This window comes from Brevundimonas sp. (genome assembly GCF_036963785.1).
In the GTDB taxonomy this organism is placed as follows: domain Bacteria; phylum Pseudomonadota; class Alphaproteobacteria; order Caulobacterales; family Caulobacteraceae; genus Brevundimonas.
Genome location: NZ_JBALUS010000004.1, coordinates 393,134 through 434,485, shown reverse-complemented (window position 1 = coordinate 434,485; position 41,352 = coordinate 393,134). Strand labels below are relative to the sequence as shown.

Sequence of the window (41,352 nt, the reverse complement as noted above, 5' to 3'; positions counted from 1 at the left end):
TTCATTTCAGCTTGCAGCCTCCAGCCGTTGGAAGCTCAAGCTCTTTCATTGGTGGTCGTGAGCACCTTCCGGGGCGGGATTGCGTGCGAGGAAGATCCCGACAAACAGGAACACCAGCGCCATGCCGATCGCGCCCAGCACGACGATGAGAGGGTCGGACTGCCATTTCATCGCGGCGAATGCGGCCAGCACCACGGCATCAAGTGCGATGGCCGTCAGCAACACCCAGCCCCGCGCGCCGATGTCCTCACGCAGATGCCGGAACACGCCGAAATGGATGATCATGTCCATCACCAGATAGAAGAAGGCCCCGAGCGAGGCGATGCGGCTGAGGTCGAAGAAGACCGTTAGGAAGCCCGCGATCACGACCGTGTAGACGAGCGTGTGGTCCTTGATCGTGCCCGGCATCCCGAAATGGCTGTGCGGGATCATTTTCATGTCGGTCAGCATCGCCAGCATCCGCGAGACCGCGAACACGCTGGCGATCAGACCTGACGCCGTGGCCACCAGCGCCAGCGCCACCGTCAGGTAGAAGCCGGTCTGACCGAGGGAGGGCTGGGCCGCTTCGGCCAACGCGTAGTCCTTCGCCGCCACGATACGGTCGAGCGGCAGGCTGGAGCCGACCGCGAAGGCCACCAGCAGATAGACGACGACGCAGATGGCAATCGACCAGATGATGGCCCGGCCCACATTGCGGTGCGGGTCGGTCACCTCTGCGCCGCTGTTGGTGATGGTCGTGAAGCCCTTGAAGGCCAGGATCGACAGTGCAACCGACGCCACGAAGCCTGTGGCGCCCATGTCTCCCCCCGTCGCCTCGAACGAGATGCCGCTCGCCCAGAGGCCTGCTGCCCCGAAAAGCGCGATGCCGCCCACCTTGAGAACGGCCATGACGATGGAGAACAGCCCGACCGACCGGTTGCCCGATACATTCACGAGCCAGGCGAAGACGATCAGCCCGACGCCGAGGATTGGCACCAGCACGCTGTCCGGATCGCCGCCAAACGCCCGCAGCGTGTAGGTGCCGAAAGTGCGCGCGACGAGGCTTTCGTTGATCACCATCGACAGCGCCATCAGGAGTGCAGCACCCGCCGCGACCGTCGTCGGGCCGTAGGCCTTCTTCAGGATCATCCCGATGCCGCCCGCTGACGGATACGCGTTCGACATCTTGATGTAGGTGTAGGCGCTGAACGCGGTTACGATGGCACCCACGATGAACGAGAGCGGGAAGAGCGGTCCGGCGAGTTCGGCGATCTGTCCGGTCAGCGCGAAGATGCCCGCGCCGATCATCACGCCGGTTCCCATGGCCACAGCACCTGGGAGGGTAATACTGTTCTTCTCGTAATCGCTTTTCGTCATGGATTTTCCTTTTCAGGCTTTTGCCGCAGCGCCACCCAGAGCAGCGGCAGCCCCGTCACAAGCCCGAGTCCCAGCACCGCCCATGTCGCGCGGCCGAGGTCTCCGCTAACCGCCTCACCGCCGAAATGGGCCAGCAGGAAGCTTGCCGGTATGATCCCCGCCAGAGTTGCCAAGGCGAAACGCCAGGCGTGTAATCGGCTCAGTCCGGCCGCGTAGCTGATCATGTCGAAGGACACGAAGGGCATCAGGCGGCTGGCAAAAACCGTCGCCGTCAACGCGGTCTGCGAGCCGAGAAGCCCGGCATCGACGCGATCACCGAACACCCGCCGCAAGACATCATGCCCCAGAACCCGTGCTAGACCGAAGGCGATCAGCGCCCCGAGCTCGGCGCCGATGACGACCTGCACGGTCCCCCAGACATGCCCGTAAGCAGCCCCGGCCGCGAGTGCGATGGGGGCGCTCGGGATCGGGCTGGCGACGACGGCGATCGTCATCAGCGCGACGATCAGCGCCGGCCCCCAGAGACCCGCGCGCGCCACCAGCATTTCCAGACTCTCGACGTTCAACAGTTCGCGCCCCTCGGAGAATACCAAAGGCGCGAACTGCCAGACAGCGAGCAGTCCGATCCCGAGGATCGCAAGGCCCGTGAGGATGGCGGCGCGCAGGCTCATCTCAGATCGCCTCGACGGCTTTCGCCAGGAGGTCGCGCACCTCGCCCGCCACGGACGTCAGTTCGGCGTTCTGGATGGCTTGCATCGACGCCACCGGGTCGATGGCGCTGACCTCCACGCCGCCCCCGACCTCGCGCAGGATGACGTTGCAGGGCAGCATCGCACCCACGCGCGGTTCGATCCCCATGGCCTGATGCGCCATCTTCGGGTTGCAGGCGCCGAGGATGCGATAGGCCGGCATCTCGACATCGAGCTTCTTCTTCATCGTCGCCTTGACGTCGATCTCGGTCAGGACACCAAAGCCATGATCCGCCAGCGCCTTTCGCGCGCGAACGTCGACGTCGTCGATTCCCGCGTCCGAGATCATGCGATTGATCGTGTAGGTCATTGCGAAGTCCTTTCTCCTATTTCCGAAGATACTTGATCAACGCTGCTATGGCCAAAACCAGCAGCACAAGGATCAGCAGGCCGAACAGCCAGCCAAATCCCATTCCGTGACCCATTTCGTTCCAGTTCATCATGCCATCCTCCTGCTGGCGCTGTCAGGTTAATTCCGCCAGGTCGAAAGTCGCCCTACGCTGCCAGAAATCAGACAACGGACGTCACCCAGACCGCGTCAGCCTCGGCGCGGAAGCGTCGAAGTGTCGGTCTGCTGATCAGATGCCGTTGGATGTTGAAGGTGTTGTAGATCGCCGCGTGGGTGGTGAGGAATCTCTGGGCTGAGGCCTGGGATTTGAACCGCTGCTGCTGGCGTTCTCGTCGGCGGATCGGGAGGTGCGAATTCTCAACGCGGTTGTTCTCCCGGAGCCGGCCCGGCCGGTGCAGATGCCTCAGATTCAGCTGATCCAGAGCTGCTCCGTACGACGCCAGACCGTCCGTCGTGATCGTCTGCGGCTCGACCGGCTGGTTGTATAGGAGGCGCTTCAAAAGTCTGAGCGCCGCCTCTGTGTCCCGCCGGCGCTGGACCACAAGGTCGAGAACCTCGCCTTCGTCGTCGACTGCCCGCCACAGATACATCCGCTTGCCGCCAATCCAGCAGACCATCTCATCCAGGTGCCAGCGCGGCGAAGGAGCCGGCCGACGCCGCCTCAGGCGCTTGGCGATCAGAGGCCCGAATTTGATGGTCCAGCACCGGATCGTCTCGTAGCTGACCTCGATGCCCCGCTGCGACAGCAGCTCCTCCACGTCCCGAAAACTGAGGCTGAAACGAAAGTACAGCCACACGGCATGGCGGATCACATCAGCCGGAAACCGGTGACGTTTGAACGAGATCTGCTTCACGATAAATCATCCCCGACAGCGGCTTACGCCGACATTGCCGGAGACCTTTTAGCGTTAGCCTGACAGCACCATCGAGACCCTAGCCCACTACTTCGTATGACGGCGCGCCGTCACTTGAGCTGCTGTGCCAGTTGTTTCAACGACCGGCACCTGATGCAGACCATCGTTGCTCTCTCCCACCCTGCTGACCAATGCCGTCCAGTCGATCCAGCTCGGCGTCGAGGACTATGAAAACAGCGACCCGCGGCGCGCTCTTTCCGCGGTGCGGAATTTTCAGGCCGGCATCCTTCTGCTCTGCAAGGAACATCTGCGGCGGCTCTCGCCGCCTGGGTCTAATGAAGTGTTGCTGCGCAAGAAGCTGAAGGCTCAGCTCAATGCGGGCACGATCGAGTTCGTCGGAGACGGCCAAGCCACACTCGATCAGCAGGAGATCGTCAACCGGTTCACGGATTTGGGCATCACGGTGGATTGGAAGCCGCTCAAGGCACTGACGAGCCGACGCAACCAGCTTGAGCATTACTGGACCGACGCATCGGTCGAGGTTCTCCGTGAACTGGTTGCTGAAGCGGCGATGATCGTGAGGGACCTACTCCAGAACGTCCTCGGTGAGGATCCTCAGGATCTGCTCGGCGTGGTGACCTGGTCGGCAATGCTGGAAACCGAAAGCCTCTTCGAGGCCGAACGCGAGCGATGCCGGAAGACGCTCAAGGCCATTGCCTGGAAGTCCGCGACCATGGCTGGGGCAGTGGACGAGATTCAGTGCCACTCATGCGGATCGAGCCTGATCGAGCAGCGGGATCGAGGCAATGTCGATCAAGGCGCAGCCGGGTTCCGATGCGTGGGCTGTTCGACCGAGCCGGAGCTTAAGGACATTGTAGAGGCCGCCTTGGCAAACGCCCTGTTTGCTGATCTCTATATTGCGGCCACAGACGGCGGCGAACCGCCTATCTGGGAATGCCTTGGCTGCGACGCAGAGGCGGTCGTGATCGACGAGGGCTTTTGCGCGGTCTGCGGAGAAGGGATGCCGGAGGACACTTGCGCGGTCTGCCACAAGACCCTGAGCCGCGACGAGATGGAAAACAGTCGGTCGCTATGCGGGTACCATCTGCACACGCTCGAGAAGGACTAAGAGCAACTCGGTCAGAACCGGAAGCACGGACCGCGCCGTCAGCATTTCGAGCTGCGAAAAATGCTCGTCGGAAGAATTGCCCGCGATGCTGTGCGGGATGACCCAAAACGAACGTCTAGTTTCGGGTTACCAGTTAATGTGCGGTTCTGGCGCGAAGCGGCCCTCCCCTGCCCGCCATAGTTACGAAAAGCGCATAAGGTGGGTTGCCGGAAAACAGACCATCCGGACGTCCGCTAAGGGTGGAAAGCGGACTCTCGTGCCGGCCGATCTCAAAGTTTGCGTGCCGGCACCGGACCAATGTCGCTATTGGCGCGTTCTGGTGCTCTCCCATTGTCTTTCAGCAACGTTCGCTCGCCTCGCCGCCTCGGAAAAAGCGAGCGCGGAAGCCGGAGACTTTCATGGCACGTCACCAGAGATCATCGGGGGCTCGCGCCGTCGCAGCCAGACGGAAAACAGCACCGGTAACACAATCAGGGTGAGTACTGTCGCCGTGGTGAGTCCGCCGATTACGACCGTTGCCAAAGGCTTCTGGACCTCGGAACCTGGACCGTAGGCAAAGGCCATGGGCATCACGACCGACGGTCTGCGCTCCTACAAGGCTGCGATGAAGGAGCTCGGAAACACCGAAAAGCAGGAGGTCGGACGGTGGGCCAACAACAGGGTCGAGAACTCACACCTGCCGTTTCGACGACGAGAACGGGCCATGCTCCGCTTCCGGCAGATGAAGACCTTGCAGAAGTTCAGCTCCGTCCACGCCGCCTTTCACAACCACTTCAACCAGGACCGCCTGAGCCGCGCGGAAGCGGCAGTTGCGGGGCTACTGGCGACGGGCCTTTCGGCAATCACCATCGCCGAACGACAGGGCGTCGCCCTCGGCACAGTGCGCACCCACATCCGGCACCTGCTCGAAAAGACGGGCGCCCGTAACCAGGTCGATCTCGTCGCAACCTTGGTGTCCCGGCTCTAGCAGGACCAGCGGTCCCGGCATCGTTACGTCAGCAGCCGGCGCACACACCTTGTCTGACCCGAACCGCCTCGGGCAGACGCGGCCGCCACGCCACACCGGCCCCGCCGCCGAACTCGCGGAGATCTGGTCTGGTGATCCGGTATCGTTGGATGAAAAGGGGGTACCAGACGTCGGGGCTCGGTCAGCACAATGTTCGAACGCCATTGAGCTACCGGTAACCCCCCAAAAAGCAAACTCTAGTGTCCGCTATGGGTCGAAAGCCGACCTACGCCTAAGGGTGGAAAGCGGACGTCTAGTTGACGTCGCTGTTTCGTGCCTTCCGCTTGATGCGCACAAGGTGCGCACTCCGAAATGCGCATAAGCGCGATTCCCTGAAATGGGCACAAACGGGTCTTCGTCGCTGAAATCCGCCTGATCGGCCTGAGACAAGTGGTCGAAAGACTGACCGCACCGCCACCGCCACCGGCCTTGAATATCAAGCGGATGGCAACCCCCGGGGACATGTCGGGTTTACCCTCTGAAGCTGCCGGGACATGGAACTGGCAAGCGTCCCGGCACAAGTGCGAGGTCCGACCAATGTCACCACCCGATCAGTACAGGCGCCTGAACGAAGGCGAGGGGAACACGGACCCCAACGCCTCCACGCCTGTGTTTGACCCCGTGCTTGCGAGCGGCCAGGCCGATGCCGAGGCCGGCGGCGCCATTCCCGTGGTCGAGCCCGCCGCCTCTCCCGCACCGGAGCGGAGGTCGCATGAGGCCGGACAGACCGGCCTGCGTCTTCCGATGTGGCTCTGGTTGACGGTGGCTGGCACCGTCCTCGGCGTCCTTCTGGTGGGCCTGCTCTTCCTCTGATCTGCGGGTCTTCGCTCTTCGGACCTGCGCCGAAGCCTGGCCGCTCGCTGGAACCCCGGCGCGCCCGCTGGGTTGGGGTCATAGCGAGAGGAGGATGCTATGCCCCACGTAATGGCACTGGCGCGGTGGCCACTGGTCGCGATTGGCGTCATTTTCATACTTGTCGGCCTGCCGCTTGTGATCGGGGGCACTTGGCTACTGATGCTGGGGGGCTCCTTCTATTATCTGCCCGCAGGTCTGGCCCTCGTGGCATCCGGGGTCCTGCTGGCGCTCGGCCGCCCCCTCGGGGCATGGATCTATACCGGCCTCTACGTTCTGACCCTGCTCTGGGCGCTCTGGGAAGTCGGGCTCAATGGTTGGGCGCTTGTCCCGCGAGTGGTCGCACCGACCGTGCTCATGGCCCTCCTCATTGCAGCCCTGCCCCTGCTTCTGCCTTACGGCAGGCGGGCGGCCCTGATCGGCGGCGGGGCGCTGGCTGTGCTTGTGATCGTCGGAGGCGTTGTGATCGGGCTTGCCAATCGCGCCGGGGCGGCCCTTTCGGTCCCGGCGGGTAGCGGCGACATGGCCGAGCCCGGCCTCCATCAGACCGGCGCCGACTGGCCGGCCTTCGGCGGCACCTATTCTGCCCGCCGGTATTCGCCCCTGACCCAGATCAACCGCGACAATGTGGAGACGCTTGAGCGTGTCTGGCTGTTCCACACAGAGGACCTGCCCGAAGACAAGTGGGGGGCGGAAACGACTCCGCTCAAGATCGGCGACACCCTGTATCTGTGCACCGCGCGCAATGAGCTGATCGCGCTCGATGCCGCGACCGGCGAGCAGCGCTGGCGCTACGACCCCGGGGTCTCTGACGACTGGATTCCCTACACCGCCGCCTGCCGCGGGGTCGCCTATTACGACACGCGCCGCACGGCCGTGGCGCAACCCGCACCGGAAACGCCCCCCGCTCCCGCCCAGGACGAAGAGCGTACAACGGCAGCCGTTTGCGCCACACGGATCATTGAAGGCACACTGGACGGCCGCCTGATCGCGGTGGATGCCCGCACCGGCCGTCCCTGCCCTGACTTCGGTGAGAACGGACAGGTCGACATCAAGCGCGGTATGGGCGAGGTCATCCCCGGCATGGTCTCGATGACCTCGGCGCCCACAATCGTCCGGGGCGTGGTGGTGACCGGCCATCAGGTTCTGGACGGCCAGTACAATGAGGCCCCCTCCGGCGTGATCCAGGGCTTTGATGCGGTGACCGGAGAGCTGCGGTGGGCCTGGGACATGACCCGGCCTGAGCTCGACGGCCTGCCTCCGGAAGGCGAGACCTACACCCGCGGCACGCCCAATATGTGGACGACCGCCACCGGGGACGAGCAGCTGGGACTGGTCTACCTGCCCATGGGGAATTCGGCGGCCGACTACTACAGCAGCGATCGCTCGGAGGCGGAGAACCGCTTTGCCACCTCGCTTGTTGCGCTGGACGTGACGACCGGCAAGCCGGCCTGGTCATTCCAGACGGTGCATATCGACGTCTGGGACTATGACTTGGGCAGCCAGGCGACGCTCATCGACTATCCGACCGACGCCGGCGCCGTGCCGGCCCTGGTCCTGCCGAGCAAACAGGGCGACCTCTATATCCTCGACCGCCGCACGGGAGTGCCCCTGGTTGATGTCGAGGAGCGCCCGGTCCCCGGCGGCGGTGTCGAGCCGGAGATGCGCAGCGCGACCCAGCCCTTTTCCGGCTTCCATACCCTCGCCAAGGATGACCTGACCGAGCGGGATATGTGGGGCATGTCCCCGATCGACCAGATGATCTGCCGGATCGGATTCCGTCGTGCCGAATACGACGGCATGTACACGCCGCCGTCGACGGAAAGGCGCTGGATCCAGTACCCGGGCTACAACGGCGGCTCGGACTGGGGCGGCGTGGCGGTCGACCCCCGGCGGGGTGTGATCATTGCCAACTACAATGACATGCCGAACTACAACCGGCTCGTCCCGCGCGAACAGGCGAACGAGAAGGGCTGGTATCCGCGCGGTCACCCCGAGCTGAAGGAGGACGCCGGGATGCCAGCGTCGCGGGGCGGCGTCCCGGACGGGGCGGAGGGCGCCGGTGACCCGCAATGGGGTGTGCCCTATGCCATCGACGTCAACGCCGGCTGGCGGATGGGCTTTACCGGCATGCTGTGCAAACAGCCCCCCTACGGTGGCATCCGCGCCATCGACATCCGCACCGGTCGGACCTTGTGGGATCGCCCCCTCGGCCAGGCCCGCAAGAACGGTCCGTTCGGCATTCCCTCCATGCTGCCCATCGACATCGGCACGCCCAACAACGGCGGGTCCGTGGTTACGGCGGGCGGCCTGATCTTCATTGCCGCGGCGACGGATGACCTGATCCGGGCCATCGATATCGAGACAGGCGAGACCGTGTGGACGGATGTTCTGCCTGCCGGCGGGCAGGCCGCGCCCATCGTCTATGAGGAAGACGGTCGCCAGTTCCTGGTGCTCATGACCGGCGGCCACCATTTCATGGAAACGCCCCGGGGAGACCAGGTGATCGCCTGGGCACTTCCGGAGCGGCGTGAGCGGTGACCCCGGCGTGGCTTCCCTACTGCGGCCCGGCTCCGACGCCTGAAGCGGTGCTGGGGCGGTGGAATGGAGATCCGCTGCTGCTCATCGCCCTGGCCGGCGGGCTGGGCCTCCTTATGGCGCTGCGACCCTCCCGACAGGATCGGACCCTGGCCGTTCTGGCGGTGCTGACGCTTGCCGTCAGCTTCGTCTCGCCGCTCTGCGCCGCCAGTTCGGCGCTGTTCACCGCGCGGACGGTGCACCATCTCTGGCTGATGGGCGTGGCCGCCCCCCTTCTCGCCTGGAGCCTGCCGAAGGTGGGGGGGCGCCTCGCGGCAGCCACCCTAGCGCAGGGCGCCGTGCTCTGGATCTGGCACGCGCCCTCACTGTACGCGCTGGCACTGTCTCATGACGGACTCTACTGGCTGATGCAGATCAGCTTGCTGGGAATGGCGGTGTGGTTCTGGTCGGCCGTGCGGTCCGCCAGCGGAACATTGGCCAGCGGCGCTCTGCTCGTCACGCTTGTGCACACCGGCCTGTTGGGCGCGCTCCTTACCTTCGCTCCCCGGGCCGTCTACCTTCCCCACGCGGGGACCACGGCCCCCTGGGGCCTCCGCTGGATCGAGGATCAGCAGCTGGCCGGTCTGATCATGTGGGCGCCCGGCGCCGCACTGTATCTGGCCGCCGCCCTGGTTGTTCTGGCCCGCAGTCTGGGCGAGCCGCCAGTTCCGGAGCGCGCCGCGTGAGTCTGGTCTCGCAGGTGCGGCTGTGGGCCAGGGGTCACACGGGCCGGGATCACTATTCTCCCGTCGGCATGACCTTTCACTGGGCGATGGCCGCCCTGGTGGTGTTCCAGCTGTGGTGGGGCTGGCGCATCGGTCGCCTGCCGGTCGGCGCCGACAAGCTGGAGGGTTACCAGCTCCATAGCCAGGTCGGCCTTCTGATCCTGGTCATGATCCTGCTGCGCGGCCTCTGGCGGCTGGCCATCCCGGGACCGATCAATGACGCGGACAAGCCCGGCTGGCAGAGCCGCGCCGCTCATCTCACCCACTATGCCTTCTACGCCGTGCTGATCGTCCTGCCCCTGTCCGGCTGGACCATGTGGTCCTCCATGGCCGCCGAACAGCCGCTGTCGCTTGCCGGTGCCGCGCCCTGGCCGCAATTGCCGTTCGACACCCTGCCCCGTCAGACCCGATACCAGCTGATGTCCGTGGCAGAGCGCGCCCACCTCTTCGCTGTCGTCACCCTGCTGGTGATGATCCCCCTTCATGCGGGGGCGGCGCTGAAGCACCATTTCTGGAATCGGGACGATTCCCTTGCGGGGATGGTGCCCTTTCTGAACCCGCTCCCCCCGCGGCCAGCGAAGCCGCATGGCGCGCCACCGCCTCGATCTGATCGTCGTCAAACCCGGCAATCGCCCGGAGCATGACGTGATCCGGGTCATTCTGACGTTTACCGTTCCGCCACAGGCGAAGCTGACGCGCCAGATACTCCGGGGGCTGACCCGCCAGAGGCGGTATCGCAGCGCCCCGGCCCTCGCCGCCCGCTCCATGACACTGGGCGCAACTGCCGACGGGCGAAGGGCGATGATAGAGGTCCCGGCCTTCCGGAACAGTGTCCCCGGCGAAGGAAAAGCCCGCAGGCTCCAGGCTGCCGTACCAATCGGCCACCGCCCGCCTGTCTTCCATCGACAGTTTTGCGGCAATGGCGTGCATTGTGGGATCGGCGCGTCGCCCGTCGGCATAGTCCTGCAACTGCTTCAGCAGATAGCCTGGCGACATCCCTGCCAGCCGGGGCGCTCCTCCCAGCCCTTCGCCCTCCAGTCCATGGCAGGTGAAGCAGGCGTTGCCGGCACCTGCCTCTCCGCCGCTCAGCGCGATCAATTGGCCGGTACGCGAAAAGGCGTCGGGCGAAGGCTCGCCGACATGACAGGCGCCCAGTCCGGCGGCGGCCAGCACTGCGATGCAGGATATTCGACCCATCAGGGCGGAACCTCATCGCCGACCGTTGGTTCCCACCACAACGGTCAAGCTCACAGGGAGGGGAGAATGGCCACGGCCGCGGGTCGCGCACTCAGTCTGGTAGTCCTGGCGAGCCTTTCGGCCTGTGGAACCGACGTTGCCGAACAACACCCGATGCCGGCCGGATCGCCCGAAGCCGGGCTGGAGGTTATCCGCGCCACCGGGTGCGCGGCCTGCCACGTTGTGCCCGGCGTCGAGTGGCCTATGGGGCGCACGGGCCCCTCGCTGGAGGGCTTTGCCGCCCGCCCCCTGATCGCTGGCAGCCTAAGTAACGACCCGGACACCCTGACCGCCTTTGTGCGGAATGCCCCGGCCCTGTCCCCGGAGTCCGCCATGCCCCCCATGCCCCTCACCGATACCCAGGCCCGAGATGTTGCAGCCTACCTCTACACGCTCCAGCCTCGCTGACGCGCTCGTCGGATGGCCCCCGCCGGTGCTGGATCCGGCGGGCCCTTTCTCGGAGCGTATCACCACCCTCTCTTGGGCCCTGCTCCTTATGGCCGTACTCGTCATGGCGGTCGTGGGCTTTGCGCTTGCCGGGGCTCTTTTCGGAAATGCGCCTCTCAAGAAACGCCTGAGCGGTCGATGGCTGATCTGGGGCGCCGGCTTCGCCTTCCCGGTTGTCGTTCTGTCGGGACTTCTGGTCTGGGGCCTGACCCTGACATCCAGCCTGTCCAGTCGCCCGACCGGGGACGAGCTGCGTATCCAGGTCACCGGGGAGATGTGGTGGTGGCGCGTAACCTATCTGGACAGCGAGGGACGCGTGATCGCCCGCGATGCCAATGAGGTCCACATTCCGGTGGGCCGCCCCGTGCTGTTCGAACTCTCGTCGAATGACGTGATCCACAGCTTCTGGGTTCCGCAACTCGCTGGCAAGCTGGACATGGTACCCGGACGTATCAATCGGCTGATCCTCACGGCAGACAGGCCCGGCTCCTACGGAGGGCAATGTGCCGAGTACTGCGGGGGCCCGCATGCCCTGATGGGCCTGGTCGTCGTTGCCCACCGCCCGGAGGACTTCGAGCGTGAGATGGAGCGTCTGCGTGCGCCCGCCACGGCACCCGTCAGGCCTGTGGCCCTGCGCGGAGCCGAGGTGTTTGAGAGCAGTGGCTGCGGGGCCTGCCACACCGTCGGGGGCACGGCGGCCAACGGCCTCGCCGGACCGGACCTGACACACGTCGGAGGCCGTCGCAGTCTCGGCGCCGGCATCCTGCCCAACAACCAAGGCACGCTGGCGGGCTGGATCGCCGACAGCCAGACCATCAAACCCGGCAACCGCATGCCCCCCTACAGCGTCCTGTCGGGTGAGGAACTGATGGCCGTATCCGCCTATCTGGACGGTCTGGAATGAGCGACGACATCGATCTGTCCCAACGCTTTCCCACGAAGGACGACCGGCCGCAGGGCGAGCTGGAAGAGCTGAAGCGGGTCTGGGCCAAGCCCAAGGGCTGGTTTGGCTGGTTCACCGTGGTGAACAACAATTACATCGGCCTCTACTACGTCGGCGCGGCCTTCCTGTTCTTCATTCTGGCCGGCATTCTGGCCCTGCTGATGCGGACGCAGCTGGCCCTGCCGACGTCGGGCTTCCTGCCGCAGGAGACCTACAACCAGGTCTTTACCATGCACGGCACGGTGATGATGTTCCTGTTCGCCGTGCCCGCCGTGGAGGCTCTCGGGGTCATGCTGCTGCCGCAGATGCTGGCGGCGCGCGACCTGCCGTTCCCTCGCCTGTCTGCCTATGCCTTCTGGGCCTATCTCGTGGGAGGGCTGGCCTTCTTCTGCTCGATCTTTTTCGGTCTGGCTCCGAGCGGCGGCTGGTTCATGTACCCCCCGCTGACCTCCAAGGCCTTCTCTCCCGGCATCAACGCCGACTTCTGGCTGCTGGGCATCGGCTTCATCGAGATCTCGGCCATCGCCGGCGCGATCGAGATCGTTGTGGGGGTCCTGAAGACCCGCCCCCCGGGCATGACACTGGCCCGCATGCCGATCTTCGCCTGGGCCATGCTGGCCTTTGCAGTGATGATCATCATCGGCTTCCCCGCCATCATCCTCGGCACCCTCCTGCTCGAGCTCGAGCGGGCTCTCAACTGGCCGTTCTTCGACCCCACTCGGGGGGGAGACCCCCTGCTGTGGCAGCACCTGTTCTGGTTCTTCGGACACCCAGAGGTCTACATCATCTTCCTGCCCGCCGCGGGGCTGATGAGCATGATGATCCCGACCATCGCCAGGACCCCCCTGGTCGGATATCGCGCCGTGGTGCTGGCGCTTGTGGCCACGGCGTTCATCAGCTTCGGAGTCTGGGCGCACCACATGTTCACGACAGGCCTCCCGACCTTGTCTGTCAGCTTCTTTTCTGCCGCCAGCATGGCCGTCAGCGTGCCGGCGGGGATACAGGTCTTCGCTTGGATAGCCACCCTGGCTGCCGGGCGAATACGCTGGAGTACGCCCGCCCTGTTCTGCGTCGGCAGTGTGATCATCTTTGTCATGGGCGGCCTGACTGGGGTGATGGTGGCCATGGTGCCCTTCGACTGGCAGGCGCACGACAGCTACTTCATCGTGGCCCATCTCCACTATGTGCTGATCGGCGGGATGGTCTTTCCGCTGTTCGCCGCCTTCTACTACTGGATCCCGATGATGAGCCGACGCCGCCTGTCCGAACGGCTCGGGCGCGGGGTCTTCTGGCTGATGTTCACCGGCATGCACGTCGCCTTCCTACCCATGCACCTGACCGGCCTGATGGGGATGCCGCGGCGGGTCTACACCTATCTGCCGGGCCGTGGCTGGGAGCTGCCAAACATGATCTCGACCGTGGGCGCCTTCCTGATCGCCCTGGGCGTTCTGGTGTTCATCATCGACCTGATCCGCAGCTTTCGCTTCACCGTCGATGACGACGCCGGAAACGTCTTTGAGGCCGGCACGCTCGAATGGCTGCCGACCGACCTCTATTCGACCCGTAGTATCCCCCTGGTTCGCAGCCGCTATCCCCTGTGGGATGATCCGGACTTCGCCCGCAACGTCGACGCCGGTCGCTATTTCCTGCCCAACACCGCGACCGGCCGGCGAGAAACCCTTATCACCAGTCCGGTGGAGGCACGCCCCCAATATATCCAGACCATGCCCGGCCCGTCCCCCTGGCCGCTGTTCGCAGCCGTGTTCACGGCGGGCTTTTTTCTGCTGCTCACCGTGCAGGCCTACTGGACGGGGGTCATCAGCGGCGTCCTGGCCGTGATCTGCGTTCTCAGGTGGCTGTGGGAAACGGATTGGCGCCCGGAGATCCCGTCTGTCGACATCGGCGCCGGCATCAAGGTCCCGACCTATGTCACCGGCCCGATGGGCCACGGCTGGTGGGCCATGACGGTGTTGCTGACCGTGGCCGGCATGGTGTTCCTCATGGCGGTCTTCAGCTACGTCTTCCTGTGGAGCGGGTCGGGTGAGGGCTGGACCGCCCCTGCGGGCCTGCCATGGCTGGCGGGGATCGAGGGCGCATATGCCGCGACCCTTGGCTTGGCGCTCGCCGCACCGCCCCTGCTGCGACGAACAGGCCGGGCCGGCCCAGGGATGGCTTTTCTGGCCATTGGTCTAGCCGCCCTGATCGCCCTGGCCGGTTGGACTGCTGATTTCGGGAGTTGGTGGATCGAGGGATTGCGGCCGCACGCTTCAAGCCAGGGAGCGATCATATTTGCCCTGCTGTCCTGGCAAGGCGTCATGCTGGCGACCGGGATAATGATGGCGGGCTATCTGGCCGCACGAACTCTTTGCGGTCTTGTCCGTGCAAATCGGGGCAGCACGGTCGATCTCATCAGCCTGTTCCTGGCCTATGTCGCTGTGCAGGGCATGATTGCCGCCGCCCTGACCCGCCTGTTTCCGGGGGGCTGATTGATGGCGCCCTGGATTCGCTTGCTGGGGCCGTGGCTGGTGTGGGGCCTGCATTTCGGACTCATCTACGGGATCGGCAGCATCTTCGTGCTGCAGGATGCGTCGCAGGGTATGGCCTCGCGGACAAGCGTCCTGCTGGCTTCACTTGTATGCCTCGCAGCCCTCGGGGGGCTGCTTGTCTGGAGCGTAAGTGACCGGCAGCGGCTGGACGGCGCTCAGCTCTGGGTGGCGGACGTCGGCATTGCCGGCGCCGTTCTCGCGGGGGTGGCTGTCATCTGGCAGTCCTTGCCCGCCCTGTTCATCTGATCAGGGCCGGATTTGCCACAGCAGGGTCAGGCCTCCGGCATAGCTGCCCAGAATTGCCCAGGACGACAGGCCGAGCCGAAGGAAAGTCTGCGGGCGACGGGCCATTTGCCCGGCGAGGTAAAGGCCGATCATGATCACAGCCAGCAGAGCCGCAACGCCCGAGAACGTTTCGCGCTCTGCCATCGCGGGCCCGTCGCGGTAGGCCACGTCCACGACGAATAGCACAGCGATGTTGAACAGGTTGGTGCCCAGGACATCGCCGACCGCCAGATCGTACCGCTTGATGGTCAGGGCCGTGCGGATCGAGCTCAGTTCCGGCAGGGAGGTGGCCAGCGCGAGCAGGGTAATGCCGACCAGACCGGTGCCGATGCCTGTATCTGCGGCGATCCCGTCAGCCGTCTGGGACAGAGCGAACCCCGCGACAAGTATGACCGCCTGCCGTCGTGGCCACAGCCACGACCCGGTTGCTTGGTGCCCGGTCTGATGTCGTAATCGACGACATCCCCGGTTTTCCGGCGGCGCGACTGTACCGGCTGCCCGGAGACCATCCCCGTCCGGTTATCATCGTCCTGCACGGGGCCGACGGTGGCACGGGGGCGAGCGAACGGTTCGGGCCCAAGCTGGCATCATTTGGTTATGCCGTCGTCGGCCTTCCCTACTATTCGCCCGACTGGGGGGCGTACGGGCCTCCGAAGGGGCACTGTCAGCTCAAATGCACCGACCGGTAAGGCCCCGGGTTTAGGCAGGCCAAATGGCCCGTCCGAAAAAGTCCCACGACCCGTTCCGCTGGTTCGATTCCTCGCCGGAGGTGATCCGCCTCGTGGTCATGATGTACGTGAAGTACCCGCTGTCGCTGCGGAACGTGGAGGACCTGCTGGCTGAACGCGGCATCGACATCTGCCATGAGACGGTGCGGCTTTGGTGGAACCGGTTCGGCCCAATGTTCGCAGCCGAGATCCGCCGGAAGCGCGTCCAGAAGATGCGTGCCTACACCCACTGGCGGTGGCACCTGGACGAGGTCTACGTAAAGATAAACGGCGAGATGCACTACCTCTGGCGCGCCGTCGACCACGAGGGCGAGGTGCTGGAATCCTTTGCCAGCAAGACCCGGGACAAGCCGGCCGCGCTGAAGTTCATGAAGAAACTCATGAAGCGGCATGGGCGCGCGAAGGCCATCACGACCGACGGACTGCGCTCGTACAAGGCCGCCATGAAGGAGCTCGGCAACGCCGAAAAGCAGGAGGTCGGGCGGTGGGCGAATAACCGGGTCGAGAACTCACACCTGCCGTTTCGACGACGAGAACGGGCCATGCTCCGCTTCCGGCAGATGAAGACCCTGCAGAAGTTCAGCTCCGTCCACGCCGCCTTCCACAACCACTTCAACCAGGATCGCCACCTCATCAGCAGAGAGACATACAAGGCCCAACGCTCAGCCGCCCTGGCTGAGTGGAAGACGCTCGCCGCATAGGCTCTGCGTCCCCTGCCCTATCTGCGGCCTGCGGAGACGAATTGTCGTTGGACTGACAGCACCCAGCTGATGGTATTTTTGTTGGTATCGAAATTGGGATTCACAATGGCCGATACCAACGGCGTGAGGCGCTATGCGCAGACCAGGCCAGAAGACGTAATGCCCGCGCCTGGCCAAACGAAAAAGGCCGCCAGACCTCGAAAGAAGTCTGGCGGCCCGGCTGATCCCGGCGATTAGCGCCGGGGATGTGGCACCGGCTTAGGCCGGTAGTGAGGGCGAACGTGAACAATGCGTCCGCCCGGGTGAATGCGCTGGTGCCTTCGCACCCGACCAAGTGTCATCGTCGCCATGGGATTAACTCCGATTTGGCGTCTCCGGCCCGGTCTAGTCTCCAGATCGGTGTGAGGGCCGACACGGAGGTAGGCGCCGCTCAAGGGTATGCGGAGTCGGAGGGGCAATGGCTGCGGACGCTTAACGGGCGAGGCGACATCGAACGGGAAGGCGGCTAGGCGCCTCTGCGGCTGCGACTGCAGGTTCGCTACCGTCAACGGCATTGGACGGGGCCGGGTCAGTCGATGTTTTTATGTTTCGGGGTATGCTGCGGAAACGGAGAGCGCAGCGGTCAGGAGTCCACGCGGACCGGATCTAGCGACCGCGAGGCTTATGAGGGCTAGGCCCTAACCCTCGTTGGCGGCGGCGCGGAGAGCCACGACCTTGGCGCGGCGGGCTTCATCGACCGCGCGCCAATATTTGTCGCACATCGCCAAGTATGCGGGCGTGAGGATCATCTGAATGATGATCTCCGGCAATCGGTAGCGGGTGCCGATATCAGCGAACGTCGCCTCCCCTCTGCCGATGGCATCCATGTGCGCGCGCCGGTCCTCGTGGGGGTAGATCAGCTCAAGGGCCACCATCTCCGCAATGTGTTCCGATCGCAGTGCGAGATTTTCGATGGCATCCATGTCTGCCACCAAGCTCATCATTCTCTGGAGCGTGTCTACGCCATTTGGATTGAAGTCTTCTTCGGTATCCACCACCACATGGCAGAGCTCCTTAACGCCTACGAGGCGCTTCCAGCGGATGGGAGTGTTCTTGACGATGTAGACGCACGCGCGCCGCCCCTCCTCGTATCGCATGATAAATCCGAGGACGGCCTTCGTCTCAACATCCAGGACCTGGATGGTGATGTTTACCGAGAACTCCTGTCCGACATAGTCGCAGAGCTCATCAACGGAGAGTTGCTGCGAATCACGACCGTCCATCCAGACGGCCTCATTAATCTGCCGCGCCAGCTCGAAACCCGACTGAATTTTCTCAGCAATCGTCGCCATTGGCCCGCCCGTAAAGCAAAAGGCCCTGACAGCGTCAGGGCCTTTCATTAACCGTCAGCCTACGCCGACCATTGGTATCGAGCAAGCCTTAGCTGGCTCGGCGGTCGCCGAAGGCGAAGTCTTCTACGCGGCTGGGGTCGTCCACTGCATTGAGAAGGGCGTCTACCTCGTCATAGATATCTTGAAGCTCGCAGCCGCTGTAGGGCTTGATGTAAAACTTGATATCGACGAGGCCACCATCGACGCGCTTGGCCTCGAGGCGCTCGGCGAGCGATTTGCATGTGTTCTCGATCATGACGCTCCCTTTCTAAGGTGTGCGCTAGCGTGCACCCGTGGGGGTGAACGCTAGGTGAACTAATTTGGTTCAGGGAACGTTGTTCTAGTGCGAAAAGCGCCCGCCATTTTGGGCGCGCGCTACGAAGAGAATCCGGTCCCCAAAAACCGTTGAAACCGTGTTACGCGGGTCTAGCGTCATTTTGCAAGTGAAACTTGGTCCATGTGACAACTGCGCCCTTTCAGTTTTCGGGCGTGTGACTCCGATGCTACGGCCCCGTCAGATGGGTTCTTTGGCTGAGGTTGTCCAGTGAACAACCCTGCCCCCAGCCCGGGGCGGGCCCTCATGATGCATTCTGACCAGCCCCCAAATTGCTGCACCGCACCATCAATTTAGGTCACACACGTATATAGGTCCCGAAGATTTCTTGGGCGACGCGTGAAATGCGAAACCCGAGCGGCCCGGGCTCGACTTCTCAGACGCATCGCACATAAGAAAAGCCCCGGACCGATGGTCCGGGGCTCGGTAGGCGATTTTGGGTTGTTACCAGTCGATTTCCCGAGCCATATCTAGTCCTCCTTGACCACATAAACGAACGTAGCGAACAAACGATGCATTGGCTAGACGCCTTAGCGCCACAGCACGCGGTACTTATTGCCGCGCTTTTCGCAACCTGCGGGTGGCTCTATTCCGGCCGCAAGGCTCGCACGCTCGCGAAAAAGCAGCACACACTAAACGTAATATTGCAGGCGACCTTTAACAAGGAGTTCCGCGACGCCCAAGCCGTGGTTCGCCCATGCCTGATAGCAAAGCAGTGCCCCGACATTCACCATCCGGCCAACCCAGAGCGCGAGGCGTTTCGCATGGTTCTGAACCATTACGAGCTGCTAGCAGCGGGCATTCGGAACGGAGACTTTGACGAGCGAATGGTCCGCGATACCCAGAGAGGGTCGCTCATCGACGCCTACGAGGTGTGCGAAAATGTGATCTTTAAGATGCGGGACGCCCGTCGCCGGCAAACGGTCTATGAGCATTTGGAATGGCTCCACAGCAGGTGGGAAAAGAGCCCGCCAAATCCCATCGTCAAATTCTTCGAGTTTTTCCGTGGCGCGCCATTCAGCGGAAAGCGCAATAGGCCCCGGGCGTAATGCTGCACCGCACCATCAATCTAGGTCACACACGGATATAGGTCCCGTTCTTCCCAGGGCGCGGGTGCCCGGCCGCTGATCATCCGGCGCTCCGGCCTCTTACAGGCAACCTTTTATGGGCTGAGGGGCAGGATCGGGCACCAACTTTGGGTGTTGGTATTTTCGTTGGTATCAGAGATTTAGTGCCTTGATTTATAACACTTTGTTGAGAACTCTCTGTCCGCCACAGCCTTCTCCGTTGAATATCCACGACAAAATAGACACCGCCAGCCCATGCGGGTCGCCCGTGACGTCGGGGGCACCTGGCGCTGGCGGCACGGCCAGGTCGCTCGCTGCACAGGCTCTGCGTCCGCTGACCTACCTGTGCTCAGGGGAAACGCGTTGTCGTTGGACTGACAGCACTGTTCCGGTACTTTGACAACTCGCCCGAGGTGATCCGCCTGGTGCGGACTCCTTGGGGTGGCATGGGCTGAAATGGGCGGACGGCAGGATCGTTTCGACATCCAGTTCATGCGCGGCGTGGCCGTGCTGGCCGTGGTGCTGTTTCACGCCTTTCCCGGAGCGTTCGGTTCGGGCTTCCTCGGCGTCGACGTCTTCTTCGTCATCTCCGGCTTCCTGATCACCGGCATCGTCCTCCGCGGGCTGGAGCGAAGGGATTTCAGCTTCAAGGCCTTCTATGTTCGCCGGGCGAAGCGGCTGCTGCCCGCCAGCCTGATAACGCTGGGGGTCACGACCCTGCTGGCGCTCGTGTTCCTGACCCGGTCGCAGATGGCCGACTATGCCGAGCAGTTGCTGGGTTCGCTGGCGTTCGTCGCCAACTTCGTGCTGGCGACACAGACCGGCTATTTCCAGGGCGCGGCCGAAACCAAACCCCTGTTGCACATCTGGTCCCTGTCGCTGGAGGAACAGTTCTATTTCGTCGCGCCCTTCCTGTTGTGGCTGACGCCGCTCAGGGCCCGTCCGTGGCTGCTGGTCACGGGGGTGATCCTCAGCTTCACCCTGTGCCTGGCTCTCGTGACCGGCCTCTGGGGGGGCGAGTCATTAGCCTTCTTCATGCTGCCGACGCGGGCGTGGGAACTGTTGTTCGGCGCGGTCTGTGCCTGGGTGATGATCCGGCGGCCTGACCTGACGGTACCGGGCTGGGCAAAACTGGCCGCGCTGGCCGCGATCATCGCCACCTGTGCGATTGGCTTTGATCCCGTGCATCCGCGCGGGGATGCGGTGATCGTCGTGGTGGCCACCGGGCTGATCCTGCTGGGGCAGGACGGCTGGCTGCCCAGGAAACCCCTGTTGCCAGTCAAGATCGTGGGGGACTGGTCCTACAGCCTCTATCTGATCCACTGGCCGCTGTTCTCCTTCGCCTACATCAGCTGGGGCCAGCCTCCGCCGATGGCGGTGATGATCGGACTGGCGCTGCTGGCCACCGGCCTGGCATGGCTGCAGTACCGGTTTGTCGAGCAGGCATTCCGGGGCGACTGGTCCGGCTTTCGGATCAATCCGGCGTGGGGCATGGGCGCCGTGTCAGCGGCTATCGTGGCCTTTGCGGTGCCGTCCCTGGGTGTGACGGGCCCCCTGTCCGATCATTTGCAGTCCGTCCATGGGCTTCACCATTCTTGTGACCAACCCGGCAGCAAGTGGGTCGACCTGCCGGATTGTCGAACATCCGAGACTCCCATCATCGCCGTGTGGGGAGACAGTTTTGCGATGCAGTGGGTTTCTGCGTTTGCCGATCTCCCGATGGTCCAGCTAGCCAAATCGGCCTGCGCGCCCGTCAAGGGCGTTGCCCAGCCGGGCCCTGATCACCCCTCATCCTGGCCTCGCGACTGCATTTCCTTCAACGACAGTGCCGCCGCCGCTATCGCGGCCATGCCGAGCGTCCGCTATGTGATCATCAGTTCACCGTTCGGTCGCGTGCTGCATGACGAGGGACAGAGCCTGTTCGTGGACGGCAAGGTTCAACGGTTTAGCGACGCCGGGCGTCAAGGCCTCGTCGAGGTCCTCCAGACGCTGATTGACGCCGGCAAGGTCCCCGTCATCATCGCCCCACCGCCGAGAGGTGAATTTGACGCCGGGCGCTGCAATGAGTGGCAGATGGAGTTCAGGCCCAGCTTTTTTCCGGCTGAGTGCTCGATATCGAACCAGCCTCGTCCCGTAACCGATATCCTGAATACGATAGGCCGTCAGACCGGCGTAACGGTCTTCGACCCAGCGAAGGTGTTATGCGAGCGGGTTGCGTGTCGCACGCGGAGTGGCGACGCCATACTGTATTACGATGCCGGGCATGTCACCGAGGTCGGCGCCAGATACGTCATGGAGGCCCTCGAGGTCAGGCGGGCCATGGACCTTCAATAGTCTACGCCAACACGTCCGCTTGCTCTGTCAGCTCACATGCACCAACCGGAAAAGCGTGGTGTCCGGGCAGGCCGAATGGCTCGCCCCAGGAGGTCGGCCGCCCTATGCGGGCTGGTTTCGTCGCCAGAGGCCATCAATCCCGTCGCACAATCAGTTCGCTATTCGCGGCGATCGGCCCGCTGATGCGCGTGCGCGACCCGTCCCGCCACATGACGATGACTTCCTCGACCTGCGTCGCGTCGCCCAGCCCGAAATGCGCGGCGGGCGCGTCGAACGCGGCGAAGCCACCGCTCTGGCGGACTTCGCGGACCTGGCGATCCCTTCCGCCGGTCCGGATGATGATCCGCGCGCCCACTCCGGCGCGATTCCCGAGCCGATCCTCCAGTCGTACCCACAGCGCGCCGCCAGCGGGCCGGTCGCTGCGCTGAACGAGCGGCTGGGTCACCATTGACGGCATGACAACGTCGATATCGCCATCCCGGTCGAAATCGATCAGCGCATAGGTGGTCGTGGGCAATTTGCTCGCCAGGCCGAAAGCGTCCTGCGCCTGGACGAAGCCCTTTCCGCCCTGATTGTGGTAGAACCGGTTGGGTTCGCCGCCCCGGTGCATCAGGTAGCCGGTCGCGACATACAGGTCCTGCCAGCCATCCTGATCGAGATCGACAAAGCGCGAATTCCACGTCCAGCCCGGTTTGCTGACCCCGAACGCCTTGGCCTGATCGGTATATGCGCCCGCACCCGGCCGCAGCAGGATGTTGGAAAGTTTGATGGCGCCTGGATAGGACTGGATCGCCTCCACGGCACCGGGGACGCGGGGCCCCGCCGCGAGGAGGCACAGCGCGTGAAGATCTTCCGAAAACGGACGAACCCTCTCGCACTCCCGGGGATCGGATACGACCGCCGCCTGCTGCAGCACACTGCTCCCGGCGCAAAGCCCCCGCGTCAGCGCCTCGGTTCGCCCCTCGCAGCGCGCATAGGTCGGGCTGGCATAGCGCGAGATGTCGGAGACCGCCTTGGCATGAAGATAGCAGGCACCGATCTCAGCCCTGCTCAGCAGCGGGTCGTTGCAATAGCTGGCCTCTAGCGACGCCGTTCGACGGTTGTCCCGGGAGACATTGCTGATCTGCCCGACATAGATCTCGTCCCGGAGGTCGTTGTCTATGTCCCCCGCATCGAAGCTCATCGTGGTATTGGCAAGATAGGGGATCAGACCACGGGCGCGATCAAGCAGCGTGAAGGTTCGCCCGCCCTGGTTGAGATACACCTTGTCGGCGTCGGATATGTCGTCGCCGATCATGATGTCGGGGCGGCCGTCGCCATCGACATCGGTGATCAGGGCAGCGAGCGATTCGCCGGGCACGCCAGGCAGCGCCTGTTCCGCAAAACCCGATCCGGTGCTCCAAAAGATGCTGTCCCGCGAACTCGCGAGGTAAGGATATTCAGAGATCCCCTGCGTCCCGACGCTCCACCGCGCCGCGACGATATCGAGCCGGCCATCGTTATCGAGATCGGCAAAGGCGGGCGCGCCGACGATCGCCGCGTCCGTTGGCAGGAGCGTGGTCCGGGCGTCCCAGTCGAATGTGCCGCTGCGGTTCCAGAGCACATGGGTTCCGCCGCGAAGGGCGGACACGAACAGGTCAGGCAAGCCGTCGTCGTTCAGGTCGACAAAGGCGACCGTAGCTATGAAGTGCTGATTGAGGGGCCCCAGGTCCAGCGCGGCCGGCACGAAGCGTCCCCCACGATTGTGGAACAGCGCGACCCCGCCCTGCGACGGGTTGCGCGCCAGGGCGACATCGGTCCAGCCATCGCCTTGCACATCGCCGGTCGTGATCGCCCAGAACATCGAATAGGGCTGGAATACCTCGATTCCCGAACGGAAGGGCGGGAGATCGATCCCGATCTTGTCCGCCGTCATCCGCGTGAACGCCAGGCCGGACGTGCCCGGCGTCGATGCATCAAGCGTCGCAATGCGTGCCGTGACGGTGCCGCGCCCCTCCGTGGCGATGGCGGCGTTCAGCGGGCGATAGGCGATGGTCGGCCCCGTCGCCCCGGCGCCGTCAACCGCGGTGCCGGGGGCCACGGGCAGCGCCGCAGCCAGCAGGAAGGCAGTGTTGCGCCCTTCGGACGCCGCCTTGACGCTGCGGTCCATCGCCACTGCGACGAGCCCGCCACCCAGCGCGACCAGGGCCAGGGTCGCCATCATCACCGTGGCGACCCGCAGCGAAATCGCCCGCGCCAGGATGAAGAAGGAATAGATGCTGAACGAACCGAGCCCGAGCAGAAGCGGCATGACATAGGCGACCGGCCAGCCCGAATTGAACAGGATGACGGCGAGAATGACGTCGAACGAGATCGGCACCGGCAGGACGATCGCGATCAACGCCACCACCACCATCATCAGCAGTAGCGCAGCCCCGCCGCCGGGCAGCGGCAGCAGTCGCAGAATCTCGTGGAACGGCAGCAGCGTGATCAGCACGGCGCCGATCAGCCCCGCGAAAATCATCAGCGGCACCGTGACGACGATGATGAAGGCGAGGTTGCGACCGAGCGTCACCGCCAGCCAGGCGAACGCCTTGGGCCAGCTGTCGATTCTGTCGGCGGGGACCGGTGCCGGCCGGATGCGCTCGATCGCGCGTACCAGCCAGCTGCGCCCCTGTTCCGCCTCGATCTGCGCCGTCTCGGCCCAGCCGGTCGCGGCGCTTTCACGCTTGAAGAAGAAGCGCGAGAGCAGCGGCACGCCGACCAGCACAAAGCCCAGCATGGCGACGAGCTTGATCGCTGCCATGTGCACCGGCAGCAAGGCGAACGACATGCTGACGACGATCACGTTGAGCGTCGGTGACGCGATGACTGCGCTCAGCGTCGTTTCGAGCCGCAGTCCCGCGCTGTGCAGCCCGCGCGCGATCGGCGCCGCGCAATTGACGCAGACGCCAAGCGGCGCCCCGATCGCCGCGCCGAGCGCCGCATCCGCGAACGGACGGCCAAAACCGCGCCGCTCGATCAGCCCCAGCAGGGTGAGGGCGCAGGCGGCAAAGAGCACGCCAAAGGTCATGCCCTTCCAGTTGGTGAACGTCCAGTTGAGCAGATTGATCGCGATGTCCCAGAGCACGCCGTTTCCAGGCAGCCGCTCCAGCACGGTGTCGAAGGCGAGGCCGTTGATTGCAGCCGTCCCCCCCATCGCCGCCTTGTCGTCCAGCGCGGGATAGCGTGAGCCGAGCCAGAAATAGCCGGCCACCAAGGCGGTCACCGCAGAGATCAGAGGAAAGCGTCGGTCGCGCAGCAGGCCGCGCACCCCCGCGCCTCCCCCTGGACCGCTGGAAAGCCTCTCCACAGCGGGAATATCGCGCATCCTGTCCCCCCCGGACACGTGCCGGCCGATCGAGGCTAGTCATAAAGGGAGGTACCGTCTACCGCACGGCGCCGGGTCAGCGGCGCAGAGATGGTGCAGGCTTCCCCGGTGGGCGACATCGTCGCGAAAATTCTGATAGGCAGGCGACTGTGACCCATCTCTACAGTTTTGGCGGCCTTCGGGTTCGATCGTCCATCGAGCTTCCCGGGCTTGTGCCCGCGGACGAGGCCGAGAGCGGCTGGGCGGGCGAACTGGATCTGAACGTGGCCGTCGGCTCGCCGGTCCCCCACGACAGCGTGAGCTATGAGTGGCGGAATGGCTATCGTCTGCGACTGGGTGAGAAAGACGGGCGCTGGTTGGTTCGATCACGCCTCGACGGAAGCTTCCTTATCAACCGCGACGGGCGCGCAATGACAATGGTCGCGGCGACCATGCCGCCCGATCCCGCGGCAATCGAGGTCCTGTTGCGCCGTGTACTGACCCGTGTCTCGATGCTGCAGGGCGCCATTGGGGTCCATGCCGCGTCGCTGGAGCACAGTGGCGGCGGCACGCTTCTGATCGGGCGGTCGGGAGCGGGGAAGTCGACGCTGTGCGCGTCGCTGTCGGTCCACAGAGGATGGCAGATACTGGGTGACGACACGGCATTGCTGTGGGGGTCACGGGCGGCGATGCTGGGCGCGGGGGCGAAGTCCGTTTGTCTGTGGCCTGAATCGCGCGACGGACTGGGGCTCTCGCTTGACGAAAGCGTGCCCCTGGAGAGCGGGACCGGCAAGCGGCGGTCTTCGGTCGAGGCGGGCGACCCGCCGCCCCTGGTCCCTTTGCGCGCGCTGATCTTTCTCGACCGCCGCTCCGACATTGCCGAACCTCGGCTGGAGCGGCTGGACGTCGCCGCGGCGATGGCGCTGATCGTGCCGCAGATCGTCCATTTCAACCCGAGCGGCGCGAGTGTTGATGAGCGCATCCGCGCGGTATCGGGGCTCCGCGAGGTGCTTCAGAACCATCCCGCCTGGCGGTTGGTCTATCCCAGCGACTATGCGGCGCTGCCGCGGGTCGAGGCGTTGCTCCGTCCCCTGCTGGCGAACGGCGCAGTTGCGCCGAACGCCCCGTAGGCTAACGGTAGGGGATGACCGATCGCGCCGCCCTGCTCCTTACCCTGCTGCCCAAGGCATCGAATGATCCTCGCGCATTGATTGCGATCGCACGCCAGATGATCGCGGCCGGCGACCGGCCGCGCGCAATCGCGCTGGCGGAACAGGTGCATGCGATGACCGGCGGCGCCGGCGAGGCCGGGGTGACCGCCGCCGAAATCCTCGGCGACGGAGTCCACAGCTGGCATTTCCTGATCCCGCGCGACAAGGCCCGCAACGACGCCTACGAAGCCGCTCTGCTGCGCGCGATCAAGCCCGGCTGCCGGGTGCTCGAGATCGGCACCGGCACCGGGCTGCTGGCCATGATGGCGGCGCGCGCGGGCGCGACCGTGGTGACGTGCGAGGCCGACCCCGCCATCGCCTCGGCGGCGCGCGAGGTGATCGCGGCAAACGGCTACGCCGACCGGGTCAAGGTGGTGAACGCCCATTCGACCACGCTCCAACCCGAGCGCGATCTGGGTGGGTTGGCCGATATCCTGGTGTCGGAGATCGTCAGCAACGACCTGCTCAGCGAAGGCGTATTGGCGGCGCATGAGGATGCGGTGGCGCGTCTGCTTGCGCCGGACGCAACGGTCATCCCGTCCCGAGGGACCATTCGTGTCGCACTGGCGCGCGACCTGCGGGATCGCTCGCCGCGCCTGGACGACGTGAGCGGTTTCGATCTCAGGCCGTTCAATCGCCTCGCCGCGCCGGGCGAAATGATTCGCGTCGGCATGGAGGAGGTGGCGCTGTGCAGCGAACCCATCGATCTGTTCGAGTTCGACTTCGCCACTTCCGAGCCCCGGAAGCCCGAGCGCCGGACATGCGATGTCGCGTCCCTGGGCGGACGGGTGGACGGGATCGTCCAGTGGATCGCGCTGGAGATGGATACCGTCGGTCGCTACGAGAATAGGCCAGAAGCCGGCACGGCCTCATGCTGGGGCGCGCTTCTATGGCGGTTTCCGCGGCCGCAGGAGACCCGGCCGGGCGAACCGGTCTCGATCGGCGGAACCCACGAGCGGGACCGTGTGCGTCTGTGGGCACCCTGAATTGATATGTCGCCGTCCCGGTGATAGACAGGCGGTTCAACAACAGGGTCGATGTTATGAAAAATACGCCTCAGAACGAAAATAACGTCGCTCCCGCGGAAGTCGACGAGTGGGTCAAGCCCGAGATCGTCTCGTTCCTGCCGGCCAAGGCCGCGGAAGGCATTTCCTATCGCCCCACTGACGGCATCAGCAACCTGTCCTGACCGGTAAAGCCCCCCGCGCCCAATCGGCGCGGGGTAGCAGGGGCTGAGCATTGACTGACGACACTGCGCGATGACGGGAAACGCCGGTCGCGCCCGGGCGGCTGCGCCCTATGATCTTGCATCCGAAGAACACGATTATCCCGAGCGGAAAGATCCGCCCCGGCGGACAGTGCTGATCTGCACCCATCCCCGGTCAGGAAGCACCCTCCTCGGCGAGGCGCTGTATTTTGCGGGCGGACTGGGCTGCCCACTTGAATATTTCCATGCGGGCTTTCGCCCATCCTTTGCAGCGCGCTGGGATGCGCCCGACTTCGACAGCCTGGCCACCGCTGTGCAGCGCCACCGTGTCACGCCGGATGGGACGCTGGGTGTGAAGCTGTTCTGGCGCGACATCGAGGAGATCGGGCGCGACGCGGACCCCGCGCTCGAACGCTTCGCCAATGTCCCGCCCGCCGATGCGCCCACCGACTACTATGAGACGCTGGCCTGTCACGTCCGGCGGCTGTTCCCCAATCCGGACATCGTCCATCTGTGGCGCGAGGACAGGCTACGCCAGGCGGTCTCTGCGGTGCTCGCGGTCGATACCGGACGCTGGCGGCTGATCCCCGGCGCGGCGGGCGACGATGTTCCCGCCCCCGCCCCCTTCGACGCCGACCGGATCGAGCGGATCATGAGCTACTCGGACTATTGCCATGGCCATTTCCGCAATCTGTTCGAGGTGATGGGTGCGACCACGCACACACTGACCTACGAGGCGCTGACCGTCGACTATGAAGACAGCGTGCGCGCGGTGCTCCGCCGCCTGGGCAGCTATGCCGAGCCGGGCCCGCCGCGGCTGCGGCGTCAGACCAATAGTCTGAGCGAGGCGATGGTCCTGCGCTATCTGCGCGAGCGGGCGGCGAGACAGGTGACGCGATGAACGCGCCAATCCTGCCGCATCTGCGGATTTTGGACTTCCTCGACGCGGAAACTCATGCGGCGCTACTGGCCTGGACGCTCAAGTCCGAGCCAAGGTTCGTCCCCGCCCAGCTGGCCGGCGGCATGGTCAACCCCGAGGTCCGTCGGGCACAGGTGCTGCGCGATCTCGGCCCGCTCGCCGCTGTGCTCGACGCCCGTATGCGCGAAGAAGCCCCCCACTGGGCCGCGGCGCTGCGCTCGACCCCCTTCACGACGACCGAAGTCGAGCTCGAGCTGGCCGCGCACAATGACGGCGCGCATTTTACGCTGCATTCGGACACATACTCTCGCGCCGAAGTCGCGCGTGGCGACCGGATGCTGAGCGCGGTCTATTATTTCCATCGCCAGCCCAGGGCGTTCGAGGGCGGCGCCTTGAGGTTGCACCGCCTCGGCGCGGCGCCGGGTGATCCGGGATGCGACATCGCGCCCGACGACAACAGCCTGGTGGTGTTCCCCGCCTGGGGGCCGCACGAAGTGATGCCGGTCCGATGCCCGTCGCTCGCGTTCGCGGACTCGCGCTTCGCCGTCAATTGCTGGATCTACCGCGCCCGTGCCTAGGCGCGAGGGGGCTCAGTCCGCCGCCGCCAGCACGCCGCGCTCGATCAGGTCAACGACGAACTCTGTCACATCGCGACGGCAATGCTCGGCATCGACCTTGTAGCTGGCGGCCATGTGGTCGCACAACGCGCCCATCGTTCTCGGCTGCTCGACAAAGGCCCAGATACGCGACCCGGTGCGGTTCAACTGAAAGAAATAACCCGAATCGACGTCGAGCAGGATGGCTTCATCGGCTACGTCCGCGCCGATCAATGCGGCGTTGCGGGTCAGCACTGTCGTCTCGTCGATCGTCACCGGATGCTCCATGTTTCGCGCCCTCAAGCCTTCAGCCCGAACGCATGCTCCAACCACATATCCGTCGCAAGCGTGAACCAGACGGGCCCCCACGCCCCGTCGGGTATCGGCCCCTCGGATCCGTTTCGTCGCCACGCCTCAAAGGGCGCGTGCATCGCCGCAATTCGTTCAGGCACGATCCAGCCGAGTTTGACAGCGGTCAGCTCATGCACCGGGCGCTCGCGCAGCAACTCGCTGATCGCGTCGACCTGGTGCGATACGAAATAGGATTTGGTGCGCCGCTGCCGGATCTTCTCGGGCAAGGTTCCACGCATGGCCTCGCGCAGCAGGTGCTTGCGTGTATTGGCCTTGCGCAGATGCTCGCCCGCTGCCCCCATGAAGAAGCGGGTCAGGCGAAGATCGTGCAGCGGGTGTCGGATCTCGACGCCGTGGCTTTCGGCAAAGGCGAGAACGCTGTCGATCGTCGTGTAACGGCGCCCCAGCGAGTAGACGCCGTAGCGCGCCTTCTGACCCATGCCGCTTAATCCCTCGCGGGGAATGCTCTCGCGCCAGCGATCCTGAAGCCCGATCCGTGCCATCCAGTCGCTGCGGATCCAATCCGGCCGCGCAAGCCGGAAATCGAGATGCGGCCTGAGCATCGCATCGCGATGCCGGGGGCTGACAAGCGGCAGTGCCGCCTTGGCGAGCGTGCGGCGGGCCCTCACATACCCCGGCTCGTCCGGCCAGAGTTCGGCGCCATGGCGAAACAGCGCGCCCCACTGGCCGCGCAAGAGCCGGTCCGGCCAATGCGAGGATGACCCGTTGAGCCAGTCATCGCCGCCTTCCCCGGTCCACAGCACGCGCCGTCCGTCCGACTGGAGTGTCGCCAGCACATTGCCCATCGTGTCGAGGACGTTGGGCCTGACCGGCAACTGATAGGAGTCGGCGACCCACTGTCGCGCCTGATCGGGCGAGAACGGCCGGGAACCGACAACCTCTGCGGTGATACCCAGATGCGCCTCGACCGCGCCGCTCCACTCGCTTTCGTCATGGGGCTCTCCGGGGAAACGCGCGGAGATCGCGCCGATCTGGTGGTCGAGTTTGCCTGCCCGGAACAGCTCGGTGGCACGGCACACGATCGACGACGAGTCCAGCCCGCCGGAGAGCTGCGAGGTCACCGGCCCGACGCTGCGGCTCGTGGCTACCAGCGACTGGTCAAACAGGTGATTGAACCGCTCGATATGCTCCTCGATCGAGAGGTCGGACAAATCCTCGAAGGGTCCGCCATGCCAGGCCCACGTTGAGACGGCGCCATTTTCGAACCGGATAGAGCCACCTTGTGGCACCCGCTCGATCCCGCCCCATAGAGTGTCTGTTTCCGATACGAAGCGTGCGGAAAGGTACTCGCCGATCGCGCCCTCGTTCAGCTTGCGTTCGAAGCCGAGGCCCAGGATCAGGGCGCGCGGCTCGCTCGCGAAGCCAAAGGTACGGCCATCGAAGCTCCACAGCAGAGGTCGCCACCCCATCGGCGAACGGAACAGGTCCAGCCGGTTCGCACGCGGTTGCCACGCTGCGATGGCATAGTCGCCGACGAGCCGATGGACGAATGATCGCCCTTCACGCTCGAACAGTTCGAGCGCAATCGCGCCGTCGGGCGCGTCTGCCAGACGCTCCCCGGCCGCGCCGAGCACGGCAAGCAAGTCCGCGCGATTGTCGAGCCGCCCGTCGAACAGCAGGGCGATCTGCGACTCATCCCCGACAAAAGGCTGAACCTCGCCCTGCGCCTCGGGAGTCGTCGCATGGGCGAAGCGCACAAAGGCGGCCCGGCTATCGTGCCATTGGGCGGTCCCGTCGAACCCGCGCCGCATGGTCGATCCGGCGAGCCGGTCGAGCAGTTCCTGCCCGACAGGTCGGCCGTCGGTGAAAACCGCGCCGGCTATCCCGCTCATGTCGCGGGGCCCTGATCAATCGGCATCGAGGAGCAGCCCGAGCTGGAGCGCATCAGCGACAAACTTGTGGACATCGTGCTGCATCGCCTCGAGCGGAACATCGTGCGCGGCAGCCAGATCCGCCGCAATCTGCGCAAGCGGCGTTTCCGCTGCAATCGCTTTCCAGATCGCCGCCGCCGACGGGTTCAGCACATGGTAGCGCCCATCACGCGCGTCATAAACAGCCAGCTCGCCCGTGACGGGTGGCCAGGACAGCTCGGGTGCGGGTCGGATCATCCCGCTTACTCGCATGAGTTCGCCTGCCGCTCCAAGAGGTTCCTCAACTGGACAGTCTCTGTGGACGTGTGCAACAGGTCGGGGACATGGGGAGTTCGATGAACGTGGCCAGAGTCGACAGCAGCCGGATCGACCTCTGCCTTTTCGTACCGCCTTTCGCGTCGGTGAGCTTTCCCCAACTCGGCACGGCTGTGCTGAAGGCCGCATGCCAGAAACGTGGAATCCCGACGCGGATCATCCACGGCAATCTGACGCTCGCCGCGTTTGTCGGGCTCGAGGCCTATGAGGCGGTCGAGGCCACCCCGATGCGCGCGATGATGGCCGATCATCTCTTTCGCGACTTCGCCTATCCGCCCCATATCGCTGCCGGATTGCCCCCGCCGGAGCCGCTGGGTCCAGACCTTCAGGCGGTGTTCGACACCGTCTCACCCGCGGTCGAACCGGTCATCGCCGCCATGGTCGCGGAGATCCTGGCGCTGCGCCCCCGCATCCTCGGTCTGTCCTCGACCTTTCAGCAGAACATGGTGTGCTCGGCGATCGCCTGGCGCGTGAAGGCTATGGCGCCCGATATCTGCATCGTGCTGGGCGGCGCCAATGCGGCGTGGCCGCTTTGCCTCGGCGTGTCGCGCGCCTTTCCCTGGATCGACCATGTCTTTGCGGGCGAATCCGACATCGACTTTCCCGATTTTTGCGAGACGCTGATCCGTGATGGCGTTGCGCCACGCGAGCGGGTGATCCGCAGCGAACCGATCCGCGACATGCGCGTCGTCGCAGCGCCCGACTTCGCCGACTATTTTGCGATGCTACGCCCGCTGCAGGCCGCCGGGGCCTTGCCTGACGCGCTGCCCCGCTACATCACCGCCGAAAGCTCGCGCGGATGCTGGTGGGGGGCAAAGAGCCACTGCACCTTCTGTGGCCTCAACGGCGACGACGGCATGGCCTTTCGTCACAAGCCGGCCCAGCGGATGCGGGTCGAGCTCGATGAGCTGGCGCGGGACGATGTGCGCGCAGTGTACATGACCGACAACATCATGCCGCGCGCCTATCTCAAGGAGTTGCTGCCCGGCCTGGCCACGCGCGAGCCCCTGCTGAACCTTTTCTACGAGGTCAAATCGAACATGACCCGCGCCGAGGTGGAGACAATGGCGCGCGGGGGAGTCGCGATGATCCAGCCGGGGATCGAGTCATTGGCCACCGGCCCGCTGCGCCTGATGCGCAAGGGCGTGTCGGCGCACCAGAACATCGCCCTGCTCCGGGATTGCGCAGCGACGGGGATTCAGGTCGCCTGGGGCATCATCTATGGCTTTCCGGGCGAGGCGGCTGCAGATTATGCGGCCATGGTGGAGCTGATGCCGTTGCTCGCGCATCTCGATCCGCCCAATGCGATGCATCGCATCGTCATCGACAGATTCAGCCCGCTCTACCGTGGGCACGAGACGAACGGCATCGGCCGTGTCACGCCCTTTGCCGCCTATCGCGCGCTCTATCCGCCCTCGATCGACACCATGGACGTCGCCTATCATTTCGACGGCGAGTATTCGACCGAGTTGCTGGATGACGCGGACCTGCTTGACCGCCTGCGCGCAGCCATCGCGGCGTGGCGGGCGGCATCTGCCCACCCGTCTCCGCCGGTGTTGCAACTGCTGGAGCGTGACGGCGGGGCGGTTGTACTCGATACGCGTTCCGTCGCGACGCGGACGATGACACCGCTGACCGCGGGCCAGTACGCCCTCCTCGTCGCGCTCGACCAGCCGCGGCCTCGCAGCGCGATTGAGCCAGCGATGCATGAACATGCCGATTGGCTGGTCGGCCGTGGCTTCGCCATCGATTATGAGGACCGCCTGGTCGGCATCGTCGTCCGTCCGGTGCCAGTGGCGGCCACCGCACAGCCCGCCCGTCAGGCAGCCGAAGCCTTCGCAGACGCCGGGGCTTCCGCCGCCTGACGCCCGATGGGGGCATCCCGCCCTTGTCGCAGCGGCGCTCTTGCCCGGCATCCATGGCCCCTGGCTGCCAACAAACCGCGCGAGGTGGTCCGGCTGAAGACCGGCGAGCACACACCGGCATCTTCCAGGCGCCGGGGACCATCGCACCCTTGTGCGACCGGGGCCAAGGCTCCATCGACCCGGGCCAGCCCCATGACGTCGAGTTCGGGGGTGCTGTGGATGAGCGTGCCGGGACCAACGATTTCGATCGGAGGCCCTGTGGGGGCGCCGCTGGCGTCGAAGGCCTGGGCTTCAATGGCCGCGCCGGTTGAGGGATTGTCTCGGGACCAGACGACGACAAAACCCCCAGTGTCCAGTGACGCCGTCGCATGCCAAAAATAGCCACTCGGACCCGACGAGATTTCGAAACCAGCCCCTAGCGGCTGACCCGTGTCATCATAGAATCGAGCGTGTACCGTGCCTGCGAGGTAGGTAATGACGTAGCCACCGTCATCAAGATGGGCCACGTGCGGATCGTCGCCAAAACTGTTGACCGCGGACTCGGGGCCATGGGGTTGGCCATCGGCGTCGTACTGGCGCGCAAGCACACGGGGGACGCCGTCGGTTGTCCTCCAGGCTACGACGAAGCCACCATCGGGCAGGGCCGCGACCGAAGCCAGGGTCTGATTGTCCTGCGTCAGGCTGTTGATCGGAAAGTCGTCGCCGCGGGGATTACCGGAGGATTCGAAAAGGCGTCCGAACACGCCCTGTCCAGATCCGTCGCCTTCCTGCCAGGTGAGCAGCCAACCGCCGTCGGCAAGGACAGTGACCGTGGGATTGCTCTCGGTCCCTTCGAGAGCAGAGTTTGCAAGGAGCCTGTTGGTTAGAGGCTCTCCCTCTAGACTGAAAACCTGATACTCAATCCCGTCACTGCCGCGCACGAACAGAACGAGTTTCGAGTCCGAAGTGACGATAAAGTCATGGAAGTGGCTGTACCCTGCCGACCATTGGCCGATTGAGATCGGGTCACCGGACCTATGTCCCAACGCGTCGAAACGTTGAACCAGAAGCCCATTTCCCACTCGGTCGTCGCTGAGGAGGATGAGGTACCCCCCATCAGGAAGAGAGGCGATGGCGGACGAACGCTGGCTCGCCTCCGGCGCCGGAGTGACCGGCATAGCCCCGGTTGTGGCCGTTATCCTGACGCTCATCGAGACTTCCCCTCATCCCCAGATACGCTTTGACATACACACTGCCCCAGTGCTGCAACCAAGCCAATGCCTTGGTGACGACGAGTTCCTGCAAAAGGCGCTGCCCGGATGGCTGAGTGGCAGACGCTCGCCGCATAGGCTCTGCGTCCCTGCCCTATCTGCGCTCGGTGGAGACGAGTTGTCGTTGGACTGACAGCACCCCTCGGGCCGCGCCCTCCCCTGATCTTCGAGCCCGGTGCGGACGGCAAGGACGCCGATGTCATAGCCCGTGGTCGCAGGCGTAATGCGGTCGACCATGCCGTCCGGAAAAGCGAGCTGTCCGGCCAGCCAGTCGCGGGTAGCCGCGTCGGCCGCCGCCATCGCCTGGTCCTGCAGGCGTCGCCCCGCTCCCGGCAGGGTGTCGCAGCACGGACCCGTAAACCCCACGCTGCGGCAACCCGTCGGGGCTACAGGGGTTAGGGGAGTGGAACGTTCAAGGTCTGGGACGATGCCAGCCCGAGTCTGACCCGTGAGGTTACCAACGATGTCATCACCCGATCAGTACAGGCGGCTGAACAACGCCGATGGAGACACGGACGGCAACGCCTCCACCCCCGTGTTCGACCCGGTGCTCGCGAGCGGCCAGGCCGATGCGGAGGCCGGCGGGGCAAGCCCCCTGGTGCAGTCTCCCGCGCCGCCTGCGCCGGACCGGAGGACGCCGGAGGCCGGCCAGACAGGCCTCCGCCTTCCGATGTGGCTGTGGTTGGCGGTGGCTGCCGCTATCCTGGCCGCACTACTGGCGGCCGCGATTCTGCTCTGATCTCCGGGCCCTCGCCGCCCGGACCCGGGCCGAAAACCGGACCCGCGATCATGGGCGGGAACCGCTCTCGGGAATCGCCCCGCCCCCGCCGGGTTGGGATCATGGTGGCTCGAACTGGGGCGGCGTAGCGGTCGATCCCCGGCGGGGCGTGATCATCGCCAACTACAATGACATGCCGATCAGATGTCAGAGCGAATCCGCGGGATGCGAGGCCATTGGTACCGATGGTTTCAGGCCCGGCGCGTTGAACATGGCGATCACGAAGCCGGCCAGCGATATGACCCCCACCCCGACCCCGACGATGGCCAGCGACAAGGCCAGCTGCGCTTCGCCGCCCAACATCTGACTTCCGAGGCTGACGAGGATCGGAGACACCCCCATACCGATCAGTGTCCCGAGGATCATGAAGGCGCCCAGACATGTCCCGCGCTCCTCGTTGGGGACCAGGACGGCAATGGCGGTGGCGGTCACCAGTCCGCACACGGTGCCGGAAATCATGAGGATCAGCAGGACCAGGCCGAACATCGTCGTATCGGTCATGATCGGAAACAGGCCGGCCGGCACGCCGATGGCCGCCGCACCCACCGCCCCGATCAGGACGCCCCCTCGCAAATTGCGCTTGTGACCCCAGTCGGCGACCACGCCGCCCATGATGGACCCGACGACGCCTGCAATAAGCAGCACGCCGCCGATCAGGGCCGCCGCCTGACCCGGGCTCTGGGCAAAGTCGCGGCTGAGGACCGGCGCGGCCCAGATGGTGGCCGCCACGTCCGCCATGGTCACCGTGATCTGGCCGACGAACAGGGGCGCCAGAAAGGCCCTGCGGCGCCACAGGGCCGACGTCATGGCGCGGAAGCTGGCATTGACCTGTTCAACCTCCTGGCGGGCCGGCTCGGCCAGGGCCAGAAGGGGCAGGATCAGGATCGCGCTCAACACGCCCAGCAACAGGCAGACTTCACGCCAGGCCTCCAGCTGGACGAAAGGCAGGTCGACCTGTCCCGAGAACAGGGTGAACAGGGCCCCGCCCGCGACAAAGGCTGCCGCGCCGCCGAACACATTGCCCATCGACAGGAACAGCAGGGACCGGCCGCGGCTGGCGGGCAGCGACATGTCCGCCGCCACCGAAATGGCCACGGGCACCACGCAGGTCCCGCCGACACCCGCCAGCATCCGGGCAAGGAACAGCATCTCGAAATTGGGTGCAAACGCCGTGGCGATTGTGCCGACCGTCCAGGCGATCGCCAGGCCGATCAGGATCCGGGTTCGCGTCGCCCGGTCCGCCAGCCAGCCGAGCGGCAGGGAGATGATGGCCACGGGCACGGCCGCGGCGATGCCCTGCACAAGACTGATCTGAAAGTCGGACAGGCCGAGACTGAGCTTGGCGACTTCCTGAATGGGCGCGAACAGGGTGCGGGTCGTGGCCCCGCACAGGACGATCAGCGCCAGCAGCAGGATCCCGCCCCAGGCCGTGCGCGTCAGCGACGTCGGCGGGGGTGTCGGGGGTGTAGCCGCTTCAGCCACGGCTTCCGTGACCGTGAGGCCGGCATCGGTTCCCATCAGGATACTCCCAAATGGCGGGTCAAAGACTGAAGATCTTGCCGGGATTGAACAGGTCGCTCGGGTCCAGCGCGCGCTTGATCAGGCGCATGGTCTCGACCGCTTCGCCCAACTCCTCGACCAGCCAGTCCTGCTTGCCGAGGCCGATCCCGTGCTCGCCGGTACATGTGCCGCCCATGTCGAGGGCGCGCCGGACCAGACGGTGGTTGAGCGCCTCGGCCTCGGCCTGTTCCTCGGGCTTGTCCGGATCGATGACGAAGACGACGTGGAAATTGCCGTCGCCGACATGGCCGAGAATGGGGCCCGGTATGGAGGCGGTCTCGAGGTCGGCCTTGGTTTCCAGAATACACTCAGCGAGCCGGCTGATGGGCACGCAGACATCGGTCGGCCAGCCGACGCAGCCCTTCCGCAGGCCGACGGCCGCATAGTAGGCTTGGTGCCGGGCTTTCCACAGCCGGTCGCGATCCTCAGGGAGAACCGCCCACTGGAAGGCATTGCCCCCATTGCTGGTGGCCAGTTCGGACACGGTCTCGACCTGCTCCTGGACATAGCGCTCGGAGCCGTGAAACTCGAAGAACAGGGTGGTGGTCTCGGGGTAGTCGAGATCGGACCAGGCGTTGACGGCCCGCATCTGGACGTCGTCCAGAATCTCGACGCGGGCCAGCGGAATCCCCAGCTGGATCGACTGGACCACCGTATCGACCGCGCCTGCCATGGTGTCGAAGCTGCAAACCGCCGACAGGATGGACTCAGGGATACCATGCAGGCGCAGGGTGACTTCGGTGATGATGCCGAGCGTGCCCTCGGCCCCGATCATCAGCCGGGTCAGGTCATAGCCGGCGGCCGACTTGCGCGCCCGCCGCGAGGTCCGGATGTCGCGCCCGTCGGGGGTTACCACCCGCAGGCTGAGGATCGCCTCGCGCATGGTGCCATAGCGCACCGCATTGGTGCCCGAGGCGCGGGTCGAGGCCATGCCGCCGATCGTGGCATTGGCGCCCGGATCGATGGGGAAGAACAGGCCGACATCGCGCAGGTGCGCGTTCAGCTGCTCGCGTCGGACACCCGCCTGAACCGTGCAGTCGAAGTCCTCGGCATTGACCTCAAGGATCGCGTCCATCTGCGACAGGTCGACCGTCACGCCCCCCCGGACCGGCGTGGTGTTGCCTTCTATCGAGGTGCCCGCGCCATAGGGGATGATCGGGGTGTCATGCGCGACGCAGGCCTTGACCAGGGCCACGACTTCTTCGGTCGAATGGGGGAACACCACGGCATCCGGCAGCACAGTTGCAAAGTGCGACTCGCTGGCACCGTGCTGGGCCCGGATCGCCTCAGTCAGGCTCAGCCGGTCCCCGAAGAGGGCGCGCAGGCTGTCAACCAGTTCGGGCTTGAGGCCGGTGGGGCCCGGGGCGAAGGAGGGGGCGTTCATGCCCCCCTCCCCGCCGGCCCACGCGCGATGACAGGGTCGGTCACGTCAGGCCTCAGAAGCTGTAGCCCAGACGGATGCCGACGCGGCGACCGTCGCCGATCTGTCCGAGGCTGCCCAGCGCCGGCAGGCCCGCAACGCTCAACACCGAACTGTCGATGAAGGCTTCGTAGTAGTCCTCGTCGAGCAGGTTGTTGGCAAACACCGAGGCCTCCCAGCCATCGCCCTGATAGGTCAGGGAGGTGTTGACCAGGAAGTATTCGTCCAGCTTCGGCGCAAAGGTGTTCGACAGGCTGGCGCCGTTGCGGTCGCCCTTGCCATAGACCCCGGCCGTGAAGACGAAATCGCCGGCGCCATACGGGATGACGTAATCGCTCTGCAGATTGATCGTCCAGTCCGGCAGGAAGGGGATGCGATCGCTGGGCAGGGTCCGGCCGGTTGTCACTTCATACTGGGTCGAGTCGGTGATCCGGGCATTCTGCAACAGGCCGCCGCCGCTCAGCGTCCAGACGTCCGTCAGGCGGGCGGTGAACTCGACCTCGATGCCATAGCTTTCGGCGTCGCCGGTGTTGAGGTTGATGCCGACGAACCCGCCACCGCCCACGATGGGCGCCAGGCTGTTCTGGGCGATGATGTCGCTGTAGTCGTTGTAGAAGACGGCGCTGGCCAGGGTGAACCGGTTGTCGGCGCTGCTGAGCTTGGTGCCGACTTCATAGGTCCAGACCGAGTCGCCGTCATAGACGGGGTTGGGCGCGCCCGGGCCATTGGTACCGCCGCCGCGGAAGCCGCGCGCCACCGAAGCGTAGATCATGGTGTTGTCGTCCAGCCGCTTGCGCAGGGCGACACGCGGTTGCCACTCCTCGGCCTCATAGCGCGAGGTGACGACGTTCTCGAAATTGATGACCTGGTTGTCGTAGCGCAGGCCGACCGTCAGCTCGAGGTCGGGGGCCAGATCCCAGAAGGCCGTGCCGAACACCGCCCAGATGTCGGCGTCCGAATAAGCATTGGCCGTCGCGGACGGCGCACCCGGCAGGAACATCAGCTGGTTGGTCGAGGTCTGCTCATTGGTCTGGTTCGAGCTGAACACGCCGAACAGGGTGGAGACGCTGTCGGACCAGCGGGTGTCGAAGCGCAGCTCGGCACTGGTCGTCTCCAGCCGCCCGAAACCGGTCGAGCGGATCAGGTCGAGGGGCTGGAAATCGCCATCGGACGACACATCATTGTCGCGGCGGTCGAAGGAGACGATGGCCGTCAGGTCCGTCGCCTCGCCGAGCGGCAGCTCCAGCTTGCCGTTGATGCCGCTGTAGTCGTACTCGGCGACACTGCGGACATTGGTCTGGGCGTCATCGACATAGTCCGTGGGTCCGGTCGTCACGGCGTAGAGCGGGCCGGTCCCGTCGACCGTGTCGGCATAGGCATTGACCGTGACGACGGCATTGCCCGGGGCCAGCCAGCGCAGGGCGCCGCGCACCGTGCTCTGCTCCAGGCGATTGGCGTCCTCATAGCCCAGCAGGCTGTTTTCAATGAAGCCCTCGCGCCCCTGCGTGCCGATCGAGACCCGGGCGTACAGGGTGTCCTCGATCAGCGGACCGGAGGCCGTTGCGCCGACGATGTAATAGTTGTCCGGCCCGGCATAGGTGGCCGTGACCCGCCCTTCCGGCGTGTTCGTGGGTTGTTTGGTGGTGACGTTGATCGCCCCGCCGAGGGTGTTCTGGCCGAACAGGGTCGACTGCGGTCCGCGCAGCACCTCGATCTGCTCGACGGCCAGCGTCGGGCTGTTCAGATAGGAGGTATTGGCCTGATAGACCCCGTCAACGAAGATGCCGACGCCCGGCTGAACCGTGTCCAGCAGCGTGGTGCCGATACCCCGGATCGACAGGAACCCGCGCCCGGCGGCGTCCGAGTTGATGTTCAGACCGGGGGTGACGAGCGCAACGTCGCGGACCGATGTCAGCTGGCGGCGCTCCAGTGTTTCCGAGGTGATGGCGGTGACCGCGACAGGCACATCGGCCAGGCGCTCTTCGCGCTTGCGCGCCGTGACGATGATTTCGTCGACCTGGGTGGCGGCAGGATTCGTGGCCGGAGCCTGTTGGGCGAAGGTCGCGCCGGCGCTGAGCGTGAGCGTGGCGACACTGGTGGCGAGAATGGTGATGTAGCGCATGGTCTGTCCCCCCTCGGAGTGCTCCGGATCAGTCCGGTAGCGATTGTCACAAGGGCTAGGGCAAACCCGACCTGTATGAAAGGTTGGTCACTGTGCCGATCGGCACGAAACCTTGTCACGCGCTTGCAGGGCCAGGGCCAAAGCCCCCATAGGGCCTGCCCGATCGCCAAGCCCGGGGACCTGCAGGAACTGCAACATATCCAGCTCGGCCGCATGGGCATAGCCGGCGAGGCTCTCGCCCAGAGCGTCCTGCAGTCGGGCCAGAAGCCAGGGCTTGCCCGACGGAACACCACCCCCGATCAGAATCCGCTGCGGCGTCGCGGTCAGCACCAGATTGTGCATAAGGCCCGCCAACGCATGGACCACGGCATCCCAGACGGGATTGCTCTCTGACAGACCTTCAGCGGAATGGCCCAGCCGTGCGGCCAGCGCCGCACCGCTCGTCAGCCCTTCCACGCAGTCACCGTGCCAGGGACAGGCGCCCGGCCAGCTGTCGCCTGCCAGCCGTCCGACGCGCAGGTGGCCCGCTTCGGAATGGCCCAGCCCCCCGACCGCGCGTCCATTGACGATGGTGCCAACACCGACTCCCGTTCCGACGGTGATGTAGATGTGGCTGGTCAGACCCTGCGCCCGGCCCCAGCGGGCCTCGGCCAGAGCGGCGCCCGTCACGTCGGTGTCCAGCGCGAAGGGGCAGTCAGGGATTGCCAGACGGGTCAGGTCTGCCCCACTCCAGCCCGGCTTGGGTGTGCGGACAATCTGCCCATGGTCCGGGGCGTCGGGGTCCAGTTGCAGGGGACCGAAGCTGGCCACGCCGATAGCGCTGATCCCCCCGCCTCCGCTCCATCCGGCCAGTGCATCAGCCAGTCGCCCCAGCGTCTCCTCCGGCGTGGTGGTGGGGATCCGGATCTCGTCGCGCACATCGTCCGGCCCCGTGCCAAGCAGGGCGATGC

39 protein-coding genes and 1 pseudogene (1 of these 40 running past the window's edge) are annotated in these 41,352 nt (G+C 65.1%); 21 read left to right on the top strand and 19 right to left on the bottom strand.

The window, feature by feature from the left end:
• Positions 1-45: 45 nt before the first annotated feature.
• The 4 genes from V7672_RS11950 to V7672_RS11935 form a co-directional block, all read right to left on the bottom strand.
• Entirely contained in the window at positions 46-1,356 is a 1,311-nt protein-coding gene (locus V7672_RS11950; RefSeq protein WP_335624813.1) for an APC family permease, read from the bottom strand.
• Positions 1,353-2,027 (bottom strand): TVP38/TMEM64 family protein, encoded by a 675-nt coding sequence (locus V7672_RS11945; protein WP_335624812.1) that lies wholly within the window; start codon positions 2,025-2,027, stop codon positions 1,353-1,355. The genes V7672_RS11950 and V7672_RS11945 overlap by 4 nt, the downstream gene beginning before the upstream one ends.
• Position 2,028: 1 nt before the next feature.
• Positions 2,029-2,415 carry a DUF302 domain-containing protein gene (locus V7672_RS11940; protein WP_209119259.1) on the bottom strand — a complete coding sequence of 129 codons (387 nt, stop codon included), beginning with the start codon at positions 2,413-2,415 and terminating at the stop codon, positions 2,029-2,031.
• Positions 2,416-2,615: 200 nt separating this feature from the next.
• Positions 2,616-3,308, bottom strand: a complete 693-nt coding sequence (locus V7672_RS11935) for an IS6 family transposase (RefSeq protein WP_335624811.1) — start codon at positions 3,306-3,308, stop codon at positions 2,616-2,618.
• Between the two features lie 166 nt (positions 3,309-3,474).
• Between V7672_RS11935 and V7672_RS11930 the strand changes: the two genes are divergently transcribed.
• Positions 3,475-4,437 carry a hypothetical protein gene (locus tag V7672_RS11930; RefSeq protein WP_335624810.1) on the top strand — a complete coding sequence of 321 codons (963 nt, stop codon included), beginning with the start codon at positions 3,475-3,477 and terminating at the stop codon, positions 4,435-4,437.
• Between the two features lie 396 nt (positions 4,438-4,833).
• Here V7672_RS11930 and V7672_RS11925 read toward each other — a convergent pair whose 3' ends face one another.
• Positions 4,834-5,001 carry an efflux RND transporter permease subunit gene (locus V7672_RS11925; RefSeq protein WP_335624809.1) on the bottom strand — a complete coding sequence of 56 codons (168 nt, stop codon included), beginning with the start codon at positions 4,999-5,001 and terminating at the stop codon, positions 4,834-4,836.
• On the opposite strand from V7672_RS11925, the gene V7672_RS11920 reads away from it, so the two are divergent.
• The 5 genes from V7672_RS11920 (at position 5,000) to V7672_RS11900 (ending at position 10,241) form a co-directional block, all read left to right on the top strand.
• On the top strand, positions 5,000-5,404 hold the full coding sequence (locus V7672_RS11920) for a DDE-type integrase/transposase/recombinase (RefSeq protein WP_335624808.1): 405 nt from the start codon (positions 5,000-5,002) through the stop codon (positions 5,402-5,404). The two genes, V7672_RS11925 and V7672_RS11920, sit on opposite strands and share 2 nt — an antisense overlap.
• Positions 5,405-5,980: 576 nt before the next feature.
• Entirely contained in the window at positions 5,981-6,256 is a 276-nt protein-coding gene (locus V7672_RS11915; protein ID WP_335624807.1) for a hypothetical protein, read from the top strand.
• Positions 6,257-6,355: 99 nt separating this feature from the next.
• The gene (locus V7672_RS11910; protein WP_335624806.1) at positions 6,356-8,836 is read left to right on the top strand and encodes a membrane-bound PQQ-dependent dehydrogenase, glucose/quinate/shikimate family; all 2,481 of its coding nucleotides are present in this window, start codon (positions 6,356-6,358) and stop codon (positions 8,834-8,836) included.
• Complete coding sequence (locus tag V7672_RS11905) at positions 8,833-9,558, top strand: cytochrome c oxidase assembly protein (protein WP_335624805.1); 726 nt, start codon at positions 8,833-8,835, stop codon at positions 9,556-9,558. Before V7672_RS11910 ends, V7672_RS11905 begins: the two co-directional genes overlap by 4 nt.
• Positions 9,555-10,241, top strand: coding sequence for a cytochrome b (locus V7672_RS11900; protein WP_335624804.1), 687 nt, complete (start codon positions 9,555-9,557; stop codon positions 10,239-10,241). The genes V7672_RS11905 and V7672_RS11900 overlap by 4 nt, the downstream gene beginning before the upstream one ends.
• Before the next feature lie 4 nt (positions 10,242-10,245).
• Here V7672_RS11900 and V7672_RS15340 read toward each other — a convergent pair.
• A pseudogene (locus V7672_RS15340) lies at positions 10,246-10,794 on the bottom strand (c-type cytochrome); the annotation flags it as partial.
• Positions 10,795-10,860: 66 nt separating this feature from the next.
• Between V7672_RS15340 and V7672_RS11895 the strand changes: the two are divergent.
• From V7672_RS11895 to V7672_RS11880, 4 genes are read left to right on the top strand one after another with little or no spacing between them, the layout of a single operon-like run.
• Complete coding sequence (locus tag V7672_RS11895; RefSeq protein ID WP_335624803.1) at positions 10,861-11,241, top strand: c-type cytochrome; 381 nt, start codon at positions 10,861-10,863, stop codon at positions 11,239-11,241.
• On the top strand, positions 11,204-12,184 hold the full coding sequence (gene coxB / locus V7672_RS11890) for a cytochrome c oxidase subunit II (protein ID WP_335624802.1): 981 nt from the start codon (positions 11,204-11,206) through the stop codon (positions 12,182-12,184). Before V7672_RS11895 ends, coxB begins: the two co-directional genes overlap by 38 nt.
• Positions 12,181-14,709 carry a cytochrome c oxidase subunit I gene (gene ctaD, locus V7672_RS11885; protein WP_335624801.1) on the top strand — a complete coding sequence of 843 codons (2,529 nt, stop codon included), beginning with the start codon at positions 12,181-12,183 and terminating at the stop codon, positions 14,707-14,709. The genes coxB and ctaD overlap by 4 nt, the downstream gene beginning before the upstream one ends.
• A 3-nt stretch (positions 14,710-14,712) precedes the next feature.
• Positions 14,713-15,015, top strand: a complete 303-nt coding sequence (locus V7672_RS11880) for a hypothetical protein (RefSeq protein WP_335624800.1) — start codon at positions 14,713-14,715, stop codon at positions 15,013-15,015.
• Here the strand turns inward: V7672_RS11880 and V7672_RS11875 are convergent, their stop codons facing one another.
• On the bottom strand, positions 15,016-15,444 hold the full coding sequence (locus tag V7672_RS11875; protein ID WP_335624828.1) for a hypothetical protein: 429 nt from the start codon (positions 15,442-15,444) through the stop codon (positions 15,016-15,018).
• A gap of 14 nt (positions 15,445-15,458) precedes the next feature.
• Here V7672_RS11875 and V7672_RS11870 point away from each other — a divergent pair, with 14 nt between their 5' ends.
• On the top strand, positions 15,459-15,743 hold the full coding sequence (locus tag V7672_RS11870) for a hypothetical protein (RefSeq protein WP_335624799.1): 285 nt from the start codon (positions 15,459-15,461) through the stop codon (positions 15,741-15,743).
• A 23-nt stretch (positions 15,744-15,766) separates the two neighbouring features.
• On the top strand, positions 15,767-16,483 hold the full coding sequence (locus V7672_RS11865; RefSeq protein ID WP_335624798.1) for an IS6 family transposase: 717 nt from the start codon (positions 15,767-15,769) through the stop codon (positions 16,481-16,483).
• Between the two features lie 677 nt (positions 16,484-17,160).
• Here the strand turns inward: V7672_RS11865 and V7672_RS11860 are convergent.
• Positions 17,161-17,814 (bottom strand): hypothetical protein, encoded by a 654-nt coding sequence (locus V7672_RS11860; protein WP_335624797.1) that lies wholly within the window; start codon positions 17,812-17,814, stop codon positions 17,161-17,163.
• Positions 17,815-17,902: 88 nt separating this feature from the next.
• Positions 17,903-18,109 carry a hypothetical protein gene (locus tag V7672_RS11855; RefSeq protein ID WP_335624796.1) on the bottom strand — a complete coding sequence of 69 codons (207 nt, stop codon included), beginning with the start codon at positions 18,107-18,109 and terminating at the stop codon, positions 17,903-17,905.
• Positions 18,110-18,699: 590 nt separating this feature from the next.
• Here V7672_RS11855 and V7672_RS11850 point away from each other — a divergent pair.
• Both V7672_RS11850 and V7672_RS11845 read left to right on the top strand, forming a co-directional pair.
• Positions 18,700-19,236, top strand: coding sequence for a DUF4760 domain-containing protein (locus V7672_RS11850; protein ID WP_335624795.1), 537 nt, complete (start codon positions 18,700-18,702; stop codon positions 19,234-19,236).
• A gap of 459 nt (positions 19,237-19,695) precedes the next feature.
• Entirely contained in the window at positions 19,696-21,588 is a 1,893-nt protein-coding gene (locus V7672_RS11845) for an acyltransferase family protein (RefSeq protein ID WP_335624794.1), read from the top strand.
• A gap of 133 nt (positions 21,589-21,721) precedes the next feature.
• Here the strand turns inward: V7672_RS11845 and V7672_RS11840 are convergent, their stop codons facing one another.
• Positions 21,722-24,880 (bottom strand): FG-GAP-like repeat-containing protein, encoded by a 3,159-nt coding sequence (locus V7672_RS11840; RefSeq protein ID WP_335624793.1) that lies wholly within the window; start codon positions 24,878-24,880, stop codon positions 21,722-21,724.
• Positions 24,881-25,086: 206 nt separating this feature from the next.
• Here V7672_RS11840 and V7672_RS11835 point away from each other — a divergent pair, with 206 nt between their 5' ends.
• The 5 genes from V7672_RS11835 (at position 25,087) to V7672_RS11815 (ending at position 28,831) form a co-directional block, all read left to right on the top strand.
• Positions 25,087-26,046 carry a hypothetical protein gene (locus V7672_RS11835; RefSeq protein WP_335624792.1) on the top strand — a complete coding sequence of 320 codons (960 nt, stop codon included), beginning with the start codon at positions 25,087-25,089 and terminating at the stop codon, positions 26,044-26,046.
• Between the two features lie 14 nt (positions 26,047-26,060).
• The gene (locus V7672_RS11830; RefSeq protein WP_335624791.1) at positions 26,061-27,113 is read left to right on the top strand and encodes a 50S ribosomal protein L11 methyltransferase; all 1,053 of its coding nucleotides are present in this window, start codon (positions 26,061-26,063) and stop codon (positions 27,111-27,113) included.
• 56 nt (positions 27,114-27,169) lie between these two features.
• Positions 27,170-27,316: a hypothetical protein gene (locus V7672_RS11825; RefSeq protein WP_335624790.1), complete on the top strand. Its 147-nt coding sequence runs from the start codon at positions 27,170-27,172 to the stop codon at positions 27,314-27,316.
• Between the two features lie 70 nt (positions 27,317-27,386).
• Complete coding sequence (locus V7672_RS11820) at positions 27,387-28,235, top strand: Stf0 family sulfotransferase (protein WP_335624789.1); 849 nt, start codon at positions 27,387-27,389, stop codon at positions 28,233-28,235.
• Positions 28,232-28,831: a 2OG-Fe(II) oxygenase gene (locus tag V7672_RS11815; protein ID WP_335624788.1), complete on the top strand. Its 600-nt coding sequence runs from the start codon at positions 28,232-28,234 to the stop codon at positions 28,829-28,831. The genes V7672_RS11820 and V7672_RS11815 overlap by 4 nt, the downstream gene beginning before the upstream one ends.
• Positions 28,832-28,843: 12 nt before the next feature.
• Here the strand turns inward: V7672_RS11815 and V7672_RS11810 are convergent, their stop codons facing one another.
• The 3 genes from V7672_RS11810 to V7672_RS11800 are packed head-to-tail and all read right to left on the bottom strand — an operon-like array spanning position 28,844 to position 31,329.
• A complete protein-coding gene (locus V7672_RS11810; protein ID WP_335624787.1) occupies positions 28,844-29,137 on the bottom strand; it encodes a PqqD family protein in 294 nt (97 codons plus the stop codon).
• Between the two features lie 11 nt (positions 29,138-29,148).
• A complete protein-coding gene (locus tag V7672_RS11805; RefSeq protein WP_335624786.1) occupies positions 29,149-31,053 on the bottom strand; it encodes an asparagine synthetase B family protein in 1,905 nt (634 codons plus the stop codon).
• A 15-nt stretch (positions 31,054-31,068) separates the two neighbouring features.
• Positions 31,069-31,329 (bottom strand): PqqD family peptide modification chaperone, encoded by a 261-nt coding sequence (locus V7672_RS11800; RefSeq protein WP_335624785.1) that lies wholly within the window; start codon positions 31,327-31,329, stop codon positions 31,069-31,071.
• Between the two features lie 98 nt (positions 31,330-31,427).
• On the opposite strand from V7672_RS11800, the gene V7672_RS11795 reads away from it, so the two are divergent.
• Positions 31,428-33,272, top strand: coding sequence for a RiPP maturation radical SAM C-methyltransferase (locus V7672_RS11795; RefSeq protein ID WP_335624784.1), 1,845 nt, complete (start codon positions 31,428-31,430; stop codon positions 33,270-33,272).
• Here the strand turns inward: V7672_RS11795 and V7672_RS11790 are convergent.
• A complete protein-coding gene (locus V7672_RS11790; protein WP_335624783.1) occupies positions 33,227-34,462 on the bottom strand; it encodes a hypothetical protein in 1,236 nt (411 codons plus the stop codon). The genes V7672_RS11795 and V7672_RS11790 overlap by 46 nt on opposite strands.
• Positions 34,463-34,474: 12 nt before the next feature.
• Complete coding sequence (locus V7672_RS15335) at positions 34,475-34,888, bottom strand: hypothetical protein (protein ID WP_442889351.1); 414 nt, start codon at positions 34,886-34,888, stop codon at positions 34,475-34,477.
• A 97-nt stretch (positions 34,889-34,985) separates the two neighbouring features.
• Between V7672_RS15335 and V7672_RS11785 the strand changes: the two genes are divergently transcribed.
• Entirely contained in the window at positions 34,986-35,261 is a 276-nt protein-coding gene (locus V7672_RS11785) for a hypothetical protein (RefSeq protein ID WP_335624782.1), read from the top strand.
• Between the two features lie 186 nt (positions 35,262-35,447).
• On the opposite strand, the gene V7672_RS11780 is transcribed toward V7672_RS11785, so the two are convergent.
• The 4 genes from V7672_RS11780 to V7672_RS11765 all read right to left on the bottom strand — a co-directional run.
• Positions 35,448-36,818: an MFS transporter gene (locus tag V7672_RS11780; protein ID WP_335624781.1), complete on the bottom strand. Its 1,371-nt coding sequence runs from the start codon at positions 36,816-36,818 to the stop codon at positions 35,448-35,450.
• Positions 36,819-36,840: 22 nt separating this feature from the next.
• Positions 36,841-38,244 carry an FAD-binding oxidoreductase gene (locus V7672_RS11775; RefSeq protein ID WP_335624780.1) on the bottom strand — a complete coding sequence of 468 codons (1,404 nt, stop codon included), beginning with the start codon at positions 38,242-38,244 and terminating at the stop codon, positions 36,841-36,843.
• A 52-nt stretch (positions 38,245-38,296) separates the two neighbouring features.
• Positions 38,297-40,402 carry a TonB-dependent receptor gene (locus V7672_RS11770; protein ID WP_335624779.1) on the bottom strand — a complete coding sequence of 702 codons (2,106 nt, stop codon included), beginning with the start codon at positions 40,400-40,402 and terminating at the stop codon, positions 38,297-38,299.
• A gap of 87 nt (positions 40,403-40,489) precedes the next feature.
• A protein-coding gene (locus tag V7672_RS11765; RefSeq protein WP_335624778.1) for an ROK family protein crosses the window boundary here: on the bottom strand, positions 40,490-41,352 show its 3' portion. 52 nt of this gene lie beyond the right edge of the window; 863 of the gene's 915 nt are visible here — the last part of the coding sequence; its start codon lies beyond the right edge, outside the window — the gene reads right to left on this strand; it ends in the stop codon at positions 40,490-40,492.

Coding starts and splice junctions, on each gene's coding strand:
- V7672_RS11950 (WP_335624813.1), bottom strand. CDS start 1,356: ATGACGAAAAGCGATTACGAGAAGAACAGTATTACCCTCCCAGGTGCT.
- V7672_RS11945 (WP_335624812.1), bottom strand. CDS start 2,027: ATGAGCCTGCGCGCCGCCATCCTCACGGGCCTTGCGATCCTCGGGATC.
- V7672_RS11940 (WP_209119259.1), bottom strand. CDS start 2,415: ATGACCTACACGATCAATCGCATGATCTCGGACGCGGGAATCGACGAC.
- V7672_RS11920 (WP_335624808.1), top strand. CDS start 5,000: ATGGGCATCACGACCGACGGTCTGCGCTCCTACAAGGCTGCGATGAAG.
- V7672_RS11925 (WP_335624809.1), bottom strand. CDS start 5,001: ATGGCCTTTGCCTACGGTCCAGGTTCCGAGGTCCAGAAGCCTTTGGCA.
- V7672_RS11915 (WP_335624807.1), top strand. CDS start 5,981: ATGTCACCACCCGATCAGTACAGGCGCCTGAACGAAGGCGAGGGGAAC.
- V7672_RS11910 (WP_335624806.1), top strand. CDS start 6,356: ATGCCCCACGTAATGGCACTGGCGCGGTGGCCACTGGTCGCGATTGGC.
- V7672_RS11895 (WP_335624803.1), top strand. CDS start 10,861: ATGGCCACGGCCGCGGGTCGCGCACTCAGTCTGGTAGTCCTGGCGAGC.
- coxB (WP_335624802.1), top strand. CDS start 11,204: ATGTTGCAGCCTACCTCTACACGCTCCAGCCTCGCTGACGCGCTCGTC.
- ctaD (WP_335624801.1), top strand. CDS start 12,181: ATGAGCGACGACATCGATCTGTCCCAACGCTTTCCCACGAAGGACGAC.
- V7672_RS11880 (WP_335624800.1), top strand. CDS start 14,713: ATGGCGCCCTGGATTCGCTTGCTGGGGCCGTGGCTGGTGTGGGGCCTG.
- V7672_RS11865 (WP_335624798.1), top strand. CDS start 15,767: ATGGCCCGTCCGAAAAAGTCCCACGACCCGTTCCGCTGGTTCGATTCC.
- V7672_RS11860 (WP_335624797.1), bottom strand. CDS start 17,814: ATGGCGACGATTGCTGAGAAAATTCAGTCGGGTTTCGAGCTGGCGCGG.
- V7672_RS11855 (WP_335624796.1), bottom strand. CDS start 18,109: ATGATCGAGAACACATGCAAATCGCTCGCCGAGCGCCTCGAGGCCAAG.
- V7672_RS11850 (WP_335624795.1), top strand. CDS start 18,700: ATGCATTGGCTAGACGCCTTAGCGCCACAGCACGCGGTACTTATTGCC.
- V7672_RS11830 (WP_335624791.1), top strand. CDS start 26,061: ATGACCGATCGCGCCGCCCTGCTCCTTACCCTGCTGCCCAAGGCATCG.
- V7672_RS11825 (WP_335624790.1), top strand. CDS start 27,170: ATGAAAAATACGCCTCAGAACGAAAATAACGTCGCTCCCGCGGAAGTC.
- V7672_RS11820 (WP_335624789.1), top strand. CDS start 27,387: ATGACGGGAAACGCCGGTCGCGCCCGGGCGGCTGCGCCCTATGATCTT.
- V7672_RS11815 (WP_335624788.1), top strand. CDS start 28,232: ATGAACGCGCCAATCCTGCCGCATCTGCGGATTTTGGACTTCCTCGAC.
- V7672_RS11810 (WP_335624787.1), bottom strand. CDS start 29,137: ATGGAGCATCCGGTGACGATCGACGAGACGACAGTGCTGACCCGCAAC.
- V7672_RS11805 (WP_335624786.1), bottom strand. CDS start 31,053: ATGAGCGGGATAGCCGGCGCGGTTTTCACCGACGGCCGACCTGTCGGG.
- V7672_RS11800 (WP_335624785.1), bottom strand. CDS start 31,329: ATGATCCGACCCGCACCCGAGCTGTCCTGGCCACCCGTCACGGGCGAG.
- V7672_RS11795 (WP_335624784.1), top strand. CDS start 31,428: ATGAACGTGGCCAGAGTCGACAGCAGCCGGATCGACCTCTGCCTTTTC.
- V7672_RS11790 (WP_335624783.1), bottom strand. CDS start 34,462: ATGAGCGTCAGGATAACGGCCACAACCGGGGCTATGCCGGTCACTCCG.
- V7672_RS11785 (WP_335624782.1), top strand. CDS start 34,986: ATGTCATCACCCGATCAGTACAGGCGGCTGAACAACGCCGATGGAGAC.
- V7672_RS11780 (WP_335624781.1), bottom strand. CDS start 36,818: ATGGGAACCGATGCCGGCCTCACGGTCACGGAAGCCGTGGCTGAAGCG.
- V7672_RS11775 (WP_335624780.1), bottom strand. CDS start 38,244: ATGAACGCCCCCTCCTTCGCCCCGGGCCCCACCGGCCTCAAGCCCGAA.
- V7672_RS11770 (WP_335624779.1), bottom strand. CDS start 40,402: ATGCGCTACATCACCATTCTCGCCACCAGTGTCGCCACGCTCACGCTC.